The organism is Moritella dasanensis ArB 0140, from assembly GCF_000276805.1.
Lineage (GTDB): Bacteria > Pseudomonadota > Gammaproteobacteria > Enterobacterales > Moritellaceae > Moritella > Moritella dasanensis.
In genome coordinates, this window is the sequence record NZ_AKXQ01000033.1 from 1 (window position 1) to 47185 (window position 47185).

Consider the following 47185-nt stretch of genomic DNA (forward strand, 5'->3'; position numbering starts at 1 on the left):
AGTAATTACTGATTAATAGTTACTGAGATGAACCAGTACACTTACCGGTCGTCACGTTAAAGCTGCCGCAAGACAATGGCGCTAACCAACTTGAATACAATGGTTTAGAACTTGGTAAATAATCAGACCAAGCATCACCCGCGACCACGCCAGTGGTTTCCCACACGGTTTCAAACTGACCATCATCTTGTATTTCACCTAATAATACCGGTTTAGTAATGTGATGATTTGGCATCATCGTCGCGTAACCACCCGTTAAATTAGGCACTGTCACACCAATAATCGCATCTTGTATGGCATCCGAATCAGTTGTGCCAGCTTTCTCTACCGCTTTAACCCACATTTTAAAACCAATATAACTCGCTTCCATTGGGTCATTCGTCACGCGATTTTCGTCTTTAGTAAATTTCTGCCACGTTTCAATAAATTCGTCATTCGCTTCAGTGTCCACGCTCATGAAATAATTCCATGCAGCTAAGTGCCCCACTAATGCCGACGTATCCATACCGGATAGTTCTTCTTCACCCACCGAGAACGCCACCACTGGAATATCTTCGGCAGACACACCCTGTGAACTTAACTCTTTATAAAATGGCACATTGGCATCACCATTAATGGTTGAGACAACCGCAGTTTTCTTGCCCTTGGCACCGAATTTCTTAATGTCAGCGACAATAGACTGCCAATCGGAATGGCCAAACGGAGTGTAGTTCACCATGATATCGCTATCAGCAACGCCTTTAGACTTCAGGTAGGCAGCTAAAATCTTGTTGGTGGTACGTGGATAAACATAATCAGTCCCCGCGAGTACCCAACGTTTAACATCCATGTCATTCATTAAATAATCAACCGCAGGGATCGCTTGTTGGTTAGGCGCAGCACCGGTATAAAATACGTTTTTAGACGACTCTTCACCTTCGTATTGCACAGGATAAAATAACAAGCTATCAAGTTCTTCAAACACAGGTAACATCGATTTACGCGATACCGATGTCCAACCACCAAATACCACATCCACTTTTTCTTTCTCAATTAACTCACGCGCTTTTTCGGCAAACAGCGGCCAATTTGATGCAGGATCAACAACCACAGCCTCGAGCTTTTTACCTAATATACCGCCCTGTTTATTTTGCTCTTCAATCATCATCAGAATTGTGTCTTTTAATGTTGTTTCACTGATCGCCATCGTGCCCGAAAGTGAATGCAATACACCAACTTTAATACTGTCTTCAGCTGCGATAACAGTAAATGAAGCCGCACTCAGCGATAATGCAATAGTTGCTGCTAGGTGAGAAAATTTCGATTTGTTAAGTATAATCATGATTTAACTTCCTTATTATGAACCTAACTATAAATAGGCAATTGCTATGCCAGATAATAAGGAGATAAACAGGAGAAATAAAAATAAACATTAAAAACATACACTTAAAGATTATTTGTGAGTTGTGAAATAAAATTAATATCAACAATATGTTTATTGTTGGTGCAACGATAAATTCACATGCACCACTTAAGGGATAATTAAATATCAGTCAATTGCATTATTGCGACTAGCACTTTAGAACAAATAAAAATACAATGGGCACTCACTCATCGGGGTGCTACCAGACTTTAAATAAAAGAGTCACAGTGGCTGAGATAACACCCGTACTAACTTGAACCAGATAATGCTGGCATAGGAATGAGATTCGACAGACTGGTTCATATCAGCGTTAAGAATTAATACGCAGATAAGTACGCATTACCGAGTCATAAGTTCTATGCTTCACATTCTAGGAGAACACGTGAAGCACACGATCAAAAAACTAGCACTTTGCACTGCCCTACTATTACCTTCGCTCTCATTGTCAGTGGCTAACGCAGCAGACAAGCCAGTATTAAATGTCTATACCTACGATTCATTTGCATCTGATTGGGGCCCGGGCCCAAAAGTAAAAATAGCATTTGAAGCAGAGTGTAATTGCACGTTGAATTTAGTGGCATTAGAAGACGGTGTGAGCATTCTTAATCGTGTGAAACTTGAAGGTAAATACACCAAGGCGGACGTGTTATTAGGCTTAGACAACAACTTGATGGCCGAAGCGATAAAAACCAAACTGCTGGCACCCCATCAACAAGATACCAGCAAATTATCGCTGCCAAATACATGGACCAATGAATACTTTATCCCCTTTGATTACGGTCACTTTGCCTTTATCTACGACAGTGAAAAACTCGCTAATCCACCAAAGAGCCTAGCGGAACTGATCGAACGTAAAGATCTAAGCATCATCTATCAAGATCCACGCACCAGCACACCTGGCCTAGGCTTCATGCTATGGGTTAAAGCGGTTTATGGCGATCAAGCACCGCAAGCATGGCAACAGATTGCAGATAAAACCGTGACCATCACTAAAGGCTGGAGCCAAGCTTACGGTATGTTCTTGAAAGGCGAATCGGATATGGTACTGAGTTATACCACGTCACCGGCTTACCACATGATCGCCGAGAAAGAATTTAAATATAAAGCAGTTGAATTCACTGAAGGGCATTACCAACAAACAGAAGTCGTGGCCCGTTTAAAAGATGCAGCCAACCCGGAATTAGCCGATCAATTCATGGCATTTGTGCTTAGCCCTGCTTTTCAAGACGTGATCGCAACAGGCAACTGGATGTTACCAGCAAAACAAGCTGCCGCATTACCAAGCGAGTTTGGAAAACTGATTACACCAGCTCAAACTATCGAGTTCACACCTGAAGAAGTAGCGCAATCACGTAAATCTTGGGTTAAAGAATGGCGTAACGCTGTTACTCAGTAATTAGCAGATTGATATGATCGCGAATTCGCATAAATACTGGTGGTGTAGCGCTTTGCTCGCCATCAGCATCATTTTACTCCTAGTAGGCGGTAGTTTTACTGCCCTGCTTAATTTTTCACAAGCCGAGTTAGACTTTAGCAGTGTGCTTGCTGACTCTTACACCCGGCATGTCATTAGCTTTAGTTTTTACCAAGCCGCTTTATCTACGGGCTTAAGTATCGGTTTGGCGATCCCTCTGGCGCGGGCTTTTTCACGCCGAGAATTTATTGGTAAACAGTTAATCATCAAGCTATTTAACTTGTCACTAGTACTACCCATCATCATTGCCATCTTTGGTATTGTCGCCGTGCACGGTAAAAATGGTTGGGTGAACCAAATTTTAGGTTTCTTTAATATCGAAACAGGCCATTATATTTATGGCTTAACCGGTATTTTACTCGCGCATTTATTTTTCAATGTACCGTTAGCCACGCGTATTTTATTGCAAACCCTCGACTCGATTCCGAGTGAATCTTGGCGCTTGGCGAGTCAGCTAAACATGCAATCAAGACACATCTTCATCACCTTAGAATGGCCGAAGATAAAGCAGCAGTTACCCTCGTTAATCAGCCTTATTTTCATGCTGTGCTTTACCAGTTTCGCGATTGTCATGTCACTCGGTGGCGGACCAGATTATGCAACGCTTGAAGTGGCGATCTACCAAGCACTCAAGTTTGAATTCGATATCGAGCAAGCAGTGGCGTTAGCGATGATCCAAGTGGCTATCACTGTGGCCTTGATGCTGTTTAGCGCTATATTTCTAAAGTCACAACCTATGTCAGCGCCATCAGGTAATTACTTCCGGCGCCCCGATTGCCATAGCCTCAGTAGTAAAATCGCCGATGGCCTTAGCTTTATGCTCGCGAGTTGTTTATTAGCGCCGCCAATGTTGGCGATCCTAAGTAGCGGCATTAACAGCAATACCCTTAACGTGCTTAGCCAGCCCATGTTATGGCAAGCAACGGGCATATCATTACAAATAGCCCTGAGTTCTGGGTTGTTAAGTTTATTACTCGCCTGCGCTATCTTATTCTCGACTCGTATATTGAAAGTGCGTTTTAAATTAATGACGTTAGCCTATGGTATCGAAAATATTGGCGCGATTATTCTAGTGGTGCCTGCGCTGGTTCTGGGCACAGGTTTGTTCTTATTATTACGTCCCTATGTCGATGTGTTTAGTATCGCTGCTTGGCTGGTTATTCTGGTCAATGCATTAATGGCGCTGCCTTACTTACTGCGGGTATTGAACCAACCTATCCAAGACAGTTTTGCGTCTTATGACAAACTCGCCATCAGCTTAGGCTTATCACGTTTACAACGTCTGCGAATTATAGAGTGGCCATTATTGCGTAAACCGATTGCGATGGGATTAGGGCTAGCGTGTGTGTTATCTCTGGGTGATTTAAGTGTCATCGCATTATTTGGCAGCCAAGATATGCAAACCCTGCCTTTGGTACTCTATCGTCAGTTAGGCAGTTATCAGCTTGATGCGGCAGCTGTAACGGCTATCTTCTTATTAACGCTATGCGGTGTGATCTTCTATCTGTTTGAACGAATTATTGGAGGCAAAAATGCCTAATGCGACACAGCTAAAGAAAGCGAGCCCTCTGACTAATACCAATGTGAGCCCGAGTACCAATGTGAACCCGAGTACCAATATCAGCGTATTATTACAGCTCGATAATATTACCTTTGCGTATGAACAGATGCAGATGCAATTTGATTTAGTGGTTAATCGTGGTGAAACCTTAGCGATCCTCGGCGCGAGTGGTTCGGGTAAATCAACCTTACTCAATCTTATTGCCGGTTTTAACCAACCGTTATCGGGCGACATCAGCTTTCAAGATATATCCATATTAGCGAAAGCCCCAGCACAACGACCAATCACTACCTTATTTCAAGAACATAATCTGTTTAACCATTTAACAGTAAAGCAGAATATAGCTATTGGTTTAGTACCGAGTATGAAACTGGACGCAAACCAACAAGCAGCACTTGAGAAAGCGGCGCAACAAGTCGAAATAACAGAATTACTCAACCGCCTACCCGGTGACTTGAGTGGCGGCCAACGTCAGCGCGTTGGTATTGCCCGCTGCTTAGCCCGTAAACAACCTTTGTTATTACTCGATGAACCATTTAGCGCCCTCGATCCAGCCTTACGCCAAGAGATGCTGCGTTTGATTGCTAAGCTAAATAAAGAATATGGTATTACCGTGTTAATGGTCACTCATAATCCCGATGACGCCCTACAGATAGCCGACAATATTGCTTTTGTAGAAAATGGGAAAATTGCCCTGCATGCACCAACGGCTATTTTAGTCGATGATAATGCACCAGATATGTTGAAGCGTTATTTGGGCAAATAAGCATGGTTAGCTATCGGTAATATAACGTGGCTAACAGTAAGACATTAAAGTACAAATGAAGGAATAAGGGAGAGCTATAGCAGAGTTGGGTTGGCTTATAGTGAAATGAAGCAAGGTGAAACAAAGGGCAGTAAAACGAGATGAAACGAGCCTATACATGACATATAGACTCGCTGCATGTGAGTGCGGTTATTACTTAGCTTTTTTCTTCGGCTGCGTGCTAAAGAAATAAGCCACATCGATCATATCTTGCCCTGTCAAATACGCCACTTCACCTTCCATAAACGGACTTTTACGTAAGCCCAATTTGAAATTATTTAATTGGCGAACGATGTATTTGTACTTTTGGCCTTCCAGATACGGGAAGTAATTAAACTCTTCTAAGCGACTTTCATTATGGCAAGCTAAACAGCGTTCAGAAAGCTGTTTACCATTAGCTAAATTCGGCTTCACAATATCCGTATCGGTTGCCATTGCAGTTGCTGACGCTAACATTAGGGCTGTCGTGAATACTATTTTTTTTATCATGCTAGAAATACTCACTCTATTTTGCCTCTGGTGGCATATCGTCAACCGCTATAGGTAAACGCCTAAACGTGGTTAAGTCGATTTTTTGCTGGTTGTAATTAGTTGATAAATAATCAAGAACAGGTTCCCAAGTATCACTCAGATCCCACAAGCCTTGGCTATCAACCATCCACTCTAACGTTGCACGCCAATCTTCTTTATTACCACGATTCTGAGGAATAATTAACGTCGTATGACAAGCGTTACATTGCTTGTTAACCAACTCCCAACCTGGCGCCATGATCAGGCCAGACTTTTGATCGACTAAATAACTTTCAACCTTTGCAGCTGCTGTCGTACTTAAACTAAGTAAGCACAACACCATCAAATAGCGGAGTTTGTTCATACTTTTACCCGCACCGCAATACGATGACAACCATTGAACATGTAACCCTTTGGATTCCACTGTGGTTGCACTACAGGTTGTGATGTACCTTCACTGTCTGTGGCTTTTGACCATATTTCGTAATAGCCGTGCTGTGGTAAATCCAGTTCGACAGACCAATCTTGCCATGCCATTTGGTTCGGCTGTGTTTTCAAATTAGCAAGATGCCAAGTCGCGCCATAGTCATAGCTGACTTCCATCTTCACAACTTCCAGCGGGCCAGCCCAAGCATGTCCACGCACTTCGGTTTTTTGACCCAGTTTCAATTCACTGCCAGTTTGCGGATGGGTAATCAATGATTTAACAATCATGTGCTCAATGATATCGAAATCATCTAATGCCACTTTCTCGCCTGGTGCAACGGGGTATTTAGGTACACGGTAAGCTGGTGAGCCCATTTTAGTACCGTCATGTTCGACATTACGAATACTGATACCCGTTGCCGCTTTTGATGATACAGATGCAGGACGACCACCAAACACGATACGTAATGGGTAACCATGTAAGTACGGGATCTCTTCACCATTCATTGACCATGCGATCAAGGCGTTATCTTCCAATGCGTATTTAATCGGTACGCCACGAGATACCGCATCACCTTTACCACTTAAATGGCGATCGACACTATGATGTCCGGTATAAACAGCGTCATCTTTAACCCCGCAATCTTTTAATACGTCACTGACTAATACGCCAGTCCACTCAGAGCAATAAACAGCGGCATCACTCCACTGGTTACCTTTGGTTGACGGGTAGAAATTCTTACGACTATTACCACCACACTCTAACGTCAACGCGTAGGTATGGTGTTTAAATTTACTTTTTAGATCTGAAATCGTGTATGTTTTTGGTGTTTCGCATGACTCTCCATCGACAGTGAACTCCCAAATTTTAGGATCCATCGCTTTAAAGTCAGGCAGTAAACCATTCCAACGAACAAACGGAACATTAGCAGGTGTCACCGTCGGATCTAACATATGATCTGCAACATAAGCATTTAGCGGTGTACTGTTGAGTACCTTGTAGTAATCAGGTAAATCAGTCACCGAAGTCCATTTTATCGACTCAACTTCTAATGGCGAAAGACCTTTCGGTAAGTTGCCTGCAAATACCCAATTAATCGGTAGCATCGCCGTTGCGCCAACAGCAAATGTACCTTTAATAAAATCTCTACGTTTCATGCTTAATTAAACCTTACTGTTCGCTGAAGTATTTGGTGAGTTTGATGATGTCATCATCAGAAAGTAGTTGTACAACCTTGCTCATGGTGATGTCTTGTCGCTCACCACTTTGAAACGCTGCCATCTGATTTCTGAGATAGATTAAGCTCTGACCTTGTAGATCTGGAATGGATTGATACGGATTAATACCGTTATCACCATGGCATGCCATACACATGTTTTTTAATTTGTCGTAATCTGCAGAGGCTGCTGAAAATGACATAATAGACAGATATAGTCCTGCTAGAATATATCGAGGAACTCGCTTATTTATCATCTCAAGCCGCTATTAGATTTCATATGAATTGAGTATAACAATGGCACTTAAAGCCGCAATATCGATAAATACACGAATAGAACAAACACACTAATCACTTGATTTTTAATAAGTAGTTTTTATTAACTTAATTAATTTTTATTAACTTAATTGGTATAAATTAACCGATGACAATCTTGAGGGGAAATAACAGGAATTGATGTACATCAAACAAAGGTGAGAATAATGGCTACAATCTCAATTCAAACTAAAAAAAATAACCATTTATAAATTAACTTATTCACTCCTTAAAAATGAATAATCAGCGGGTATTACGATACAAAACCGCGGGCTTTAAGCAAGGCAGTTTTAAAGTCATCCTCGTGATCTTTGGCTAAACCTGGGATCATTTCGTTTTTCGCACTGTTACGCATTTTTAAATGATAGATAAGCGCATCATCACTTAGTTCAGCTAACTCGCCTTCAAATTTCATCTCATTAGCCAAAGTGCTAAGCAACTGCAGTAAATTAGTATCAGGTTCTTTTTGCCATTCCGGTTGTAATAATTCGATGATTTCATTTAAGCGGTGATATTTCATATTATTATCCTTATTTAAATTATGGAAATTATACCTACTACTAGGCACAAGTTAAACCGAATATCAGAAATGCACACAGACTCAGAGCAAACAATCACATTAGCAAAAGAACTCGCTAGTATAGCGAATTGACTTACCGGTATTTTTGGTCAATTTCATTTGAAGCATTGGGGTTACAATTATAGCTAAAATGACTGTCACAAAAGCCTCATATATTATTTACTAACAATCGTAACGTTACATGAGGCTTATTTTGTTAATAGTTCATATTCTAACCGGGTCAAAATAGCAGGCTCTAACGCTGTAATATCGACCGTGCTATATCCATAAAAATTAGGCTTCATGTGTGCCCGCAATACTGTAATTGATTCAGTAACATCTTCGTCCATCATGAGCACATCGTTAAACTCAGCTAGCTGTTGTAATTGGGTATTTGAAAGCGGTGCAAGATATTCACTATGTCCGCCAATAGAGCTATAAAGCATCTCATAATGCCCACCTTCGGCTTCTTCCAGATAATAATTACCAGTACGAGCTACATTGGACATTGCGTTCATTGGCGTCGTTAGATCTGAAAAATTATCGTTTAAATAATTTTCACCGCCAGCATGTTCTTTCGTGTTTGCTCCAAACCCTGGTTGAGGAAAAACCAAAAAGGCATCGACCGTGCCATTAGAAATGATTGCGGAAAGAATGAATTTACCATCTTTGTAGTATTTTATTTCAGTATCACCTTCAGAACTTTTCTTATATACAGGTGATCCAAATGTCTCGTCGAGTACTTCACTCGATGCCCTGACGTATACTTTAGAAAGCCGGTCATTGGAAGGGTTATCCGAGAAGTTAGACATAAATAAATCCCACCCCTTCCCTCCCATATCAATAGCATCGTTAAACTGACTTATACCTATAATCAGTACTACAATTGATACGAGGGAGTTTGGTGTTTTTTGCTTCAACATACCTAAAATATCGTATTCTTCATCCGCATTTCTTTGCACATCTTGAGTCGTTTCGTCCTGCATGTTTATTCCTTACTCCGTTAAGGCTCGAGTGCAAAAATATTCGTTGATATCTTTGTTACTGATTCTGAAAAACAGTTGTACCTCATTGGCTTGTAATATATATACTCAATTGGAGCTATACAAGATATATTTTTCACGGAGAGAAGCTGGCTATCTAATTACGTTTTATGAGGCCGTAATTAGATAGCAGATCTTAGCTAAGAAGGTTAATTAAAGTACTAACTGCCAGCGTTGTAATGGTTTATCCGCTTTAATGCCGCGACCCCAACGATCGATACTATCAATCGTTAAAATACGCACCGGATTAGGCACCAATGCTTTAAGCTGTTTACTGGATCTTTTTGAGGTCAAGATCCATAAGCTATCGTCTTCAGTTAATAGTTCAACTAACTGTTGTTTATCTGCTGTAGTCCATTCCAATTCAGGCTTAGTTAAACGCTCAACTACAAACAACTGATTACCCGAGGCAAAGTCTTCTAACTCTGTTGATAGCAACACCACAGAATCAATTTCATTGTCTAACAACATCACTTGCTGTTGGTTAATCAAATGACGTACTGACATCATCAAAGCTTGTTGATTACTGGCAATGGTCGCTGCTTGCTGTGGCCATACTTGTTGTAAGTCTTGACTCACAATAGCCGTCATACGCGTTAAGTTAGTTGGGTTTAACCAAGTGTATGGCGAGATAGTCCCGTCGTCTAAGCGCAGCGCAGCAACGCCTTGTGCTCGCGGTGAAATGGCTTGCGATGCATCCACTTCAATCATACGAATGTTACCTTTACGCGCATGCACAAATAATGGATCTTGTGGCCAAACAGCACCTAAGGTAATCGCTACTTGCGCATCAATCGCCGCTTTCTCTGTTAACGTTGCGCCTTTCGAACTAAACCAGTTCGGCAAACGCAATATGCCGTAACGTTTTGGCGGTAAATACTGGGTGGTAATATCCGTGCCTTTGGTTAACTCCGTCGCTAACATATAAGTCACCGGCGTCGCGGTAAGAATATCTGCCGCACTCACCTTTTGGCTAAAGCCCAATGTTGATGTCAGTAATAATACTGCCGCGCTAACGCTTAATAATGAAGAAGTCATAATCAATTATCCTTTACGCACAATGCGGTAGCAGGTTGCCGTTAAGAAGAAGCTCGTCGATACAATAATGATCGCCGCGCCAGAAGGGATTGGCAGTTTTAATTCCATTGGTAAAATAGTACCAATCAAACAACTTATCGTCGCTAATAACGCTGACATCAGTACAAAGCTACCCATGTTCTTGGTTAACAGGCGTGCCGTTGCACCAGGGATCAGTAATAAGGCGCCCACTAACACCGCACCGACTATTTTCACCGACGCAATCGTCACCAACGTGATCATCATTACAAATAAGTAGTCATAAAAATTGGTCGCGTAACCACGTACTTTCGCAATATCAGGGCTGATGCAAGTTAACAAAATACGGTTAAAGGTGGGTATCAATACCAATAAAATGACCCCGCAAGTCACCGCCAAGATCAACAAGTCATAATCAGTGATCGTTAAGATCGAACCAAACAAGACATTCTCTAACATATGAATGTTAATCTTACGCGCCACGTACATCAGTAGCGCCGCACCGACAGCTAAAGCAAAGGCAAGGAATACGCCTACCAAAGTATCGTAAGGTACATTGGTACGGTTACGCACAAAATGCAGTAACAATGCGAAGATCATGCAAAAACTGAATAAACCAATAATTGGATTTTCAGCTGGTTCACCCAGTAATACACCTAAGGCAATACCCGTTAATGCCGCGTGACCAACCGCTTCAGAAAAGAACGCTAAACGTTTAGCTATAACCAAAGTACCAAGACCACCCAATAGCGGGCCAAGTAAGATGGCAGCGACAACGGCATTCACCATAAACGAATAAGAAAAACTCTCACTCAACCAACCAGCATCCACGCCCAGTTGTGCCCAATGACGGATAGTATCCATTATTTAACTCCTTGTGCAGGGTTGAGAGTCGATACATTGCCACCAGTATAATGATTGAATAAGCGTTCGATCTTGTCTGCGCGTAATACCTCAGACACAGGGCCTGAATCAACTAACTGACGATTAACCACATGCACTTGACCATCTAAACGGCGCACAGCACTGACATCGTGATGCACGGCTAAAATGGTTTTATTCTCACGCACTAATTCATGAATTAACGACTCAAGGTAACGCACACCTTGTTCATCCATGCCCGTTGTTGGTTCATCGAGCACTAACAGATCCGGGTTATCTAATAACGACTGCGCGAATAACACACGTTGCTGTTCACCACCGGATAGCTGCCCCATACGGCGGTCAGTACGGTTCGCCATGCCAACGCGATCTAATTGCGCTAACGCATGATCTTGTTCTTTTTTACGCTTGCGCCAAAACAACGGATTACGACTCTGATTTAACAGAATAAAATCCATCACCGTAAACGGTAAGCTTGATTCAAACGTCGCCTTTTGTGGCACATAACCGATATTACCTTTGTGTTCAGGCCATTGAATATCAATAGCGCCAGTAAACGGCGTTAAACCTAAAATAGAACGCAGTAATGATGTTTTGCCACCACCATTTGGTCCCATGATCACATGGCATTGACCCGCTTCTAAATAATGTGAGATGTCTTCTAAAATGACATTATCACCGTATTTCAAACCAACATTTTGTAAACGAATTGCAGGACCCACGATTAACTCCCCTGCTTAGCTGAAGGCATTGCTGTATCAGCCAGTGAACGTTTCGCTGCAAACTTCATTGCTTCGACCAAGGTATCTAAATTACTTTTCATTTCCACTGCCACTTTCGCTTCTTCATACGCGCCATGGGTCATGTGTGAGAAACGGTAAAGTTGCACGCCCGTCGCTGCTTCAATCGTTTCCACATAACGGCTTGGCATATTTAATTCATAGAACAACACATCAATCTTCGATGCGCGGATCTTTTCAATCGTTTCTTGTAACTGACTTGCACTTGGCTCAACGCCGTGTGCAGGTTCAATGACCGCAGCAACATCAACACCAAATTCTTGCAGAATATAACCGTAAGCATTATGTGTTGTCGCCACCAGCATGCCCGAGGTATCTAAATCGCCCAGCGTTAACATGGCTTGGCGCTTCATTTTGCGGAATTCAGTCGCATATTTACGCGCATTTTTACGGTAAGTACGGGCGTTATCAGGATCAATTTTTGATAACTCTGTGGCGATGGTATAAACCTTTTGAATGGTCGTCGATAGACCAACAAAAGTATGCGGGTTTACCGCACCTTCACCGACAGATTGACCAATTGCAGGTAATAACGGCACGTCTTTATTGGCTTTAATGACGATAAGATCATCACGATCTGCCGCTTTAATCACTTTTAAGGCAAAGTCATCATGGCCAATCGCATTCACCACAATCACGTCCATCTGTTTTAGACGGCGTAAATCATTTGGTTGTGGCTGGTAGTTATGCGGGTTAAAACCTTCATCAACCAATGGTAATACATTGGCTTTATCACCTACGACCGCTTTCACATAGCTGTAATAAGGCTGTAGGGTAATACCAATAGTGAGTTTTTCTGCGGCTTGTGCTGCGACGCTCATTAGCAGCACAGCACTTGTAGTAACAGCGACGATTAGATTTTTCATTGTTTTATTTTTCATTCTTGTAATTGGCATTTTTGTAATTAACATAGCTACGTTCCATTATTAACTGACGTTACGCTTTAGTGACTGTCTTTATCGGTATGCGTTTCATCTGCCTGATCTACATTAGCAATAGCATCACCCGTAAATACAACTTGTTTCCAGCCTGCACTGATAAGCTCGGCGGTATTAAGCGTGCTTCCCATCATTGGCGCAGGATTCCGCATATCTAATGCTAACCACACATCTGGTCTTGCAGCTTGGCTATTCAATATCACTGCAACGCTACCCGTTGTGAGTGCTGGAATACCTTGATATAACGCCGGAGCAACTTTACGCCACGCATGCTTACCTTTACGTTCCCAGCTTTTATCTATGATAAAGGGCGCTAACCACAGCTCATCTAGTTCAGCCATATCCGGCCAAGCATCGACGCCTTCAAACTCAAGGCTGTCTTGATGAATATTACGGATCTCTTCATGCGCTAAGCGTAATTCACCGATCATCGCCAGCTCTACAGTGGGTAGATCTTTAATCGATATTTGATGACTCGCGAGCTGTTTTTCGCTTGATGCATTTTGGTGATAAGGTAACAACAGTGCAGCCGTTGCAAGAATGGTTAGGATGATTAACGCCACCCATTTACCTTCACGACCGCCATCATCTGGATGAACTGATTGACTGATCATTTTTCGCTAATCTCAACAACGTCAACTTCAACAGGGTTTTCATGACCAGCATCGAATACTAAATAGAAATCGGTATCTGGTTTACTAAACTCAGCAATTGAGCGCTTATCCGTCATGCCTTTGGCAATTAAGTTGTCATCGTAGTCATACATATTTACAGCGTAATCCACTGCCGTACTGGCATCACTGTAGCCCGCTTCGCAAGCAACTTTGTCAGATTCGAACCAGCAATTCATTAATGGGAAATGCGCACTTGCGGTACCTGAAAATAAACCCGTCATTAATGAAAGTGCTAGCAGCGTCGGTTTGATTGCCATTTTTGTCATGAAAACCTCAATACGAAATAGACTCATACAAAATAGATAAGTCGATAAATAAATAGAGCGAAAAAGCCTGTAATCAGATCTCATCTAATTACAGGCTAAAGGTAACTAACTCACAGTAGTGAAAATTACTGCAACAACGCTTCAAACGTAAAGTGCACGTTCACACTTGCTTTGTCAGCCATAGGATCATTTTTCAACTCACCTTTATAATTGGCTTTCATCAAGTAACGACCTGCAACATTCGGTGTGAAAGTTACTTTGCCGTCTTTGTCACTCACTACGTCAATCTGCTCTTGGTGATTACGGTATAACGTACCTTCACGGGTAATATCCGCAGTAACACCTGATTGTGGTTCGCCATTAAAGAAGAATTGGAAGCTAACCTCTTCACCTTCAACAATGTCTGATGGGTGAGTCAGTGGACGCATTTCAAGGTATTTACCTTCGATTTCTAATGCTTTTTCTGTTGGCATACCAACCGTTACATAGCTTTCTGCACGTGTGTAGCTCAATTGCGTGCTCACATCGCGTGCTTTTTCTGGGAGTAAGTTTGCACGTTCAGCTTTGTTGGCTTTAAGGCGCTTAACCGTGTCGCGACGGCCTGCTTTATAAGCCGTGTAATAAGACGGGACATTGTTAATAGCGACTTTATGCGTACCCTCTTCTTCAAAGTAGAAATCAAAGATAGAACGACGTTTACCACGGATCACAAAGTTAGGACGTTCTTTACGGCCATCAGGCATAACAACTTGTGCAAATTCACTGCCAGCTGGCTTATCAAATACGAACGTACCGTGTGATGCAGTTACGTCAAACGTTAACCAATCACCACCTTCTTTTGATACAGTGAAGTGCGATGGTAATACCCAACGCGGATGGGCATTAGCCGTTGTTGTAGCAGCTAGTCCTGCGATAACCGTACAGGCTAAACCTAATACTTTAAACTTATTGATTTTAGACATTATCTTCTCGCTATATTATTTAATTAGGTAGTTGATACGGATATCGCCGGTTTCTTCGGTCGGTGCAATGGTGTGACTAAATGGCTTGTCACCTAACGTCATTTTTTGGCGGATGAAATTACGGCCGCCGTGTTCACGTACTACTTCAACATAAAATGTATACTTGCCCGCTTCTACGCGGTTACCATCATTATCTAAACCATCCCAAGTGAAACGGTAATCACCGGCAGGACGTGTTGCAGATGTAACACCGTCAACCAATGCGCGATCATAACGACCGACTTTGCGCCACCAGCTACGTAAATCCTTTAGCCATTCATCTTTACCAACCCATAGCTCGACAGTACGCACTGATTTGCGTTTCGAGTTCTCGATCCATACCGCCACATAAGGACGTGCATACATAGATGAATCAATCTTAGGTAAGCTAAATTCAACCGCTAGCTCAGCAGTCGCAGGGATTGGCGCAGCACTTGCCGAGAAAGTCGGAATGAGCAGGCAGCTTAATAATGCAAAACATAGTGCAGTGCACTGACCAAGACGTTTAAATAACAAAGTCATACAAGATCCTTAAGGAACGGCCACGACAAAAATAGCCAAAGTAACGAGCGAACCAAACAAGGTCCATTTTAATGAGGTGGCGAAGGTTTTCTTTTTAGGCACTAATAAACACACGCCAGTTAATACAAAAAACACCATCAACAGCGCAGTAATATCAATAAACAATTTCCATACATCGCCGCTATTACGGCCTTTATGCAAATCGTTTAATACTGCAATCACACCGTAGTGAGTCTTTTCAATCACAGCTTCAGTGGTCGTCATATCAATAAATACAGCGACGTTATAACCAGGGCCTTTATAGTCCATGGCGATCTCGCCTTCGATTAACTCACCATCTTCAATTTCAGTAAAAACATCTAATGCAGAAGGTTGACCAGAAAGGTTCGCGTGATCGGTAAGGTAACTAATAATAGCGGCTTTATTGACGGCAACTGCGCCATTGGCATCACTGAATAAGGCTTGCGGTAAGCTCAGAATGGTTTCTTCGATATCAGCTTGGCTAGCAACAAACAGGCTTGGGCGGTTCAGGGTGATACCCGTGATAGAGAAAAACAATACCACCAGTAATAGCGCCATCGAAATATAGATATGCAGACGACGTGCCCAGACTTGCACTTGTTTATTCTTTAGAAAGGTTTTGTTTTTTACCGTAGCAGTTTGGCTTTTAGATCTTGTCTGTTTTTGATTAGTGGTCTGATTGGGTGCCTGATCAGGTGTCTGGGGAAGCGTTTGACTGAAAGAAGACATGATCGTAATAACACTGCTTGGTTTATGGGATTAAAGTACAAGCAATGTAATTGATAATCGTTTTCATTGGCATTTAATTTACATTATTTACGTTAATACTCACAGCGTATTCCATGCCGTATCGAATGCTAATGAGGGTGTCGGTTTGAGTGTAGATGTGAGTGCCATTAAGCGATTGTGTCTAAGACAATACAAGGTGTTTCTTATTAATCTGAGAAGATCAATCGCCCTCATCATCAAGGAGTAAATCACTGTCAATAATCTCACAGTAACTTTTCACTTCTTCTTCTGTGTGTTCAATGTGTAGTGCATCAGCAAGTTCCCATGAACGTTCACAGCTTTGGGTTCGCTCGCACCACAAATAACCAGCCGCAGGTAAACAACCATTCGGATCACGAGCGCCACCGATAGGATCAACTGGAGTTGCACTGCATGCCGTGATACCTAAGCATAACAAAGGCGTGATAAATTTCGTTCGCATATAGTGCTCCCATGAATAATGCCATTAGTACGGCGTATTAGTACCATCATAGTATAAATAATAAAAAATACAGATAATCAATTTGTTAGACAAAAAAGCACAGCATATTTAGACATAGGCTGTGCTTGGTTTATTGACGATTTATGCGAAAATGTATTACAGCGTACTTTACTTCATAGTCGGCATAGTCGGCATAGTCAATTAGATCATGTACTACATGTTATGTTCCGCAAAAGACGCTAAACGACTACGTTGCACACCTTTTAAGAACACGTTAGCACTGCCATCAAAGTTTTTAAAACGCTCCACCACATAAGTGAGGCCCGAAGTTACTGCCGTTAAATAGCTACTATCAATTTGCGATAAATTACCTGAACAGACAATCTTAGTACCTTCACCACAACGGGTAATAATGGTTTTCAATTGTGCTGCGGTAAGATTCTGACACTCATCCAATAATACAAAGGCATTTTGGATTGAACGGCCCCGCATAAAGTTAACCGACTTAAACTGTAAATTGGCTTTTTCTTTAATATATTCCACCGAGCCATCTTTGCACTCATCGTGTTTATGTAATACCTCCAAGGTATCGGTGATCGCCGCTAACCAAGGCAACATTTTCTCTTCCTCGGTACCCGGTAAGAAACCAATACTCTCGGCTATTTCAGGGGTGTTACGCGTGACAATGATCTTATCAAACATCTTGCGTTCAATCACTTGTTCTAGCGCCGCCGCCATCGCTAAGATGGTTTTACCACTGCCCGCTGGTCCAGTTAAAATAACCAAATCGATGTGCGGGTTAAGTAACGCTTCCATCGCCATACCTTGGTAAATATTCTTCGGGTGAATACCCCAAGCTTTTTGCGACATCAGACGTTCACGGCCTAAATCAACAAAGCTGATCTCGCCCTTATCTTTACCAACGACACGGGCTGCAAAATGATCGGTTTCATCAATCAAGTACTGGTTAATAAAAGTATCTTGCAGCTGTTCCGTTTCCACGGTATGAATGGTCTTTGACCCCATGGTTTCACTTTTCATGCTTTCACTGTGGCATTCGCTTATCTCTTGCCAGAAGTCGCCAGTAAATTTATGAAACCCCGTTGCCAAAAACTTAATATCATCAATCAATTGATCAGAGCGATAATCTTCAACATACCTTAACCCGGCGCCTTTGGCTTTTAAGCGCATGTTGATGTCTTTGGTCACTAACACTATTTCACGTTCTGATTGGCCTTGTAAAAACAATGCCGCGTTAATAATCCGATTATCAGGTTCGTTATCAGTAAAAAAAGCATCTTGCTTCATGACACTATGGTCAGCAAAAATTGAGATTTTACCCAGCTTATTTTTGCTTTCTATTTTTTGCAGTGGCACACCCTCACTAATTTCTTCGGGGGTCGCATTTGAAAAAATATCTTCTAACGCTCGGATCGCCACGCGCGCATCACGGCTAACGTCTCTTCCTCGATCTTTGATATTATCGAGTTCCTCTAAAACAGTCATGGGGATCATGACATCATGTTCTTGAAAGGTGAAGATAGACAAGGGGGCGTGCAACAACACATTGGTATCGAGAATGAAAACTTTACTGTTGGTACTTTCCATAGAAACACCTCATTAAGTTCGACTAGCTCTTCAAGTTTAGTCGTTGAGTTCGTTGATTTCATTTTTAGCCATTTTTTTATAATTTCTGTGCTGCAATGCGATATACTTACAAAATACATATCTCTGATGACCCTATCAGGCTTTTATTACGGAAATAAGATGACAGCAACCAAGACAGCACTTGACCCTACGCTATTTAAAAAAATCGAAATCATTTGTGAGAAAGGTGAAGAACAACTCGAAGCTGAAGAATATACAACGGCGATCGAGACCTTCATGCAAGCTTATGATCTTGTGCCTGAACCTAAGATCCATTGGAATGTTTCAACGTGGATCCTAACTGCGTTAGGTGATGCTCATTTCATGCTAGGCGACTGGGCTTCATTAGAAGAAGCGACTGGTTTTGCGATGTTATGCCCTGAAGGCGCAATAAACCCTTATTTACACCTACGTTTAGGCCAAGCACACTTTGAACTAGGCAATATGGAACCAGCTAAAGAACAATTAGCAAAAGCATTTGAAGCGGAAGGCGCAGAGATCTTCGGTGACGACGATGCTAAATACTTAGCATTCGCACAAACTGCATAGTTAATTATCCATAAATTGATGCATTAATTTATTAATAGTTAACGAATACCACCCACATCAATACGCCTGTGGGTGGTCATTATCGATTTGATACGACAAGCACGACCTATCTCATCTCATCTAACCAAATCCTATCTAACCAAATATAGCCTCATAAAATAGAGTCTAATCTAAAATTAACGTTAGCCCCAACAACACCGGCGTTGCAACAGTCGCAATTAAGTTTGAGCGTAAAAACTTAGGTTGTTGCGCAATATTCTGACCAAATTTAATGCCGCCATAAAGTGCATAAAATGCTAACGGCATTGGTATTAATGAAATCAAACTCAACGCTGGTAAATAGCCAATAACCACATAGGTAATAATCAATACTGTCGCTAACGTCGCAAATACTGCATAGACATAATTACTAATTTTGATGCCATACGCCATTGGAAAGTCTTCCGTGTTCTGTTCAATAGCTGCTTTATTTATCTCGCCATAATTGTTCAACAGCCATAAATTATTCACTAAGAAAAATGGAATAAGCGCAATAACCCAAACCAGTTGAGTATATTGACCGACCAATACAAACTCAGTCGCTAAAGCGATTAATAATGCAAAACCAAAGCCTGGCGCAAGTAGTGAATAAATCGGGTGTTTCTTAATAACACTACTGTAGCTGAGCAATACCATGAGTCCGACAATGCCCACAGGCAAGATGCCTAATCCAAATTGCATCACCAAAAATAAACCACACAACAAACTCGCGACCAAGGCAATAACACCAGCCAAGAATGCCGAGTTTACTTGATCACGTGCGCGTGGATGGCCATGATGTTTTTTACTATTGGCTTTAAACGCCCACGTCGTTTTTAAATCTGAATACTCATGGAATGTACAAATACTCACATGACCGATAAAAGCCGCAATACACGCCGCAATTAAAACATAGCCATTCACATCACCATGATTGGCGATTACCGCGCTGAAACCTAAAAATACACACGCTAAAGTTAATAATAAATACGATACGTTTATCGATCGCAACACAGTTTTAAATCTAAACGCTAACATAGCGAGTCCGCCTTAAATAAATACTTATTTAGAGTTATGCTAGCGCGATTTAAACAAGCTAAATTTGATCTGAATCTAAAGATCTTCCGGATTTCAATTTCAGTTACGTTAAAACAATAAACTGTGACGTGAGATATTGATAAAATAAGGAGAATAAAAATGAAGTTAAAACAAATAAAACATAATGTTAAGAAAATAAAGAGGGTGCGTAAGAGCAATGAATCTAGCTTAAGTTATTTGTTAACTTAACACCATATCTCTTGCCCTTATGCTTGTTCTTGCTCTTTATGGCATTTCACCGCTTTATAAGCTGAATATATCGCTTATACGATCTCTGCAGCTATGACTGAAATTTCAACGAGTAACGCTTCACGCGCCATACTTGCTTGTACACATGCACGTGCTGGTGCATAACCTGCAGGTACCCAAGCGTCCCACACTGCATTCATGTCAGCAAAATCGGTCATCTCTTTAATATAAATCGTTGCTGACAACATATGTTTTTTATCACTGCCCGCTTGCGTTAATAACTCAGTTACTTTGGCAAGCATGGTTTCAGTTTGTTCTTTAATACCATAAGTTGCATCTGCGCATACTTGGCCGCATAAGTAGATAGTGCCGTTGTGCTTCACAATACGGCTCATTCTTGGTTTAGTTTCCATACGTTCTATCATGCTAAATTCTCTTCGTTAAATATCAAGATGAATACCCAGCCACTGGGCTAATTGGTTAGTTTACCTTGTCTAACAAAAAAAAATTAGCTAAAAAATCAATAGTTATGCTCTAAGCTCCATTTTCGCAAAATTTTATTTTCCACTTTTGGTTCAATTTGCATAATCGCTTTATCTAGAATTTTACGTAACATAGCTTGATCTTTACGTACCCCAAAACGATAACGATTGACGTACTTGGTCCGTCCGGACACGGTTAAATTCTTTAAACCCAGCTTGGCAATTTTGTAACGCAGCACAAACAAAGATTCGATGGTTGCATCGACCTTGCCATCTGCCGTTTTTTGCAAGGCGTCATCCGTGTTATCAACACGGCTCACTATCACTCTTGGGTAATTATTACGGAGGTATTCTTCGTAGACATAACCTTCAACGACGGCGACTGTTTTCCCTCGCAGCGATTTTAAATTACGGATACCATGCATATTTTTCAATGTTGCTAATGCAGCCTCGGCTTCAACATAAGGCGTGGTAAAGAGTAGCCATTGTGAACGTCTTGGGGTTTGATTAAGAAATGACAGTACATCACAGCCACCACTGCGGGTAACATCTAAGCTTTGTTGCCAAGTCTTGGTTTCTCGCACTTGAAATTTGACATCTAACATCGCCGAAAACACCGCAACATAATCAGCAGCAATACCAATGTAACCAAGCTTAGGGTCCCACGCTTCATAAGGCATCCAGTTAGGGTCGATGCAGAGTTTGATCGGCGCCCGACTAACAAGGTAGGTACGCTCTTCAGCTGTAAGGCGTATTTTATCAATCCCAGCATGGGCAGATAAACTAATACTGGCTAAACTTAATGAACATAATAGCGTGATCATACAGCGTGTGTTTCTCATCGTATTGCTTCCCTCAGATTGCGTTTATCCAATATAAGTTAAGACTATAAATCCCGAGCTATCTAGTAAAAACCACAATTATTCATCTGTCATACGACTAAACATCTTAATCAAGCCGCCTAGCGGGGAAATCAGACTAAAAATAAATGTCTTTAAGTGAGTGATAGAATTATAATTAAAACATAATTTCACTCGATAGCATGCCATGAAATATTTATTACTACTGACCATACTCTTAAGTGGGTGCAGTACATACCCGCTACAAACAAACTTAGATAAAGACAATTTCACCGACTATTTTGCTGTTTCGGATGTAGAGTATTACACCACCAGCGCACTGCAGCATGACCAAGTTGAACAATTAGGTTTAGTCGAAGGCGAAAGCTGTCAAACAGCTGATAACCTACCACCAGCAGAAGAGCAACAAGCGAAAATAGCCGCGAAACGCAAAGCCGCAGCACTCAATGCCAATGGGATTATTATTCGTTCATGTATTGCCCCACCGGCTTCAAAAGCCTGCCTGAGCAGTTATGTGTGTTATGGCGATGCGATCAAAGTAACCCCTTTAACTCGCAGTAATGACGATAGCCAATAATGAAAATAGAACTAGATACAGTCGGGATAATCCATACCCCGTATAAGGAAAAATTTGCTGTACCGCGTCAACCGGGTTTAGTGTCTGCAGCTAAAGCACAACTGATCTTAAGCCCGCCGTATGATGAAGCCGATGCATTACGTGGCATTGAACAGTTTAGCCATGTATGGTTGATTTTTGCGTTTCATGAAACCATGGACAAAGGCTGGAACCCGACCGTTCGCCCGCCACGTTTAGGCGGCAATGAACGCTTGGGTGTCTTTGCTACCCGTTCGACATTTCGCCCGAATCCATTGGGGTTATCGGTCGCGAAACTCGATGGCATCACCATTAAGAACAATCAGTGTATTTTGAATTTATCCGGCATTGATTTGGTCGATGGCACGCCAATTTTAGATATCAAACCCTATGTACCTTATGCTGATAGTTTGCCAAATGCTGAGGCTGGTTACGCCACAGATGCCCCTGTTGCTGATATGCAGGTCTTATTTACCGATGAAGCCGTAAACCAAATTACCGCACAGCATAGAAAGCATCCCGAATTACGCGATTTAATTGCGCAAGTATTAGCCCAAGATCCACGCCCTGCTTATAAAAAGAACAAAACGACACGCCAAGAATATGGGGTCAAATTATACGACTTTAACGTCCGCTGGATCGTCGAAAGTGATATAACGACAGTCGTGTCGATTATTAAAGTTGAGGATCTAGCAGCGCTCGCATCCGCCGAAGAGCAGAAGACGGATTAGTTAAACTGTTATTAAAATATTCAACATTGAAATACTAAAAAGGCCGATTAACTGTGTATATCAGTCAATCGGCCTTTTTATTTCAATGCGAGTATGATGAAAATATGTGTGTTTATAAGAAGAATAAACGCCATAACCAATTAGAATCTAAATCATCTTTACAACCACGATATTGACCAGCATAACGTAACGAGCGTTGATCTACTTTTTTGGCTACTTTCTTCAACCAAGGTTTCTTGTTATAGCTTTTATTCTTATAACCACCCCAGCCTTCGTGATAATTCAGGTATTGCTGTTCAGCACTCCACTTAGATACACCATTGATTTTTTGGGTTTTATTCATAAACCAGCCCATAAAATCCATCGCATCATGGAAGTCAGCACGGCTTGACCAACTATTCCCTGTTTCCTTCACGTAATCATCCCAAGTCATGGTTTTTGCTTGTGCGTAACCATAAGCAGAGCTGGCGCGGCCAGTGGGAATGATCCACCAATACTGCATCGGCGGCTGGGCATTATGCTTAAAGGAGCTTTCCTGATACATCATTGCCATTGGCACATGCACAGGCACTCCCCATTTTTCATTACTGTCCATGGCAGCTTCATACCAATCGTATTTTTCAATAAAGATATCGCAAATATTTTCCGGATTAGTCGGTTGTGAAGCACAGCCAAATAATCCACTGCTGATAACTATAAGTGCAGATAATCTCAGTATTTTATTCATTTTTAATAGCACAAATCCAATTTTGATAGCCAGTATAGGGGCTCTTAGAAACGAATAAAAGGACACCTGTCAAAAATAAATAAAACGAATCATTAACTTTTGCTGTTTACTCTGGCTGCGCCCTGTTAAAATCGCGCTCTTAAATCGATTTTATTAGTAAATAAAGGAACGTTATGCGCACCAGCAACTACTTGCTTTCAACTTTGAAAGAAACTCCAAATGACGCAGAAGTCATTAGCCACCAGCTAATGCTTCGTGCAGGTATGGTTCGTCGTCTTGCATCAGGTCTATACACTTGGTTACCGACAGGCTTACGAGTTTTACGTAAAGTAGAAAACATCGTACGTGAAGAGATGGATAAAGCAGGTGCTGTTGAAACTCTAATGCCTATGGTTCAGCCCGCTGATTTATGGCAAGAAACTGGCCGTATCGAAAAATTCGGTCCAGAGTTGTTACGTATTAACGATCGCCACAACCGTCCTTTTGTTTTAGGTCCAACGCACGAAGAAGTGATCACTGATATCGCGCGTAAAGAAATCAACAGCTACAAACAACTGCCGTTGACGCTTTACCAGATCCAAACTAAATTCCGTGATGAAGTTCGTCCTCGTTTCGGTGTAATGCGTTCACGTGAATTCCTAATGAAAGATGCTTACTCTTTCCATTTATCAGATGAATGTCTAAACGAAACGTACAACAAAATGCACACAGCATATTGCAACATCTTCGAACGCATTGGCCTAGAATACCGTCCGGTACTGGCTGATACTGGTTCAATTGGTGGTGCTGTATCTCACGAATTCCACGTACTTGCAGAAAGCGGCGAAGACGATATCGTATTCTCTGACGGCAGCGATTACGCAGCAAACATTGAAAAAGCAGAAGCATTAGCACCTGCTGGCGACCGTCCTGCAGCAACTCAAGCATTAACTGTTGTTGCTACACCAGATGCACACAGCATCGAAGACGTTTGCAAATTCTTAGAAGTTGACGCAACGCAAACAGTGAAAACACTGCTTGTTGCTGCTGAAGCTGAAGAAGGCCAAGCACAAGGCGTTATCGCACTTGTACTACGTGGCGATCACGAACTAAACGAAGTTAAAGCAGAAAAAATTGCTGGCGTTGCTTCTCCGTTAACATTTGCTAACGAAGAACAAATCCAAGCGGCTGCAAACTGCGATGCTGGCTCTATCGGTCCTCAAGGTCTGAACTGCCCTGTTGTTGTTGATCGCTCAGCTGCACACCTAGCAGACTTTGTTTGTGGTGCTAACATTAATGGTCAGCACATCACTGGCGCTAACTGGGATCGCGACATTAGCGATTACACAGTTGCAGATCTACGTAACGTTGTTGAAGGTGAAGCGAGCCCATGTGGTAACGGTACACTTTCTATTAAACGTGGCATCGAAGTTGGTCATATCTTCCAACTTGGTACGCAATACGCAGAATCAATGGGCGCTGGCGTACTGAACATGCAAGGTAAACAGCAAACGATGACAATGGGTTGTTATGGTGTTGGTGTTTCTCGTATCGTTGCAGCAGCAATCGAACAGAACCATGATGAAAACGGTATTATCTGGAACGAGTCAATCGCACCATACAAAGTATCTATCATTCCAATGAACATGCATAAATCAGCAGAAGTAAAAGAAGCAGCAGAGAAAATCTACGCTGACCTTCAAGCTGCTGGCATCGAAGTATTGTTCGATGATCGTAAAGAGCGTCCAGGTGTGATGTTTGCAGATTCTGAACTTATCGGTATCCCACACAACATCATCATTGGTGATCGTAGTCTGAAGAATGGTCTAGTTGACCACAAACTACGTACTACTGGTGATAAGACTGAGATCGCACTGACAGACATCGTTGAGCACGTTAAAAGCCTTTTAGCATAAGCTAATACGCAGTTAACTTACTTCGGTTAAGTGACTTTAGCTAAATAAATTTAGTTAAATAAACAATTAAAGCCAAGCATCTGCTTGGCTTTTTCGTCTCTGCATTTCGGCATATAGAAGCGCACGATACAAAGCTAAATATACAAAGCTAACTAACAGCATCGAAACTCTAATCGTCAAGATTTTATCACCAACAGTGCCGCTGTTGGACTAAACCTGTCGTTTACTTATCGCATTAATGTACCGTATTAACTTAGGTTGCTAACATCGCACATTCGACAACAAGGCGGATGTGATGAACAAGCAGCAAGGGGTTACATTAATCGAACTAACTATAGTGATTATCATACTCGGTATACTTGCCGCATCTGCGATCCCTAAATTCACGAACCTATCATCCAGCGCTCGCCTTGCTGTACTCAAAGGTATGGAAGGAGCACTGCGCAGTGGTGTTAACTTGATCCACGCTAAAGCTGTACTGACTAATCAAGATAACCCACCTGAAGAAGGTAAAGACAAATTCGTTGCCGATATTGATGGCATCACCATGACATTACACAGTGGTTACCCAGATGGTAATTGGATGAATGGAGTGCGCTATGCCATTAGTTTAGATGACGTAGAATTTTCTAAACAAGCCAAAGATATATGTAAAGCAGATTGGTGTGGCAGAGGCGAACAACAAGAGTTACCGAGCGGCATTATTATAACCCAAGGTTATATTGCCAAAGTATTTCCAAGAGGCTACAGTTGGAATGATCAATGCGGGGTTTATTATATTAATCATCACGATGGTTCCAATCCGGAAATAGGCCTAGAAATTAAAAATTGTAAATAAATGTATAATAATCAATGTATTGACGTCTTAAGCAGTTTAAACTTATCCTTTCAATTTACAGTCAAAGGTCATCAAAAATGCAACGGGTTTTTACTCATTTATTCATACTTTTAAGTCTATTTTCTTTCAATATCTGGGCAAATGACGGCGTCTTAAAACGCGCTTATAATAACCAACAAAGTGATCTCCAAGTTAAAGGTTCAGGTAAAGTAACCCGTATACTTGCCGATGATAATAAAGGCTCCCGCCACCAGAAATTCTTGTTACAACTGAAAAGCAGTCAAACCATTTTAATCGCCCATAATATTGATTTAGCGCCACGTATTAATAGCTTGAAAGTCGGTGATACCGTACAGTTTTACGGTGAGTATGAATGGAACAGTATAAGGTGGCATTATCCATTGGACCCATAAAGATCCGCGTAATCATCATCAGCACGGTTGGTTGAAACATCGCGGCCGGGTTTATAACTGATTTATAACCAATACTCCAAACTCCCCCTCACTCCACAGTATTAATTTGGCGAAGCCGCTACTCTTTAACAATAATTAAAAGGTAGCGCCGTATTAGTAATGAAACTGCGCTTTATTATGTGTTTGGGGGTTTATGAGTGGGACTAAACAAGGATTGTTATTAACTGGCGGTGGTGCGAGAGCTGCATATCAAGTCGGTGCGTTAAAAGCCATTGCGGAATTCTACCCGCGTAATCATGGTACGCCGTTTAAAGTCATTACCGGTACATCCGCAGGGGCAATCAATAGTTGCGCAATAGCCTGCTACGCCAGTTGCTTTCGCTTAGGGGTAAAAAAGCTAGAGTATATCTGGAATAACTTCCACGCTAATCAAGTATTTCAATGCAGTTTCAACGAGATATCACGGCACTTGCTACTAACCTTTTTATCCAAGTTCCAATCACCGCATGCTGCGCGCCAACCGGTATCGTTGTTTAACAACAAACCCTTGTATCACTTGCTCGATCGGTATTTGGATATGCGCCGTATCGATATCAACATTCAACGCCAGCACCTAGATGCGATTTCGATCACCGCATCTGACTATAACAACGGCGATTCCATCAGTTTCTTTCAAGGTAATCAACAATTACAAGAATGGCAACGCGCTCGACGCAGAGGTTTACGTACGCGCTTACACACTAATCACTTGATAGCCTCATCTGCGATCCCGTTAGTTTTTCCTTGTACTCAAATCGGCCATAATTTTTACGGTGATGGTTCGGTGCATCAACTATCACCACTTAGCCCCGCCATCCACCTTGGCGCAGAAAAGCTACTGGTGATCGGGGCTGAACAACCACCGCAGATACTGACATTAGGGGAAGTACGTCAGACACCATCGGGGGCAGATATCGCGGGGCATTTGCTTGATACTATTTTTACCGATACCTTAAACTCAGACATCGAACGCTTAAACCGGATCAATGACACCTTAGCCTTAACTCCTGCATCACAACAAGCGTCACTGCAGTCATCATTAGGCATGAAACCAATCGGGTTATTCCGCCTTACTAATGAACATGATATTAATGCCATTGCCGATAAATATTTTCACGATCTGCCGATAACCATCCGCACCCTGTTACGTACTATCGGGGTCAATCAAGGCAGTAATTCGTCAATCACCTCTTACTTGATGTTTGAACAAAACTATACCCGAGAGTTAATTAATTTAGGCTATCAAGATGTGCAAAAACAGGAAATGGAATTAAGAGGTTTTTTAAATATATAACGTAATTTAAACTTAGCCAGCCCAACCCCCTAGCAAACAATGTTCTGCACGTTTAACGTAACGTGACGGCCCACAAACCAACACTACATCACCTATTTCAAAGATAAACTCCTGATCAACACGGTTAAGCTCAACCCCTTGTCTGCGTACTGCACGGTAACTGACTTCTTTTAATTGTAGTTCTGCCACACTTTTACCAATGGCGTAAGCACCAAACTCCAGGCGGATCGCATGCAGTCGCTCTAGCATTTCGCTTTCTTCAAAAGACACATTACTTTCACCACCAAAATAAAAGCCATGTAAATGGTTATACTGGCCTTGGCGTTCGTGTTGTAATCGCTTTAAAATACGCTTGATTGGCACCCCTGATATCGCCAGTACATGCGATACCATCATCAAGCTGCCTTCTAACGATTCCGGCACCACGTCTGTCGCTCCCGCATCATGTAAGCGCTGCATATTCGAATCATCGGTGGTACGCACCAATACCTTAGCGTCAGTTAAGGGTTTGACGATCTTTAACAGTTCGATAGCTTTCTCGGTATCTTTGAAGGTAATAATAATCGACTTCGCTTTATCGACCCCCAACATCATTTGAATTTCGCGCCGGCTGGCATCACCAAACTCAATTTTTTCACCACCGTTTAAGGCTTCTTGCACACGCACCGGATCACGATCTATCACCGTATAAGGAATACCTTCAATTTTTAAAAATCGGGCGATAGTTTGGCCGCCGCGACCATAACCACAAACAATCACATGATCGATATATTGCCCTGGCAATGGTGGAGAAAGCCCACTTTTAGATTTAGGTTTAGACTGAAACAGTAACCGCCGAACAATTTCCTCGTGGCAATTTATTAACCAAGGTGTCATCGCCATACTCACTACCCCGACACCAACAAGGGTCGATATTAACGGTAACGGTAACAATTCTAACTTGCCTGCCAGCGCCAACAATACAAAGCCAAACTCGCCCATTTGCGCTAATACTAAGCCAGTACTCAGAGCATTACGGCTACTCTCCCCTAAACTTTTAGCTAAAATAAACACTAAGATTATTTTACTTAACATCATGACAACGAGCACAATGATCAAACGTGGCCAATCTGTCAGCAAACTCGGTAAATTCAATAACATGCCGATAGTAATAAAGAACAGCCCCATCAGTACATCACGAAACGGACGAATATCAGCTTCAAGTTGGTGTCGATAAGGCCCTTCGCCCAACATCATGCCCGCTAAAAATGCCCCCAAAGCCATCGACAAGCCTAACCAATGGGTCATCAACCCAGCAATTAATGCCACTAACAATGTCGACATCACAAACAATTCATCAGAGCGGGTTAACGCGATTTCTTTAAATACCGTCGGTAAGATCCAACGCCCTACAGAAAGGATCACAAACACCGCAAGTAAGCCCTTAACCAAGGCCCAACCCATTTGCTCGGCAATCAGCATGACGTCACCACTTTGTTGCGCCAGCAAGGGGATCATAATAAGGAAAGGTACGACGGCAATATCTTGGAATAACAACACACTGATCGACAATTTCGACATGCGGGTATTAAGAAGTTTCGATTCTGCCAATTGCTTGATCACGATAGCCGTCGATGACATTAACATCGCCGAGGCCACGACAAAGGCTTGAGACCAATATAATGACGCGAATATACCCAGCGCAGTAAAGAGCAATCCAACAGACATGACCTGGCCGCCACCAAGACCTAACACCAGATGCCGCATCGACAATAAGCGCGGCAGTGAGAATTCTAAACCGAGGGAAAACATCAGAAAAACCACGCCCAGTTCAGCAAACAACTCAATATCCGCTTGTTCGACGATCAATTGAAAACCATAAGGTCCGGCAATCACACCCGTCGCCAGATAAGCCAGGATCGGCGGTAGATGAAAACGCTGAAATAACGCGACCAGAGCCACCGCGATAGAAAGTAATAGAATAATATCAATAAACAAATTATCACCTCCGAAGCCGCTAAGTAGACGTTATCAATACAGTAACCAATAAGAATAACTGCAATATCATTAAAGAATATGTACTAGCGCCCGATTTAACAAGTGAGCGTAAGGATCAATAAAAAGATTAACATTAATTTAACTGTGACTTTTTATAACGATGGTACGCAATATGCATGTTTTATCATTATACTAAATAAAGTAATTTTTTTGACAGAGGTAAAAATGGATAACTTAAGCATCATCAATACCCCTATAATTCATACGAATTATGGGTTTACTGCGCCAAAACGGCAGCAGAAATTGACGTCTGCGCAAACCATTGCCACCCTAAAAAAGTTACAGACTAGTTTAGATGTCGATTCTTTGTTACATAACTTTGCCGCTATAGCGGCACAACATGTCCGTTTTACCGGTTTGAGCTTTACCGATGAAATGAATAACATCCATTTAAAAACTGACTGTACCGCGACCTTCCAACAGAATTACCACTTGGCTATCGCAGGTAAAGATCTTGGCGCATTACTATATAGTTCAGTAAAACCATTCAAAATTAATGAGCTGAGCATATTAAAAGAGTTACATCAGCTATTAGAAACCAACCTAATGCATGCCTTGATGTTACAAGAAATGCAGGTCCGGATAATGAAAGATCATCTCACTGGTTTAGATAATCGTGCCAGTTTTGATGAAAACATTCATCGATCTTACAGCCTGTGCCAGCGTCATAAATCAAATATGGCGTTATTGGTTACTGACTTAGATGATTTCAAACGTGTTAATGACACTTATGGCCATCTGTTTGGTGATAAGATCCTGAAACATTATGCCCACGTATTACAACGTAGTATTCGTAATAGTGATGTGGCGTTTCGATTGGGTGGTGATGAGTTTGCGATCATCTTACAACCAGCTTCATCCCAGTCTACACGCTTAGTCATTGATCGCATTGAAAGTGAAATTAAAAGTGATGCTTTGCTTAGCGAATTCAACATCACGTCAGCAATCGGTTCAGCAACATGGCGCGCCGGTGAAACAGTTGAGAGTTTGTTTAAGCTCGCAGATGAAGCGCTGTATAACAATAAATTCGACAGTAAATTCAACAGTAAATAAAAAGCTCACCAAATCAAATTTGATGAGCTTCATTGAGTATAGAACAGCTTAGCCTAGCGGCGCCTGTTATTTACGTAGCGATTATTTACGTACTTATTTTCGTAGCTATTATTTACGTAACAACCTTAACGCATTTGCTGTTACCAATGCAGTTGCACCTGAATCAGCTAAAATAGCCACCCACAGTCCCGTCATCCCCAGTAATGTCGTCACCAAGAATACCGCTTTAAGACCAACAGCCAAGCCTATATTTTGCTTAATATTGGTAAGCGTTGCCTGACCCAGTTCCACCATTTGTGGTAATTCCACCAAGCGATTATGCATCAAGGCAACATCTGCAGCTTCTAACGCCACATCTGTACCACCGCCCATCGCAATACCTAAACTGGCACTTTTCATTGCCGGCGCATCATTAATACCATCACCAACCATGGCTGTAGCTTTATCTTGGCTTAGTTCAGCAACAATACGCGACTTATCTTCAGGTAATAACTCTGCACGATATTCCATGCCTAATGAATCGGCAATTACTTTCGCAGTTCGGCGATTATCACCCGTTAACATCACGGTATTGATACCTAATCGCTGCAACTCTTCAATCGCTTGTTTAGCATCTTCACGGATACTGTCGGCCAATGCGACTAACCCGATCACTTGCTCATTCTGCAATACAACAACTGTGGTATTACCTTTATTTTCAAGATCTTCGATAGCTGTTTTCACATGCGCTAGTTCAGCAAGTTGCGCGGTCATATGATGTGGTGCCAACAATTTAATTAACTGTGCTTCACCCTCATATTGCACTTCACCTTGCACCCCTAACCCCGCTAAGGTTTCATCGTTCGTTACCGTTAATAACGAAATTGATTGTTGCTGTGCATGAGCCAAAATTGCCGTTGCAAGCGGGTGATTTGAGGTTTGCTCAATACTAGCCGCAAGCTGTAATACTTTGCTTTCATCATCAATGAAGCTCACAACACTGGTTACCTCCGGTACACCTTGCGTTAAAGTACCGGTTTTATCAAAGGCAATTTGTTGAATACGACCAATCTGCTCTAGTGCTGCGCCACCTTTAACTAATACACCACGCTTACTTGAAGCGGATAATGCCGATGTCACTGCTGCTGGAGTTGAAATAACCAAGGCACAAGGACATGCAATCAAGAGTAATGTTAAGCCTTTATAAACCCACTCAGTCCAATCACCGCCAAATAATAACGGTGGCACAACCACAACAGCCAACGCTAACAACATCATTGCCGGCGTGTACCAACGGCTAAAGCCATCAAGGAATCGTTCGATTGGCGCTTTGTTTTCTTCAGCTTCTTCAATCAAGTGTAAAATACGGTCAATCGCATTATTACCCGACTCAGATACAACACGTAACTGAGCAACACGGTTAACAGCTAAGCTACCCGCCATCACTATATCTTCAGCTTGATGTTCTACGGGTACTGACTCACCCGTTAATGCACTTTCATCAAAGCTAATACCAGACGCTAATAACGCACCATCCGCAGGTAAACGGTCACCGGGTTTTATTTCAATAATATCACCAGGTTGTAAATCACTTGCAGAAACGACCACACGCTTATCACCAACGATAGTTGTGGCATCTTCAGGCACTAACGACATTAATGATTTAACGCCTTTACGGGCCTTCCCTGCGGCATACGATTCTAGTTTTTCACCGATCATGAATAGTACTAATACCATCGCAGATTCAGCCGTTTCCCCTAAGACAAGCGCACCAACAGTCGCAACAGACATCAATGTTTCGATGGCAAATGGGGTCCCTGAACGCGCTAATTTAATCGAGCGGTTAATAACAGGAATAACACCAAATACACTAGCGAAGGTAAATAGCCACTGACTAGCGTCACTGTTAAATTGCGTTAAAATCGCAGCGATAACAATCGCACTGACTAACGTGATCGCATGCCAATGCTCGCGTAGGTTTTGTGATAATGAATTATCTTCTTCAACGTCAGTCGATTTTTTACCGACTTCTTGTAACTTGAATCCCGCTTTAACCACCGCATCAGTAACTTGTTGCTTGGTGCTTTCAACGGCATCTGTATTAGGTTCTTTTTTGATATCAACAAGTAGCTTTTCGGTGGCAAATGCAACACGACATTGCTGTACTTGTGGTAATGCTTGAACGGCTTTTTCTACTTTACGGGCACAACTAGGACAGTCCATGCCTGTTACTAACCAGGATAAACGTGTAGTTAAACTACTGGACTCGGGTTCCTCGTCATCAGCAATAATATCATTTGATTCTTTGTGTGCGCAGCAAGAGTCGCTACTACTAGTACTGACTTGATGCTCATCTGTATGTTGATGTTCATGGACGTGGGTTTTGCTGTGATCGTTACCACAACATCCCTGATTTGATTTTGGTGCTGTTATAGCTGCGTCTTTAGAGACTGTAGCTTTAGATGATCTGTCTTTAGATATAGTGCTGCCTTTACATGACATAAGGTTATCCTCGTAAATAGAATTAATGTTAGCAATATGAGTAACAGTTAATGCGTTCAAGCTAGTTAACTTACATATAAATATATATTCATATTAACTTTCATTCAAGTGTATTTACAAAAAAAAGCTAATTCAGTCGTTATTGTTAACGAATAAATTAGCTTAGTTGTACTGGATCATGATGTGACGACGTTAATCGTACTCTGCTATGTCAGTAATTCCGACTGCAGCTGTACTAAGAAATCACGCATATATACACTACGACGCTGAGCTTCAGCCTTTGCTGCTTGTGTTTGCATGCTGTCACCGAGCGTTAATAACTTGGTAAAGAAGTGATCTAACGTATACACATTGTCGTCAGGTTCACGTGTTTCACAGAGCGGATCAATAGCACTATAAAGCTGACGATTCAGTTTGCCGCCAACTAAAATACAACGGGCAATACCTATCGCGCCTAATGCATCCATACGATCAGCGTCTTGTAGTATTTTCGCTTCTAATGTTTCCGGGGTGATATTGGCGCTAAAACTGTGGGCAACAATCGCATGATGGATGGCACTGTAGTATCGCTCGGGATAGTCAATTTGTTGTAAAAATTCAACCGCGCGATCGGCGGCTAATAATGACGCTTGCTTACGTTGTGGATGATCTTTAGCAACGGCAACACAATCATGTAACCACGCTGCAGGTTCTAATATCGCGAGGTTTGCACCTTCACGCTCACCCAATTGTCTAGCGGTGGCAACGACACGTTCAATATGATCGATATCATGGGCACGGTCATCGCTCCCCAACTGTGTTAGAAATTCAATAAACAGGTTTCGCATAACAGACTCTTCGACATTTAATAATTAAAAAGGTAATTAATGCTCAGTAACGTGGCACGCAAGATCATGTACAACGTGACGGATATGGTGATCATCAAGTCGATAGAGTATTTGTTTACCTTGACGTTCAGAACGTAAAATACGTGCTTCACGTAAATGACGTAAATGATGACTGGTTAATGATTGTGACATACCAGACACGGCTGATAATTCAGACACAGCAACAGGCCCGGCCATGCAAGCAAGCACTAAACGAATACGCCCTTCATCACCCAATAAGTGAAACAAATGCGCTAGTGAGGCAATATGCTTATCATCCAACGCTGGCAGTTCTGCACTACATTGCGGCTCTGGGCAACATTGAGATTCTAATTTTGGCATTATGCCTCGCTTATAATTATTTGAAGTAATTGAAAGTGTAACACTTGAGATGATAGGGGCAAGATCAAAAATGCCAGCATCATACGACCTAATGGCACGTAATCAGCTGGCATTTTTTAACATCAAGGTGACGCTTATCTTAGTTGCATCACATTGGCGGTATTATATTCAAACTAGATGAATGCAAGTTTCGCAATGAATACCACTGCAAGTACGTTCATACCTAATGATACATCAGCAGAACGACCAGTAGCATGCTTAATAATAGCAAATGATAGGAAGCCTAAGATAATACCATCAGCAATTGAATACGTTAACGGCATCATGATTGCTGTGATTGCAGCTGGAACGTAGTCAGTGAATTCATCCCAGTTAACTTTATTCAAGCTACCAACCATTAAGAAAGCAACATAGATTAATGCGCCCGCAGTTGCATAGCTTGGTACAATCTGTGCTATCGGAGCAAAGAACATCGCCGCTAAGAACAGCAGACCAACAACAACGGCAGTTAAACCGGTACGGCCACCTTCAGCAATACCCGCATTACTTTCAACGTATGTTGTTACTGGTGGGCAACCAATCATCGCGCCAGCAACACTGGCAACACTGTCTGCTGTTAATGCTTTGTTTAGATTTTCAATTTTGCCGTCTTTATTGTACATGCCAGCTTTGTCAGCCACGCCGATCATAGTACCAGCGGTATCAAACATGTTAACAAATAGGAATGCTAGGATAACACTCACCATAGATACATCTAACGCACCCATCACATCCATTTGCATGAATGTTTTTGATAAGCCAGTCGGTAATGATACCACTTGCTCAGGCAAGCTCACTAAGCCCATAACCGCACTGATTACAGTAACTGTGATAATACCAATGAGTACCGCACCGAATATTTTACGGGTTGCTAGGATTGCAATGATAAGGAAGCTTAACGAGCCTAAAATGACTTTAGGGTCGTGGAAGTTACCTAACGTCACTAACGTTGCAGGGCTAGCAGTAATAATACCTGCTGCTTTTAAACCGATAATACCTAAGAATAGACCAACACCTGCTGTCATGGCATAGCGTAAACTATGCGGAATACTGTCGATGATCCAGCCGCGTAATTTGGTCACACTCATGATAACGAATATGATACTTGAAATGAATACTGCACCTAATGCAACCTGCCAAGAATATTCCATGCCTTTCACTACTGCGAAAGTAAAGAATGCATTCAGACCCATACCTGGTGCTAGACCGACAGGCCAGTTCGCATAAAGGCCCATGAAGATACAACCAATTGCAGCACTTAATGCTGTAGCAACGAATACTGCTTGGTAATCCATACCCGCAATAGACATAATATCGGGATTAACAAATAGGATGTAAGCCATGGTAACGAAAGTCGTTAAACCTGCCATTACTTCTGTTTTAATCGTGGTGTTATGTGCTTTTAGCTTGAACAACTTTTCCATCAAAGTTGCAAAAGCAGAGGTGTTTTTTGATTCAGAGGTAGACTGACTTGCGGTATTCATTAAGGTACTCACTTTTTATTTCGTTCATCTTGCTCACTGTATAACAGCGGTAGTCTGTAGTTATTGCGTTTTACTGCAATTAATAGATACAAACCAAGATGACTGGTTGTTTAATAAATGGCTGTCGCTTAGCGGAAAAGTGGAAAGTTCTAAGCTGACAATTATTAACTAACCGGGTTTAAATATAGGTAATTATTACCTGCTATATTCACGTGGTGAACGGGCGGGATTATCTGCTAATCAGCTTTAAATTGAAAGTTTTTTGTCTAAAAAGTACGTTTTTATGACCAAAAATAATAATCTATTGATAGGAATTAACTCAAGTGCCTGAAAGTACTCTTTTTGAGATAAAAAAATACCAGCCTAAAGCTGGTATTTTTAATAAAAATGATTATAAAATCACTTTTTAATGATGATTAGTCACGAGCATAGACAACGTGACCGTCATCTTCTTCTTCCCAATCATCCCAATCATCGTCGTCATCAGAATCTTCGATAACCGCATGATTAGCAATTTGGTCTTTATGGTATTCATCCCATAAGAAACCAACATCGCCGTCATCTTCAGTTGGCATCTCGATCTTCGGACGTGGCATAGTTTCAATCTGTTCCATCATAGCGCGAACAAGATCTTTCGTACCTACGCCACTTGAAGCAGACATAGTATAAACTTCGCCTTCCCAATTAATCGCTGCTACTACGCGTTTAATTGTTTCTTCAGCTTCGTCATCTAATACAAGATCGGTTTTGTTAAATACTAACCAACATGTTTTAGCTGCTAGTTTAGCGCTATATTTCTGTAGCTCACTAACAATGATTTTAGCATTTTCAGCTGGATCACTGATGTTCTCAGGTAATAGATCAACAATGTGAACCATTAAACGACAACGTTCTAAGTGACGTAAGAAACGAATACCTAGACCAGCACCATCAGAAGCACCTTCAATAAGACCAGGAATATCGGCAACCACGAAGCTACGCTCAGGGCTTGCACTTACTACACCTAGGTTAGGTACTAATGTTGTGAACGGGTAGTTAGCTACTTTTGGTTTCGCAGCAGAGATTGCGCGAATGAAAGTAGATTTACCTGCGTTTGGTAGACCTAATAGGCCAACGTCAGCAAGTAACATAAGTTCTAGGCGTAAGTTACGCACTTCACCTGGTGTACCTAATGTCTTTTGACGAGGTGCACGGTTTACACTACTTTTAAAACGCGTGTTACCAAGACCATGGAAGCCAGCTTTTGCCACCATTTGTCTGTGACCGTGCATAACAAGATCGGCAATAACCTCACCTGTATCGTCATCAGAAATACGCGTACCAACCGGTACACGTAAAGTGATATCTTCGCCACGTGCGCCAGTTTGATCTTTAGGACGACCATTCTCACCACGTTCAGCTTTATGGAAACGGACAAAACGAAAATCGACTAGCGTATTTAAGTTTTCATCAGCAATCATATATACATGACCACCGTCACCGCCATCACCACCGTCAGGGCCACCACGGGCTACATATTTTTCACGGCGGAAGCTTACACAACCACTGCCGCCATCTCCGGCTTCAACTTTGATTCGGGTTTCATCTACAAATTTCATTTCGCTATCGCTCCTACAAATTAGGAATGCAGTTAGTTGCACGGATTAACTAATCGCGTACTGACCTCATTTTCACTCGGTGAGTGAATTAATCAATCCGTGCAACTATCAACTTCTATGGAGTATCATGACTAACCAAGCTTAATCTGCTTGTATGGGTCAATATTCTCTCTCAATGTTCAATCTTTTATTCATTTTTATTGCTAACATTTATTTTAGCAATAAAAAAACCCCGCCATATAGGCGGGGTTTAAAAATTCTTAGTTTGCGCTGAAATTATTCAGCTACAATGCTAATGAACTTACGGTTTTGTGGTCCTTTAATTTCGAACTGCACTTTACCGCTAGCTTTAGCGAATAGAGTGTGGTCACGACCACAACCTACGTTTGTACCAGCGTGGAATTTAGTACCACGTTGACGAACTAGAATGTTACCCGCAAGAACTGATTCGCCACCAAAGCGTTTAACGCCTAAGCGTTTACTTTCTGAATCACGTCCGTTATTGGTACTACCACCAGCTTTCTTATGTGCCATCTTTTAGTACTCCTGATTAAGCGATTTTAGTAATCTTAACTTCTGTAAACCATTGACGGTGACCCATCTGTTTACGAGAGTGCTTACGACGACGGAAATAAATGATTTTAATTTTATCCGCACGACCATGAGATACCACTTCAGCAGTGATTTTTTTACCATCAAGGTAAGGTGCGCCAACTTCGATATTCTCGCCGTTAGCTACCATTAGTACTTCGTTAAATTCGATGTTTGAACCAGCTTCAACGTCTAGAAGTTCTAGACGAAGAGTTTGGCCTTCAACTACGCGGTGTTGTTTGCCACCGCTAAGGAAAACAGCATACATGTTTTCTGACTCCGATTCGTGTCTAGCATACCTTAGGTAGCGACACGTCATGATAATTTATAACAATGGCGCGAATTCTACTCAAAACTGTGCAGTTAGGCAAGCTGATTTTTAAAATAAATATAAATAATCGGGAAAGTAGTAAATCCAGACCGCTTTATCCTTTCGGCAATTCCAATTTAGTGTACAATTACGACATAAATTTGACGGGTATTTTATCTTATAGCGTACTATCAAGATAGGGCTAGCGATGAATATAGCTATTAATAGTCTTAAAATAATCGTCATACCACTTTATAAAGAAGCACGGAACTTATTACCCATGGACATTAAAGCCATTCAAGCGTTATCAAAACAAGATATGGACGCTGTCAATGAACTCATTTTAGCTCGACTGCAATCAGATGTTGCCCTCGTAAATCAAGTGGGTTATTACATTGTAAATGGTGGCGGTAAACGTATTCGTCCACTGATTGCGACATTAAGCGCTCGTGCTCTCGGTTATCAAGGTCAGCAACATGTCGATGTCGCTGCCATTATAGAATTCATTCATACTTCAACGTTATTACATGATGATGTTGTTGATGAATCAGACATGCGTCGCGGTCGCGACACTGCCAATGCGATGTTTGGTAATGCTGCAAGCGTATTAGTCGGTGATTTCCTTTATTCACGTTCTTTCCAGATGATGGCAAAACTGCATAACAGTAAAATCATCGATATTTTGTCCGATGCAACCAATGTGATTGCTGAAGGTGAGGTATTACAATTAATGAATTGTAATGATGCTGATACTGACGAAAAACGTTATATGGACGTTATCTATTACAAGACTGCCAAACTATTTGAAGCCGCCACACAACTTGCCGCGGTTATCTCAGAGCAGCCTGCAGACATCGAACAAGCGATGATTGATTATGGTGTCCATTTGGGCGCTGCATTCCAACTTATCGACGATGTGATGGATTACACTGCGGATGCCCAAGAAATGGGTAAAAACGTCGGTGATGACCTTGCAGAAGGTAAACCAACACTGCCATTAATTCATGCGATGGCTCACGGCACTGAAGCTGAAGCTTTAATGGTGCGTGAAGCTATCGAGAAAATGAATGGCATGGATAACCTAGATGCTATTCTGGCGATTCTTGAGCGCACTGGCTCACTGAACTATTGCTTTGATAAAGCCCAGCAAGAAGCAGATTTGGCGGTAGCGGCAATTGCGGTACTGCCGGAATCAGAATATAAGCAAGCGCTGATCTCATTGGCTTACATTGCAGCAAACAGAAACAGCTAGCTTTAGTGATAAATGGCCGTAATGAATTGTAGTAGCTCATTACGGTTACACCGCTAATAAAATAAAAGCCGCATGAGCAATCATGCGGCTTTTTTGTATCTGCATCCGGCATCAAATTAAAATAGCTAAATAACGAACTACACCAATAGTGGTTACGACAAGAATTACAGGTACAAAAAAGGCCGCATCTGCGACCTTTTACTTATCAGTTTAACCAAACAGACTTATAGGTCGTATGGGTTAACTAATACCATTGTTTCGTTACGATCAGGGCCAGTTGATACGATATGAATTGGCACGCCCGTAATTTCTTCAATACGCTTGATGTAAGCGATTGCAGCTTCTGGAAGTTGTTCTAGAGAAGTCGCGCCGTATGTTACGTCGTTCCAACCTGACATTTCTTCGTATACTGGTTTAACAAGTTCATAACCGTCAGCAGCCATAGGTGGCACGTCAAGAATTGAACCGTCTTGTTGCATGTAACCAGTACAGATTTTCAGCGTTTCTAAACCGTCTAATACATCTAGTTTAGTTAGGCAGAAACCTGTGATGCTGTTTAACTGAATTGCACGTTTCATTGCAACTGCGTCAAACCAACCACAACGACGCTCACGTCCAGTAGTTGCGCCAAATTCATGGCCTTTAGTACCTAGGTGATTACCGATTTCATCATCAAGTTCAGTTGGGAATGGACCAGAACCAACACGTGTAGTGTAAGCCTTAGTAATACCAAGAACGTAATCGATGTGACATGGACCAAAACCACTACCGGTAGCTACGCCACCTGCAGTTGTGTTTGATGATGTTACATACGGGTATGTACCATGATCGATATCTAGTAATGTACCTTGAGCACCTTCAAACATGATGTCATCACCGCGGCGACGTGCATCATCAAGAAGTGACGTCACGTCTACGATCATGTCTAGTAGGATAGGTGCAACTTCGTGCATCTGTGCTAGAACATCTTCGTAGCTTACTTCAGGTTCATTATAGTAATGCTGTAGTTGGAAGTTATGGTATTCCATTACTTCTTTCAATTTAACAGCAAACTGTTCCATGTTGAATAGATCGCCAACACGTAAACCACGACGCGCTACTTTATCTTCGTAAGCTGGACCGATACCACGACCAGTTGTACCAATAGCTTTTTTACCACGTGCTTTTTCACGGGCAGCATCTAGTGATACATGATAAGGCAGGATTAGTGGACACGCTTCACTGATAAGCATACGCTCACGAGCTGGGATGCCTCGATCTTCAAGCATTTTAACTTCAGTCATTAATGCATCTGGTGCCAATACTACACCGTTACCAATGATACATTTAACGTTTGAACGTAAAATACCAGATGGAATTAAGTGAAGAACTGTTTTTTCACCATTGATTACTAAAGTGTGACCAGCATTGTGACCACCTTGGTAGCGCACAACATATTTAGCTCTGTCAGTTAGTAGATCAACTACCTTACCTTTACCTTCGTCACCCCATTGAGTGCCGAGAATAACTACATTCTTTCCCATGATACCGTCGCGGTTGTTGGTTAAAGTAGGATTCTAGCAAAATTTAAATCAAAATGTTTAAAAAATTTGAGTTCTATCTCATTAAAATCGGAAAATATAACTTTACTTATTGTTCTGCTGTACAAAAAATTGTTCGGTTGTACAAAAAAATTACAACGTAAGCAATAATACGAGACCCGTTACGACAAGGCAACCGGCATATTTACGTACTTTGTCAGCAGGTTGCTGAGTAATGATCGTCAACATTTGTTGCCATTGTTTAGGCATTAACATCGGCATAATACCTTCAATGATAAATACGATCGCCAACGCTAACCACAATTCATTACCCATCAAACCACCTTATTATAGCGTCACATATTGTAAGCACCAAAAAAATCGCATAAAAAATCCGTTCTCTCAGGAACGGATTTTAAATTAGTTTAATCAGATCTCATTTAGAGCCTGTGTTTAAACTATTTAGCAGCTGCCGCATTCAAATTAGTTTGCGGACGCATTCCCACAATAGATACGATTATAGCAAGTGCTGTTGGTAATACCCAAGCTAAACCTTGCTCAAACAGTGGTAAGAAATCAAAACCACTCATCGCAAAACCAGCTACTTTCAGGCCATCTAATACACCAAACATGAATGCTACAACCATCACTAGGCGGAAGGCAAACTGTGGATTAGGGAAACGTTCTTGCAATAAAATCAGGGCAACAATCGCAATCGCAATCGGATATACCGCAAATAATACCGGTACAGATATGCTGATTAATTGTGATAGGCCAACATTCGCTACAATCGCACAAACGATGCAGTTAATAACAACCAACATTTTGTAAGACCATTGTGGTTTTAATTCATGGAAAAACTCTGCAACTGCACTTGCTAGGCCAACAGCCGTTGTTAAACAGGCTAATGTAACCACTGCCGCTAAGATGTACTGACCAGGCATACCGAATAATGCTTGCACATAAGTTGCTAAGATCATGCCGCCGTTGACATCAGCACCAGCAGCAATCAATGACTGACTCGTTGCGCCTAAGTAGAATAGTGAGATATAAACAAACGCCAGACCTGCTGCAGCGATAGAACCCGCCATGACTAAGTATTTAAATTGGCCAGCTTTGTCTGTTACGCCTTTGCTTTTAAGCACGTTGATAATCAACATACCAAACATCAATGACGCAAACGTATCCATGGTGTTATAACCTTCAAGGAAACCTTTGGTGAACGGACTATCTACATACGCTTCACGTGCGATGCCGATTTCACCTTGTGGCATCATAAATACCGCAATCGCTAATACGGTTAATAACACAATTAATGCCGGCGTTAAGATCTTACCGATGTTATCAATGAGCTTGCCTTGGCTTAGGGCAAAGTAGGCTGTAATAATGAAGAACACGACAGAATATAACGCCAGTGTCGTATCATTTGCAGCATCGCCTAGGAAAGGTTTAATACCCATCTCATAAGCAACAAGGCTGGTTCTTGGCGCTGCAAACGCAGGACCTATAATAATATAAATCGCCACTGCAATTGCGGTTGCCGCCATTGCAGGTAAGAAACGTGTCATGGTAATTAAACCACCACCGGCTTTTGCGACTGCGATTATGGTAATAAGGGGTAGACCAACTGCGGTAGCAAGGAAACCAAACATCGCCGGCATAAAGGATTGACCAGCAAGGTTACCCGCTAGTGGTGGGAAAATGATATTACCTGCGCCTAAAAAGAACGCAAATGTCATAAAGCCGATGGCTAAAACATCAGCTGTTTTTAATTTTATAGTCATTATACTCTCTACTTAAATAGTCTCTGCTAAGATATTGTTGTGTGTTCATTTATTCACTTCTTCCATGAAGCATGGCATGAGGAAATAGTTCCCTAGCCGGTGTAGCACAAAGTATTATAATTATATTCTTGTAAAGAATTTTGTATTGGCCACTCACCCATTAAAGACCGATACTAACAATCTGGTCATTAAGTGCAAGCGTAAATCCCAGTTCGACTTAGTGGAATTACATTTTCAAATAAAATGCTTTAGTGATTGACTGGTAATCATTGGAATAGCGACCGTCAGGATCATGAATAATAAGCACTTGTTTTTCCAAGCCCGCATCACCACGCTGGATACTCATGAGCATACGTTTGTAAGGTTTTTTAGGGGTAGTTTTTATGTTTAAGCAGGTTATGCCCAAATTACCTAATTGTTGGCAATAAGTAGCAAGCTCACAACCCGACTCATAAGGCAGTACTAACGCAATGCGGCCATTAGGCGCTAACAATTGCAACGCACAATCGACCAGCTCTTGATGTGTGAGACTGCCAGTATGCCTTGCAGTTTGTCTTGCATCATCAGTAAATGCTTGACCATGCACAAAATAAGGTGGATTAGAGACAATCAGCTCAAATTTAGCAGGTTCTGCTTTAGCACTTTTAGTTAGCACCTGCAGAGCAACATGTTTAACTGCGATCGAAGATGACCATGGTGAATTATCTATATTCTGTTTGGCTTGCTGACACGCAGATGCATCAATATCAATCGCTACAACTTGTATATTACCCTGACAGCGCTGCGCCAACATCAAGCTGATAAGACCAGAACCAGTGCCAATATCTAATACCCTTAATGGCGCTGAAGATGTTGTTTTCACATCTGCCCAACCGCCGAGTAAAATACCATCGGTGCCAACTTTCATAGCACAATCTGCATGTGAAACATGAAACTGTTTAAAACTAAAACCATTATTTTTATCGTTCACAGACTACTCTTTATTCGCTAACATAACGACTCGATGTCGCATCTTGCTATTACTCACCAGTGCGCGCCAGTACTTTAGAACGTGAGAATGGGATCATGTTATGCAAAGAAAAATCATTATCTACAATCCACTCAAGTTGTTCATTTAATGGTCTCCATGGATCAAAATTGAAATAAAGATACACACCATAGCCAAAGTCATGGTCTTTCACTTTGGTGGCTTCAACACCAAATTGTAATAACGGTATAGGGGTATAATCTAAACCCGCCGTCAGCTTGTGACTGTTATCAGTCGGGTCATAATTATCATTGATTTGAACATTATCACCAACAAAGTACTCGAGTGAACTATGGAATTGTACCGTCGGCGTGATAGCCCCTTCTGCACGTATGTCCATACTCGTTACCAGGTCATCGACTTCATCTGTACCAGATAAAGGAAAATAAATGTTGGATGATAAATTAAAAATGTAATCTGGGTCGTCATATTTAGTACCAACAGATAATCGCTGACTTCCTGAGTTTAATTCCACATCCAAAAAGGCATTTACACCGACACCAATTAGGCTGTCTTCGGGTAAAATACCAATGCCATTCGTAATCAGGATATCGTCATTTTTGTAATCTATATTTGCTTGCCATACCAAATCTTCGGTAAAAACATTATCGAGTACATAATCAAATCCAGGGTTATTCTCGAAAGAGCTACCCTGACGGTCATAATCTTCATAGTTACTGTGCAGTTTTAAACCAAAGCTGAGATTAGAATACAGCGGTGTTAAAAATTCAACAGGTTCAAATCCAGGTTCTTGCGGCTCTTCGACAACAGGCTGCGGCTTTTGCTTTTCTTCACCGCCAAGGTGGCCGCGCTGGCTCCCCCAATACCCATCATTGGAGATTTCACCTTCATTCTCAGAGTAATACTTATCTTCTGCGGCATAAACCGAAGCAGATAATGACAACAATAATGTAACACAAGACAATAACGTCGTAGGAAGTAGACCACGTGAGCGCATGAAGTAACGAACCTTAACACTTAAAAGTGAATAATAAATAACGCCGCTAAGATAACAAAAATATTGCCATCAAGCGAATCAATATAAGCAATGACTAGAACGATTAAAGGCACATTCTACCACCTCTCTGAGCAACCCTTTATAACAATCATCGGACAAACTATCGACATTAGAATAGCTATTTTTCCCTGTTTGAGTAGAAAACCAATATCCTCTAGGCCTCATATCTGCCATAATGTCTGACTAACGATCAAAAATTTGACGTATCATTGTTTAAATACGGCAATTGATAGCCTCATTTTCCTTTTTAACCTCTTGTATACGGTAGTTTTATGGACTTCGAAAGTCTCGATCTAGACCATCAATTAATAGTCGCACTTACTGACAATAATCTTGTTCAACCAACAATGATTCAACAACAAGTATTGCCAACTGCCATGGATGGTAGAGATATCCTTGCATCTGCACCGACAGGTACAGGCAAAACGCTGGCGTTTTTATTACCAGCTTTTCAGCATCTGCTTGACTTTCCACGCCGTGAATTAGGCCCTGGACGCGTACTTATCTTGACGCCAACGCGAGAACTCGCAAGTCAAGTGTTCCAGCAAGCTAAAATGCTAGCAGCTTATACTGACCATAAAGTATCAATGATAACGGGTGGTGTTGATTATGCACTACACGCTGAAGTATTAAAAAACAGCCTTGATATTGTTATCGCAACACCAGGTCGTTTATTAGAATATATCCGTCGTGATGCATTTGAATGTGCAGCTGTTGAAGTACTTATTTTAGATGAAGCTGACCGTATGTTAGATATGGGTTTCTATGATGACGTGAAAAAAATCACTGAAGAAATGACTCGTCGTCATCAAACAATGCTATTTTCTGCGACGTTAGAAGGTCGTGGTATTGAGCGTTTTGCTGAAGAACTATTGAAAGAGCCAGCTGAATTTACAGCGAATCCTTCACGTAGAGAAAAAGCAAAGATTCATCAATTCATGCACCATGCTGATAGTCATGCACACAAACAAGCCTTGCTTGTGCATTGGTTACGTGACGAAAGCACAACGCGCTCTATTGTATTTGTAAAAACCCGTGAACGTCTTGCAGAGCTTGTTAGCTATCTGCAATCACAAGATATCCCTTGTGCATATTTACGTGGTGAAATGGATCAAGCGAAACGTACGCGTTCACTTAATCAATTTAAAAATGATAAAGTAAAAGTACTTGTTGCTACTGACGTCGCCGCTCGCGGTATTGATGTACAAGATGTAAGCCATGTATTTAACTTTGATTTACCACGTAGTGCTGAAATTTATGTTCACCGTATTGGTCGTACTGCACGTGCGGGTAAGAAAGGTACTGCGATTTCGTTGATTGAAGCACATGATCTACGTATCTTTGGTAAAATTGAACGTTATACCGAAGAAACAATTAAACGTCGTGTTATTCAAGATCTTAAGCCTACGCATAAAGTGACGGCTTCGAAGACGAAGAAGAAAGCGAAAGTCGCTGCAACTGGTAAAAATAAAGTATCAGCAAAAGCGAAGCTTAAAGCTAAAAAGCGTACTAAGAAGAATAAATCTAAAAAGTAAGTAGTCGTTCAAGTTACGATTAGTGAAATTAGTCAAAATCGAAAAGGCGTTAAATTTATTTAGCGCCTTTTTTGTATCTGAATTTTGATGATGTATGGCTAATACCTGATAAGCAGGATGAGGGAATTCGAAGATATTGCTGGCAGCAAGTTAAAAGCATATGCTTTATTAAATCGCAGATATAGAAAAGG

At 41.6% G+C, this 47185-nt stretch carries 47 protein-coding genes and 1 pseudogene; 13 read left to right on the top strand and 35 right to left on the bottom strand.

From position 1 onward, the window contains the following. Positions 1-19: 19 nt before the first annotated feature. Positions 20-1321: an urea ABC transporter substrate-binding protein gene (gene urtA / locus A923_RS0119850; RefSeq protein ID WP_017223443.1), complete on the bottom strand. Its 1302-nt coding sequence runs from the start codon at positions 1319-1321 to the stop codon at positions 20-22. A 463-nt stretch (positions 1322-1784) separates the two neighbouring features. Here urtA and thiB point away from each other — a divergent pair, with 463 nt between their 5' ends. Genes thiB through thiQ form a run of 3 tightly spaced genes read left to right on the top strand, consistent with a single transcriptional unit; the run spans position 1785 to position 5203 of the window. Then, positions 1785-2798 (top strand): thiamine ABC transporter substrate binding subunit, encoded by a 1014-nt coding sequence (gene thiB / locus A923_RS0119855; RefSeq protein ID WP_017223444.1) that lies wholly within the window; start codon positions 1785-1787, stop codon positions 2796-2798. Between the two features lie 13 nt (positions 2799-2811). Then, the gene (gene thiP, locus A923_RS0119860; protein WP_017223445.1) at positions 2812-4416 is read left to right on the top strand and encodes a thiamine/thiamine pyrophosphate ABC transporter permease; all 1605 of its coding nucleotides are present in this window, start codon (positions 2812-2814) and stop codon (positions 4414-4416) included. Next, the gene (gene thiQ, locus A923_RS0119865; RefSeq protein ID WP_017223446.1) at positions 4409-5203 is read left to right on the top strand and encodes a thiamine ABC transporter ATP-binding protein; all 795 of its coding nucleotides are present in this window, start codon (positions 4409-4411) and stop codon (positions 5201-5203) included. The genes thiP and thiQ overlap by 8 nt, the downstream gene beginning before the upstream one ends. A gap of 192 nt (positions 5204-5395) precedes the next feature. On the opposite strand, the gene A923_RS0119870 is transcribed toward thiQ, so the two are convergent. The 17 genes from A923_RS0119870 to A923_RS0119950 form a co-directional block, all read right to left on the bottom strand. Next, positions 5396-5731, bottom strand: a complete 336-nt coding sequence (locus A923_RS0119870; protein WP_026006381.1) for a c-type cytochrome — start codon at positions 5729-5731, stop codon at positions 5396-5398. A 16-nt stretch (positions 5732-5747) separates the two neighbouring features. After that, positions 5748-6116, bottom strand: a complete 369-nt coding sequence (locus A923_RS0119875) for a hypothetical protein (protein ID WP_017223448.1) — start codon at positions 6114-6116, stop codon at positions 5748-5750. Continuing rightward, positions 6113-7336, bottom strand: a complete 1224-nt coding sequence (locus tag A923_RS0119880; protein ID WP_017223449.1) for a molybdopterin-dependent oxidoreductase — start codon at positions 7334-7336, stop codon at positions 6113-6115. The genes A923_RS0119875 and A923_RS0119880 overlap by 4 nt, the downstream gene beginning before the upstream one ends. Positions 7337-7349: 13 nt before the next feature. Then, positions 7350-7598 (bottom strand): c-type cytochrome, encoded by a 249-nt coding sequence (locus A923_RS0119885; protein ID WP_017223450.1) that lies wholly within the window; start codon positions 7596-7598, stop codon positions 7350-7352. A gap of 365 nt (positions 7599-7963) precedes the next feature. Continuing rightward, positions 7964-8230 carry a YihD family protein gene (locus A923_RS0119890; protein ID WP_017223451.1) on the bottom strand — a complete coding sequence of 89 codons (267 nt, stop codon included), beginning with the start codon at positions 8228-8230 and terminating at the stop codon, positions 7964-7966. Between the two features lie 248 nt (positions 8231-8478). Beyond that, positions 8479-9255 carry an ETEC_3214 domain-containing protein gene (locus A923_RS0119895; protein ID WP_017223452.1) on the bottom strand — a complete coding sequence of 259 codons (777 nt, stop codon included), beginning with the start codon at positions 9253-9255 and terminating at the stop codon, positions 8479-8481. Between the two features lie 210 nt (positions 9256-9465). Next, positions 9466-10350: a metal ABC transporter substrate-binding protein gene (locus A923_RS0119900; RefSeq protein ID WP_017223453.1), complete on the bottom strand. Its 885-nt coding sequence runs from the start codon at positions 10348-10350 to the stop codon at positions 9466-9468. A 6-nt stretch (positions 10351-10356) separates the two neighbouring features. Further along, the gene (locus tag A923_RS0119905) at positions 10357-11232 is read right to left on the bottom strand and encodes a metal ABC transporter permease (protein ID WP_017223454.1); all 876 of its coding nucleotides are present in this window, start codon (positions 11230-11232) and stop codon (positions 10357-10359) included. Next, the gene (locus tag A923_RS0119910; RefSeq protein ID WP_017223455.1) at positions 11232-11972 is read right to left on the bottom strand and encodes a metal ABC transporter ATP-binding protein; all 741 of its coding nucleotides are present in this window, start codon (positions 11970-11972) and stop codon (positions 11232-11234) included. The genes A923_RS0119905 and A923_RS0119910 overlap by 1 nt, the downstream gene beginning before the upstream one ends. A 2-nt stretch (positions 11973-11974) precedes the next feature. Beyond that, positions 11975-12961 (bottom strand): metal ABC transporter solute-binding protein, Zn/Mn family, encoded by a 987-nt coding sequence (locus A923_RS0119915; protein ID WP_017223456.1) that lies wholly within the window; start codon positions 12959-12961, stop codon positions 11975-11977. A 32-nt stretch (positions 12962-12993) separates the two neighbouring features. Continuing rightward, the gene (locus tag A923_RS0119920; protein ID WP_017223457.1) at positions 12994-13602 is read right to left on the bottom strand and encodes a DUF6162 family protein; all 609 of its coding nucleotides are present in this window, start codon (positions 13600-13602) and stop codon (positions 12994-12996) included. After that, on the bottom strand, positions 13599-13928 hold the full coding sequence (locus A923_RS0119925; RefSeq protein WP_017223458.1) for a hypothetical protein: 330 nt from the start codon (positions 13926-13928) through the stop codon (positions 13599-13601). The genes A923_RS0119920 and A923_RS0119925 overlap by 4 nt, the downstream gene beginning before the upstream one ends. Positions 13929-14053: 125 nt before the next feature. Beyond that, a complete protein-coding gene (locus A923_RS0119930) occupies positions 14054-14890 on the bottom strand; it encodes a DUF4198 domain-containing protein (RefSeq protein WP_017223459.1) in 837 nt (278 codons plus the stop codon). 15 nt (positions 14891-14905) lie between these two features. Then, positions 14906-15451, bottom strand: coding sequence for a DUF2271 domain-containing protein (locus A923_RS0119935; RefSeq protein ID WP_017223460.1), 546 nt, complete (start codon positions 15449-15451; stop codon positions 14906-14908). A 9-nt stretch (positions 15452-15460) separates the two neighbouring features. Further along, complete coding sequence (locus A923_RS0119940) at positions 15461-16069, bottom strand: PepSY-associated TM helix domain-containing protein (RefSeq protein ID WP_026006386.1); 609 nt, start codon at positions 16067-16069, stop codon at positions 15461-15463. Between the two features lie 352 nt (positions 16070-16421). Further along, the gene (locus tag A923_RS0119945) at positions 16422-16682 is read right to left on the bottom strand and encodes a hypothetical protein (RefSeq protein ID WP_017223462.1); all 261 of its coding nucleotides are present in this window, start codon (positions 16680-16682) and stop codon (positions 16422-16424) included. A 213-nt stretch (positions 16683-16895) separates the two neighbouring features. Continuing rightward, entirely contained in the window at positions 16896-18290 is a 1395-nt protein-coding gene (locus A923_RS0119950) for a PhoH family protein (RefSeq protein ID WP_017223463.1), read from the bottom strand. A 159-nt stretch (positions 18291-18449) separates the two neighbouring features. On the opposite strand from A923_RS0119950, the gene A923_RS0119955 reads away from it, so the two are divergent. After that, on the top strand, positions 18450-18878 hold the full coding sequence (locus tag A923_RS0119955; RefSeq protein ID WP_017223464.1) for a tetratricopeptide repeat protein: 429 nt from the start codon (positions 18450-18452) through the stop codon (positions 18876-18878). Between the two features lie 165 nt (positions 18879-19043). Here A923_RS0119955 and A923_RS0119960 read toward each other — a convergent pair whose 3' ends face one another. The 3 genes from A923_RS0119960 to A923_RS0119970 all read right to left on the bottom strand — a co-directional run bounded on the left by A923_RS0119960 (position 19044) and on the right by A923_RS0119970 (position 21507). After that, positions 19044-19934, bottom strand: a complete 891-nt coding sequence (locus A923_RS0119960; RefSeq protein WP_017223465.1) for a prenyltransferase — start codon at positions 19932-19934, stop codon at positions 19044-19046. Positions 19935-20257: 323 nt separating this feature from the next. Beyond that, positions 20258-20608, bottom strand: coding sequence for a RidA family protein (locus tag A923_RS0119965; protein WP_017223466.1), 351 nt, complete (start codon positions 20606-20608; stop codon positions 20258-20260). 95 nt (positions 20609-20703) lie between these two features. Then, on the bottom strand, positions 20704-21507 hold the full coding sequence (locus A923_RS0119970) for a transporter substrate-binding domain-containing protein (protein ID WP_017223467.1): 804 nt from the start codon (positions 21505-21507) through the stop codon (positions 20704-20706). A gap of 205 nt (positions 21508-21712) precedes the next feature. On the opposite strand from A923_RS0119970, the gene rcsF reads away from it, so the two are divergent. Both rcsF and tsaA read left to right on the top strand, forming a co-directional pair. Next, positions 21713-22102: an Rcs stress response system protein RcsF gene (rcsF, locus tag A923_RS0119975; protein WP_017223468.1), complete on the top strand. Its 390-nt coding sequence runs from the start codon at positions 21713-21715 to the stop codon at positions 22100-22102. After that, positions 22102-22851, top strand: coding sequence for a tRNA (N6-threonylcarbamoyladenosine(37)-N6)-methyltransferase TrmO (gene tsaA, locus A923_RS0119980; RefSeq protein ID WP_017223469.1), 750 nt, complete (start codon positions 22102-22104; stop codon positions 22849-22851). The genes rcsF and tsaA overlap by 1 nt, the downstream gene beginning before the upstream one ends. A 112-nt stretch (positions 22852-22963) precedes the next feature. Here tsaA and A923_RS0119985 read toward each other — a convergent pair whose 3' ends face one another. Beyond that, complete coding sequence (locus A923_RS0119985; RefSeq protein ID WP_017223470.1) at positions 22964-23578, bottom strand: transglycosylase SLT domain-containing protein; 615 nt, start codon at positions 23576-23578, stop codon at positions 22964-22966. A gap of 173 nt (positions 23579-23751) precedes the next feature. On the opposite strand from A923_RS0119985, the gene A923_RS0119990 reads away from it, so the two are divergent. The 4 genes and pseudogenes from A923_RS0119990 (at position 23752) to A923_RS0120005 (ending at position 28057) form a co-directional block, all read left to right on the top strand. Further along, entirely contained in the window at positions 23752-25473 is a 1722-nt protein-coding gene (locus A923_RS0119990; protein ID WP_017223471.1) for a proline--tRNA ligase, read from the top strand. Positions 25474-25768: 295 nt separating this feature from the next. Then, positions 25769-26311: a pilus assembly FimT family protein gene (locus tag A923_RS23320; protein WP_017223472.1), complete on the top strand. Its 543-nt coding sequence runs from the start codon at positions 25769-25771 to the stop codon at positions 26309-26311. Positions 26312-26388: 77 nt separating this feature from the next. Continuing rightward, a pseudogene (locus A923_RS22570) lies at positions 26389-26785 on the top strand (DUF3465 domain-containing protein). Between the two features lie 132 nt (positions 26786-26917). Further along, positions 26918-28057, top strand: coding sequence for a patatin-like phospholipase family protein (locus A923_RS0120005; protein WP_017223473.1), 1140 nt, complete (start codon positions 26918-26920; stop codon positions 28055-28057). Positions 28058-28069: 12 nt separating this feature from the next. On the opposite strand, the gene A923_RS0120010 is transcribed toward A923_RS0120005, so the two are convergent. Continuing rightward, positions 28070-30034: a monovalent cation:proton antiporter family protein gene (locus A923_RS0120010; RefSeq protein WP_017223474.1), complete on the bottom strand. Its 1965-nt coding sequence runs from the start codon at positions 30032-30034 to the stop codon at positions 28070-28072. 225 nt (positions 30035-30259) lie between these two features. On the opposite strand from A923_RS0120010, the gene A923_RS0120015 reads away from it, so the two are divergent. Beyond that, positions 30260-31147 (top strand): GGDEF domain-containing protein, encoded by an 888-nt coding sequence (locus A923_RS0120015; protein WP_017223475.1) that lies wholly within the window; start codon positions 30260-30262, stop codon positions 31145-31147. A gap of 108 nt (positions 31148-31255) precedes the next feature. On the opposite strand, the gene A923_RS0120020 is transcribed toward A923_RS0120015, so the two are convergent. The 7 genes from A923_RS0120020 to rplU form a co-directional block, all read right to left on the bottom strand. Beyond that, entirely contained in the window at positions 31256-33628 is a 2373-nt protein-coding gene (locus A923_RS0120020) for a zinc/cadmium/mercury/lead-transporting ATPase (protein WP_017223476.1), read from the bottom strand. A gap of 206 nt (positions 33629-33834) precedes the next feature. Continuing rightward, entirely contained in the window at positions 33835-34455 is a 621-nt protein-coding gene (locus tag A923_RS0120025; protein WP_017223477.1) for an HD domain-containing protein, read from the bottom strand. A gap of 36 nt (positions 34456-34491) precedes the next feature. Continuing rightward, positions 34492-34836: an ArsR/SmtB family transcription factor gene (locus A923_RS0120030; RefSeq protein WP_017223478.1), complete on the bottom strand. Its 345-nt coding sequence runs from the start codon at positions 34834-34836 to the stop codon at positions 34492-34494. Between the two features lie 173 nt (positions 34837-35009). Next, complete coding sequence (locus tag A923_RS0120035; RefSeq protein WP_017223479.1) at positions 35010-36359, bottom strand: NCS2 family permease; 1350 nt, start codon at positions 36357-36359, stop codon at positions 35010-35012. 416 nt (positions 36360-36775) lie between these two features. Next, positions 36776-37957, bottom strand: coding sequence for an Obg family GTPase CgtA (gene cgtA / locus A923_RS0120040; protein ID WP_017223480.1), 1182 nt, complete (start codon positions 37955-37957; stop codon positions 36776-36778). Positions 37958-38233: 276 nt separating this feature from the next. Continuing rightward, positions 38234-38491 (bottom strand): 50S ribosomal protein L27, encoded by a 258-nt coding sequence (gene rpmA / locus A923_RS0120045; protein WP_006034530.1) that lies wholly within the window; start codon positions 38489-38491, stop codon positions 38234-38236. Between the two features lie 16 nt (positions 38492-38507). Continuing rightward, a complete protein-coding gene (gene rplU, locus A923_RS0120050; protein WP_017223481.1) occupies positions 38508-38816 on the bottom strand; it encodes a 50S ribosomal protein L21 in 309 nt (102 codons plus the stop codon). Positions 38817-39138: 322 nt separating this feature from the next. On the opposite strand from rplU, the gene ispB reads away from it, so the two are divergent. After that, positions 39139-40110 (top strand): octaprenyl diphosphate synthase, encoded by a 972-nt coding sequence (gene ispB / locus A923_RS0120055; RefSeq protein ID WP_017223482.1) that lies wholly within the window; start codon positions 39139-39141, stop codon positions 40108-40110. A gap of 224 nt (positions 40111-40334) precedes the next feature. On the opposite strand, the gene A923_RS0120060 is transcribed toward ispB, so the two are convergent. The 5 genes from A923_RS0120060 to A923_RS0120080 form a co-directional block, all read right to left on the bottom strand. Continuing rightward, positions 40335-41633, bottom strand: coding sequence for an adenylosuccinate synthase (locus A923_RS0120060; protein WP_017223483.1), 1299 nt, complete (start codon positions 41631-41633; stop codon positions 40335-40337). 150 nt (positions 41634-41783) lie between these two features. Further along, positions 41784-41966 carry a DUF2065 domain-containing protein gene (locus A923_RS0120065; RefSeq protein ID WP_017223484.1) on the bottom strand — a complete coding sequence of 61 codons (183 nt, stop codon included), beginning with the start codon at positions 41964-41966 and terminating at the stop codon, positions 41784-41786. A 122-nt stretch (positions 41967-42088) separates the two neighbouring features. After that, positions 42089-43414: a branched-chain amino acid transport system II carrier protein gene (gene brnQ / locus A923_RS0120070; protein ID WP_017223485.1), complete on the bottom strand. Its 1326-nt coding sequence runs from the start codon at positions 43412-43414 to the stop codon at positions 42089-42091. Between the two features lie 226 nt (positions 43415-43640). Beyond that, a complete protein-coding gene (locus A923_RS0120075) occupies positions 43641-44384 on the bottom strand; it encodes a tRNA1(Val) (adenine(37)-N6)-methyltransferase (protein ID WP_017223486.1) in 744 nt (247 codons plus the stop codon). Positions 44385-44433: 49 nt separating this feature from the next. Beyond that, positions 44434-45399 carry an inverse autotransporter beta domain-containing protein gene (locus A923_RS0120080; protein ID WP_017223487.1) on the bottom strand — a complete coding sequence of 322 codons (966 nt, stop codon included), beginning with the start codon at positions 45397-45399 and terminating at the stop codon, positions 44434-44436. A 332-nt stretch (positions 45400-45731) separates the two neighbouring features. Here A923_RS0120080 and srmB point away from each other — a divergent pair, with 332 nt between their 5' ends. Beyond that, positions 45732-46994: an ATP-dependent RNA helicase SrmB gene (srmB, locus tag A923_RS0120090; protein ID WP_017223489.1), complete on the top strand. Its 1263-nt coding sequence runs from the start codon at positions 45732-45734 to the stop codon at positions 46992-46994. Positions 46995-47185 lie beyond the last annotated feature (191 nt).

Bases quoted from the DNA above. Each gene is read 5' to 3' on its own strand.
- rplU (WP_017223481.1), bottom strand. From the start codon at position 38,816: ATGTATGCTGTTTTCCTTAGCGGTGGCAAACAACACCGCGTAGTTGAA.
- A923_RS0119905 (WP_017223454.1), bottom strand. From the start codon at position 11,232: ATGGATACTATCCGTCATTGGGCACAACTGGGCGTGGATGCTGGTTGG.
- A923_RS0119920 (WP_017223457.1), bottom strand. From the start codon at position 13,602: ATGATCAGTCAATCAGTTCATCCAGATGATGGCGGTCGTGAAGGTAAA.
- A923_RS0119960 (WP_017223465.1), bottom strand. From the start codon at position 19,934: ATGTTAGCGTTTAGATTTAAAACTGTGTTGCGATCGATAAACGTATCG.
- rcsF (WP_017223468.1), top strand. From the start codon at position 21,713: ATGAAATATTTATTACTACTGACCATACTCTTAAGTGGGTGCAGTACA.
- A923_RS0119945 (WP_017223462.1), bottom strand. From the start codon at position 16,682: ATGCGAACGAAATTTATCACGCCTTTGTTATGCTTAGGTATCACGGCA.
- A923_RS0119880 (WP_017223449.1), bottom strand. From the start codon at position 7,336: ATGAAACGTAGAGATTTTATTAAAGGTACATTTGCTGTTGGCGCAACG.
- A923_RS0119890 (WP_017223451.1), bottom strand. From the start codon at position 8,230: ATGAAATATCACCGCTTAAATGAAATCATCGAATTATTACAACCGGAA.
- A923_RS0120005 (WP_017223473.1), top strand. From the start codon at position 26,918: ATGAGTGGGACTAAACAAGGATTGTTATTAACTGGCGGTGGTGCGAGA.
- A923_RS0119990 (WP_017223471.1), top strand. From the start codon at position 23,752: ATGCGCACCAGCAACTACTTGCTTTCAACTTTGAAAGAAACTCCAAAT.
- A923_RS0120025 (WP_017223477.1), bottom strand. From the start codon at position 34,455: ATGCGAAACCTGTTTATTGAATTTCTAACACAGTTGGGGAGCGATGAC.
- A923_RS0120080 (WP_017223487.1), bottom strand. From the start codon at position 45,399: ATGCGCTCACGTGGTCTACTTCCTACGACGTTATTGTCTTGTGTTACA.
- urtA (WP_017223443.1), bottom strand. From the start codon at position 1,321: ATGATTATACTTAACAAATCGAAATTTTCTCACCTAGCAGCAACTATT.
- thiP (WP_017223445.1), top strand. From the start codon at position 2,812: ATGATCGCGAATTCGCATAAATACTGGTGGTGTAGCGCTTTGCTCGCC.
- A923_RS0119900 (WP_017223453.1), bottom strand. From the start codon at position 10,350: ATGACTTCTTCATTATTAAGCGTTAGCGCGGCAGTATTATTACTGACA.
- rpmA (WP_006034530.1), bottom strand. From the start codon at position 38,491: ATGGCACATAAGAAAGCTGGTGGTAGTACCAATAACGGACGTGATTCA.
- A923_RS0119935 (WP_017223460.1), bottom strand. From the start codon at position 15,451: ATGACTTTGTTATTTAAACGTCTTGGTCAGTGCACTGCACTATGTTTT.
- A923_RS0120015 (WP_017223475.1), top strand. From the start codon at position 30,260: ATGGATAACTTAAGCATCATCAATACCCCTATAATTCATACGAATTAT.
- A923_RS23320 (WP_017223472.1), top strand. From the start codon at position 25,769: ATGAACAAGCAGCAAGGGGTTACATTAATCGAACTAACTATAGTGATT.
- A923_RS0119985 (WP_017223470.1), bottom strand. From the start codon at position 23,578: ATGAATAAAATACTGAGATTATCTGCACTTATAGTTATCAGCAGTGGA.
- A923_RS0119885 (WP_017223450.1), bottom strand. From the start codon at position 7,598: ATGTCATTTTCAGCAGCCTCTGCAGATTACGACAAATTAAAAAACATG.
- A923_RS0119915 (WP_017223456.1), bottom strand. From the start codon at position 12,961: ATGTTAATTACAAAAATGCCAATTACAAGAATGAAAAATAAAACAATG.
- A923_RS0119870 (WP_026006381.1), bottom strand. From the start codon at position 5,731: ATGATAAAAAAAATAGTATTCACGACAGCCCTAATGTTAGCGTCAGCA.
- tsaA (WP_017223469.1), top strand. From the start codon at position 22,102: ATGAAAATAGAACTAGATACAGTCGGGATAATCCATACCCCGTATAAG.
- A923_RS0119955 (WP_017223464.1), top strand. From the start codon at position 18,450: ATGACAGCAACCAAGACAGCACTTGACCCTACGCTATTTAAAAAAATC.
- srmB (WP_017223489.1), top strand. From the start codon at position 45,732: ATGGACTTCGAAAGTCTCGATCTAGACCATCAATTAATAGTCGCACTT.
- ispB (WP_017223482.1), top strand. From the start codon at position 39,139: ATGGACATTAAAGCCATTCAAGCGTTATCAAAACAAGATATGGACGCT.
- A923_RS0119875 (WP_017223448.1), bottom strand. From the start codon at position 6,116: ATGAACAAACTCCGCTATTTGATGGTGTTGTGCTTACTTAGTTTAAGT.
- A923_RS0119925 (WP_017223458.1), bottom strand. From the start codon at position 13,928: ATGACAAAAATGGCAATCAAACCGACGCTGCTAGCACTTTCATTAATG.
- A923_RS0119970 (WP_017223467.1), bottom strand. From the start codon at position 21,507: ATGAGAAACACACGCTGTATGATCACGCTATTATGTTCATTAAGTTTA.
- A923_RS0119930 (WP_017223459.1), bottom strand. From the start codon at position 14,890: ATGTCTAAAATCAATAAGTTTAAAGTATTAGGTTTAGCCTGTACGGTT.
- A923_RS0120020 (WP_017223476.1), bottom strand. From the start codon at position 33,628: ATGTCATGTAAAGGCAGCACTATATCTAAAGACAGATCATCTAAAGCT.
- A923_RS0119950 (WP_017223463.1), bottom strand. From the start codon at position 18,290: ATGGAAAGTACCAACAGTAAAGTTTTCATTCTCGATACCAATGTGTTG.
- A923_RS0119965 (WP_017223466.1), bottom strand. From the start codon at position 20,608: ATGATAGAACGTATGGAAACTAAACCAAGAATGAGCCGTATTGTGAAG.
- A923_RS0120060 (WP_017223483.1), bottom strand. From the start codon at position 41,633: ATGGGAAAGAATGTAGTTATTCTCGGCACTCAATGGGGTGACGAAGGT.
- cgtA (WP_017223480.1), bottom strand. From the start codon at position 37,957: ATGAAATTTGTAGATGAAACCCGAATCAAAGTTGAAGCCGGAGATGGC.
- thiQ (WP_017223446.1), top strand. From the start codon at position 4,409: ATGCCTAATGCGACACAGCTAAAGAAAGCGAGCCCTCTGACTAATACC.
- A923_RS0120035 (WP_017223479.1), bottom strand. From the start codon at position 36,359: ATGAATACCGCAAGTCAGTCTACCTCTGAATCAAAAAACACCTCTGCT.
- A923_RS0120030 (WP_017223478.1), bottom strand. From the start codon at position 34,836: ATGCCAAAATTAGAATCTCAATGTTGCCCAGAGCCGCAATGTAGTGCA.
- A923_RS0119895 (WP_017223452.1), bottom strand. From the start codon at position 9,255: ATGCAGGACGAAACGACTCAAGATGTGCAAAGAAATGCGGATGAAGAA.
- A923_RS0120065 (WP_017223484.1), bottom strand. From the start codon at position 41,966: ATGGGTAATGAATTGTGGTTAGCGTTGGCGATCGTATTTATCATTGAA.
- brnQ (WP_017223485.1), bottom strand. From the start codon at position 43,414: ATGACTATAAAATTAAAAACAGCTGATGTTTTAGCCATCGGCTTTATG.